Genomic DNA, 57,671 nt, shown 5'->3' with positions numbered 1-57,671 from the left:
CCGCCAGCGGTCTGAGATGCCCAAAAGAAATAAAAATAAAACTTGGCGGACATGGCGAAAAAGGGATGGCTCGTCAAAAAGGTTGATTGGCTTTATACCCCGAGGTTTGCTCGGTTGACAAGCCTTGAAGGTCAAAAATGCGGGAAATCCGCACGATTCACGCCTTTAATGCGCGAATCGTGCGGGCGATGCAAAATCAGACCGTGCCGCCGACCGTCATCTTGTCGATGCGCAGCGTCGGTTGGCCGACGCCGACAGGCACGCTCTGGCCTTCCTTGCCGCACACGCCGACGCCCGTATCCAGCGACATGTCGTTGCCGATCATGCTCACGTACTTGAGCGATTCCGGGCCGCTGCCGATCAGCGTCGCGCCCTTGACCGGATACGTGATCTTGCCGTTCTCGATCATGTACGCCTCGGAGGCCGAGAACACGAACTTGCCGTTGGTGATGTCGACCTGGCCGCCGCCGAAGTTCACCGCATACAGCCCGTTTTTCACGGACGCGATGATTTCCTGCGGATCCTTGTCGCCGTTGAGCATGTAGGTGTTGGTCATGCGCGGCATCGGCAGCGCGGCGTACGATTCGCGGCGCGCGTTACCGGTGACGGGCATCTTCATCAGACGGGCGTTCAGCGTGTCCTGGATGTAACCCTTCAGGATGCCGTCTTCGATCAGCGTCGTGCACTGCGTCGGGTTGCCTTCGTCGTCGATATTGAGCGACCCGCGGCGATTCGGCAGCGTGCCGTCATCGACCACCGTCACGCCCTTGGCCGCGACCTGTTCGCCGATACGCCCCGCGAACGCCGACGATCCCTTGCGGTTGAAGTCGCCTTCCAGACCGTGGCCGATCGCTTCGTGCAGCAGCACACCGGGCCAGCCCGGTCCGAGCACGACCGTCATCGCGCCGGCGGGTGCCGGGCGCGCGTCGAGATTCACCAGCGCCGCGTGCACGGCGTCGTCGACGTACTTCGACAGCAGTTCGTCGGTGAAATAGCCGTAGTCGTAACGACCGCCGCCGCCGCCGCTGCCGATTTCGCGGCGGCCGTTCTGCTCGGCGATCACCGTCACCGACACGCGCACGAGCGGGCGGATGTCCGCGGCCAGCGCGCCGTCGCTGCGCGCGACCAGCACCACGTCGTATTCACCGGCAAGACCCGCCATCACCTGCGTGATGCGCGGATCGCGGCCGCGCGCCATCTGTTCGATGCGCTCCAGTAGTTTGACCTTGGCGGTGGCGTCGAGCGAGTGCAGCGGATCGGAAGGCAGATACAGATCGCGCCCGGCCACGCCCGTCAGCGTCGATGCCGCCTTGATCTTCTGCTTGCCGCCGCCGGCCTTGGCGATCGCGCGCGTGGCGATGGCGGCCTGGCGGATCGCTTCGGGCGACAGGTCGTCCGAATACGCGAACGCCGTGCGGTCACCCGACACGGCGCGCACGCCGACGCCCTGGTCGATGCTGAAGCTGCCCGATTTGACGATGCCTTCCTCGAGGCTCCACGCTTCGCTGCGCGTGGCCTGGAAGTAAAGGTCCGCATAGTCGATGCGATGCGTGAAAATTTCGGCGAGCGTGCGGGTCAGCACGGCTTCGTCGAGGCCGTAGGGCGTCAGGAGCACGTCTTTGGCCGTCGCGAGATTACGGATGCTGGGTTCGATGATGTTCATGCGAAGTTCGCTCGATTCAGGGTATTCGGTGAGTGCACGCCTGTCAGATGGGTGACGTCGGCGGCACTTTCAATACGTGCATTTCAGGTCAAACGTAATCAGCTCAGCACGCGGTGACGCCAGGCCGGCAAGCTCTGCCGGACTTCGTCGATACGTGCGCGCTCGATATTGCCCGCGACGACGCCCGCGCCTTCGCCGCGCACGTCGATGATTTCGCCCCACGGGTCGATCAGGATGCTGTGGCCCCAGGTGCGCCGGCCATTCTCGTGCTTGCCGCCCTGCGCGGCCGCGAGCACGTAACACTGGTTCTCGACAGCCCGCGCGCGCAGCAACGTTTCCCAGTGCGCGCGGCCCGTCGTGTACGTGAATGCAGACGGCACGACGATCAGCGCGCAGTCGCCCATGCGCCGGTACAGCTCGGGAAAGCGTAGATCGTAGCAGACGGACAGGCCCACGCGCCCGAACGGCGCCTCGAACGTGCGCACGGTGTCGCCGGGGCGGATCGTGCGGGCCTCGTCGAACGATTCCTCGCCTTTCTCGAAGTTGAACAGGTGGATCTTGTCGTAGCGCGCCGCTTCGTTGCCCTGCGGGTCGAACACGAGCGTCGTGTTCAGCACGCGGCCTTCTTCAGGCGCTTGCAAGGGCAGCGTGCCGCCGATCACCCAGACCTTGTGCCGGCGCGCGGCGTCGGCGAGAAAGCGCTGGATCGGGCCGTCGCCATAGGTTTCGCGCACAGTGAGCTTGTCTGTGTCCTTGAAGCCCATGAAGCAGAAATACTCGGGCAGCAGGACGAGCTGCGCGCCGTCGGCGGCGGCTTGCGCGATCAGGGTTTCGGCATCGGCGAGATTACGGTCGCGCTCGGGCGTGCTCACCATCTGCAGCGCGGCGACGCGGAAAGGACCAGCGTGAGGAGGGGACTTCGCGGACTGCGTGTTCAGGTCGCTCATAGGCGTTCGAAAAACTCCTGCAAGGGGCAGTGCGGACAGCGGACGCCGGCTCGGGCAGAAACCGGGCGCCCGGTCCGGCCCTCAGTTCGGCGTGGCGATGGCGGCCGGCGCGTTCATATTACCGCTATCTCCGTGGACCCGCTCGACGTGCGGCTTGGCCCACGAGCCCGTGATCGAGTAGTCACGGGCGAATGCATGCTCGATCGAGTGCGACAGCGCGTAATCGCCGACCAGCGCAGCGAGGCCGAGCAGCGGATTGATGATGGCCGCCGCGACCACGCCCGCGCCGGCACTGACGGTCGGCACGATATGCACGTTCAGGTTCTGCGTTTCGTTGGTCAGATCGACGGTGCCTTTCATGTTGGCCCGCGCGGGCGCCGTCACCAGTTCGAAGTTGTCAGTCGAGCCGATGCCGTTTACCACCTGCGCCGTACCCGTGACGTGCTCGAACGGCAGACCTTCCCCGATGACGTCGCGGAAATTCATCGTCGCGTAGCGTGCGAGGCTTTGCAGGCTCAACACGCCGAGCAGTTTCGCGACGCCCGGATCGACCTTGAGAATCTGTCCGTGCCGCAGATCGACGGCGAGCTTGCCGTTGAGCGTCGGCTTGTCGGGCCGGGTCGGGCCGCCTTGCCAGCCGAGCGTGCCCGACAGCGAGCCTTCGCCCGCCTTCAGCGTGCGCGGCAGGCCCGCGCGTTCGAGCAGCAGGCCTGCGTCCTTGATGTCGAGCTTGAAATCGACCTCGGTGCTGCGTTCGGCTTCGTCGTCCTGGTTCGGTCCGTAGTTGCGGCCCGTGCGCCAGTTCGCCGTCGCCTTGAGGACGGCGGCAGGATTGGTGATTTCGAGCGAATCGAGTTGCCAGACGGGCGTGCCGTTGTCCTCGAAGTTATGCGCGTCGACTTCGAGCTTGCCGACGTTTCGCTCGCGCACGATCAGTTCGTTGACGACGAGATCGATCGACGGAATGTTCTGCGCCGGCTGGTTGATCGCCGGGCCGAGCAGATCGTTTTCGGTCGCCGACGGAATCACCAGCCGCGCGAGCCGCGCCTGCAGCGTGCCGGGCGATCCCGGTTGCGCGCCCGGCAGCCACGAGACGTGCCCCGACACCTGGTTCGACGCGATATTGGCCTGCCACTGGCGGTCGTAGTGCGAAGCTCCGACCACCACGCTTTCCCAGTGGCGCTTGAGCAGCGTCAGCGTGCCGATATGGATGGCGAAGCGGTTCGGCATGAACTGCGCGGCGGTCTCGCTGGGCGGCACGGGCGCGACGCCTTCGTTGGCCTTGCGCATCTGCAGGAAGAGGGCGCGCCACGCGTCGGCGTCGAGCGAGTCGATGTCGACGGCGGCGATCACGCCTTCGGACGGCAGATCCGTGGTCCGGTTCACGCCGATCGCGCCGCGCAGGACTTCGGGCGGCTGGCCGGGCGTGTGTTTGAGCAGATAGGTCGCGGCGATCGGGCCGAACGTGAGGTCGGCGCGTTGCACGCCGCTGTCGCTGCTGCTCGCGTCCGCGCTGCTGTCGCCGTTTCCGATGGTCGGACGGAACGTGAAATCGAGCGGCATCGGGGTGCCGACCGGCTTGTTGAACGGCGCGGGGAAGTTGAGCGCGAGCCCGGTCAGGTCCGAGTGAATCGCTACGTCGGGGAGCCTGCCACGCGCGCCGTGCACGCTGATGTCGTAAGGCGCGCTGCCGTTCATGCGCGTCAGCACCTGCGCGGGCAGGCCACGCAGATTCAGGCCGCGCGCGGCATCGACGGCGAGCTGGCCGGACACGTCGAGCGCGTAGGTGCCTTTGTCATTCAGGCCGCCTTTCGCGTGGAGGTCGCCGCCCATGAACTGCGCCGACAGCCCGTCGACCTGCGCGGTGCGCTCGGTGAAGCGCACCTTCCCGCGTAGTTGGGACACGGGCGGCACGTTGTCCACTTCGAGGCGATCGTTCTCGAACGCAAGCGATCCTTCCACCGAGACGCGCACTTTCGGCGGCGTCACGCCCGGCGGCGTGGGCGGATTGCGCGGCACGGTCAGTTTGAGCGCGAGCGTGGCGGGCCCGTCGGCGTGAATCTTTTCGGTCTGATGCTTCGCCAGCCCGCCGAGCGCGCTGTTGTTCACATAGTCGAGCATGTCGGCGAGCGGCCCGTGGCCGTCGCCCGTAATGATGAGGCTCGACGCCCGGTTGCCGAGATCGTCGATCTTGCCCGTCACCTTGCGCATCGCGACGCCCTTGTAATGCGCGCGGTCGACGTCGAAGCGCAGCAGGTTCTCCTTCAGCTGGAACGTGCCGTCGATACCGTCGAACGCCGGCCACACGTTCGGCGTGCCGTTTTTCATCGTGCGCGGCGGATACGGCGACGGATCGAAGCGCCCGCCCTTGAACGGCGCGATGATCTTGAAGACGCCCGCGCTCGGGTCGCGCGAGTAGGGGAATTTCTCAAGATTGCCGTGAATCTCGATCGTGCCGCCGCGCGAGATGCCCGCCTGCAAGCCGTGAGTCAGATAGATGCGCAGCTTCTCGCTGATGCTGGTCGGCAGATAGCGCGTGATGCGCGTGACCTGCGCGCGTTCGAAATCGGCTTTCAGATCGAGCGCGCCGCGTCCGCTGCCGACGTTCGAATAGCTGGCGGTCGCCTTCGCCGCCGTATCCGCGTTCGATACCTTCAGCTCCGTCACGTCGACCTTGAACGCCTTGTGAATCTGGCCCGGCTCGATGGTGGATCCGATCGTCCACGTGCCTTTGCCGCTCAAGTGGTCGAACGTGAGGCGCGGATCGTCGAACACGCCCGGCAGCGTTAGCGCCGCGTTGGCTGTGTCGATGGAAATCGAGCCGTGTTTCTCGTCGGCATCGACGCTTCCCCACAGGTTTTCTACGCCCGGAATACCCGCGCGCGGGTGGCCGCGCGCCGTCAGTCCCGGCGGCGGTTCCTGCGCGGCGACGCTGATGCCCTGCAGATCGCCCTTGAAGCGGTAGCGGATGATCGGCTCGGCGCCCGGCTCGCGATGCTCGGTGGCCGCTTCGCCCGAATCGGGCTTGCCGCGCTCGACCTCGATCGTGTAGTTCGCCACGAGGCCGCGCGGATTGAAGCGCACGAGACCGTTCAGGAGCCGCTTCGGCAGCGGCAGCGCGCGGCTGAATTCCCCGAGGATGCCGAGATCGACGCGATCGCCGGAAATGCTCAGCAACTGGCCGTGCTGGATGCTCGGCATCCGGTAGCGGCTCGACAGCGTGTGCAGCGCCAGAATGCGGGCGACGGGCGTGCCGTCGTCGAGCGGCGGCTGGCCGAGTTCGGCGCGCAGGTTGTTGAGGTCGAGCGTCCACTCGTCGCCGTCGTGCGCGACAGCCCAGGAGAAGCTCGCGACGGGCACGTCGAGTTTCGGCTGGGTCGGCTTCACACGCAGCGCGATGTTGCTGCCCGACAGCTCGCCCGACGCCGAGCGAACGCGGCCCTGTGTGAATTGCAGCCAGATCTTGTTGTCGATGCGGCCCGCGTAGGTTTCGATCGGGAAGTCCATGTAACGGGCGAGCATCGGCAGATCGACGGTGCCTGTCGACACATACGCTTCGCCTGTCCAGTTGATCGGCTTGCCCATCGCCGAGAGGCGCGCGTGCCGGAAGTGCGCGCGGAAGTCGAGCGAGCCGAACAGAACTTTGCCATCAGGCGGCGCCTGCAGCGCGAGCCGGTGATCGTAGCCGTCGCTCAGAATCGCGAGACGGATGTTCTGCAGCGCGATTTCGGGCGCGTCGCGGCGCGTGTCGTGCCAGCGCAGCGTGCCGCCGCGCAGGATCATCGCTTCCTGGCGCAAGAGCCACGTGCTGAACGTGTCGTTGCCGGAATGCGTGGTCGGCACCATCACGCCCGCAACCGACAGCGAGCCATCCGTTTCCCGCTCGATCAGCAGATCCGGCTTGTCGACGATCACGCTCGACAGGATCGGCGCGAGCTTCCAGACGGACGACCACGAGACGGTTGCGCTCGCATGCGGAATGTTCAACGCGACCTTGCCGTCGCGATTGGTGATGGTGACGTCGGTGACTTCGAGGCCCGGCTGGAAGCCCGTCCAGTGCGGCGCGATCTTGCCGATCCTGAACTGGGCGTGGATTTTTTCCGAAACGGCTGCTTCGATCTTCGGCCGGAACGAGTCGGCTTGCGGCAGCACGACATAGCGCAGGCCGAGTACGGCCAGTACGACGACGAAGTACAGGAACAGCGCGATGCCGAGCACGACGCGCAGCGTGTGGCGCAGCACCGCATGATCGCTTCCGCCTACGGGCTTGACGCGTCCGGCTTCGTGCGGGTCGGCGGATGAGTTTCGCTCGGACATGCTGCGACGGGGTAGGCGTATGGTAGTTTTGCGGTCTAACGACGAAATGTATCACACGGGCCAGCAGCCACGAACCTATGGTACGGCTTGTGTGGACAAGGCCACACGGGGTTTTTGGCAGCTTGCGCAGGCATTGGCTGCGATGGCCCGACGCAGGATTCAAGCAACGAGCGAGCCAGATCTTTGATGACCGAACTATCTTTGTTGAGTTCCAGCTATTCACTTTATGCGTCCCGCGCCTATGCGGCACATGCCGGCCTCGCGCCGCGCGTCGCGGCGCTGGCGGCGGCACCGATCACGCGCGAGCGCATCGACGAACGGCTCGACGCGTTGATCGACGGCTTGCGCGCGTCGCCCGATGCGCATATTTCCGAAGAAGCATTGAAAAAGGCGTTGCGACAGCTGCGCACTGAAGTGTTTTGCGCCGTGATGGAGCGCGACCTGTCACGGGCGGCCGACGTGGCCGAGGTGACGGGCACGATGACCGATCTGGCGGAAGCGACCGTCCAGCGGGCGATGGCCGTGGTCAGCGCCGATCTCGAAGCGCTCTACGGCGAGCCGCGCGGTTCACAGGGCGAGCGGTTGTCGCTGGGCGTGGTCGGCATGGGCAAGCTGGGCGGGCGCGAGCTGAACGTGTCGTCGGATATCGACCTGATCTTTGTCTATGAAGATGACGGCGAGACCACGGGCGGCCAGCGCGCGTCGATTGCCACGCAGGATTTCTTCACGCGTCTCGGCAAGCGGCTGATCGCGGCGCTTGCCGAGGTGACCGCGGACGGATATGTGTTTCGCGTCGATATGCGACTGCGGCCGAACGGCGATTCGGGGCCGCTCGTGTGTAGTCTCGGCATGCTCGAAGAATATTTTTACGTGCAGGGCCGCGAGTGGGAGCGCTATGCGTGGATCAAGGGCCGGCTCGTTTCCGAGCACGACAGCGATTCGGCGCGCCGGCTCTCGAAGCAGCTCGATGCCATCGTCAAGCCGTTCATCTACCGGCGCTATCTCGATTTCGGCGTCATCAGCGCGATCCGTTCGCTGCATCTGCAGATTCGCCAGGAAGCGCAGCGGCGCGCGTCGATGCGCCCCGACAAGGCCGACGATATCAAGCTCGGGCGCGGCGGCATCCGCGAGATCGAGTTCAGCGCGCAGGTGTTCCAGCTGATCCGCGGCGGGCAGGACGCGGGTTTTCGCGTGCGGCCGACGCTCGCCGTGCTGCGCCACGCGGCGGCGCGCGGTCTGGTTTCGCCGGGCGTGTGCGCCGATCTGACGAGCGCCTATCTGTTCCTGCGCGACCTCGAACACCGTCTGCAATACCGGAACGACGCGCAGACGCACGCCATGCCCGTCGATCCCGCCGAGCGCGCGCTGCTCGCAAAGGCGATGGGTTTCGACGACTACGCGTCGCTGATGGCGAAGCTCGAAACGTATCGCGAGCTGGTCGAGCAGCAGTTCGACCAGATTTTCGCCGACAAGGTGAGCGGGCAGGGCGGCTGCGGCGCGCGCGAAGACGGCGCGGCCGTGTGGGTCTGGAGCAGCGCGCTCGCCGACGATAGCGCCGATGAGGCACTGGCTGCGCGCCTCGTCGAACTCGGCATCGAGCATCCCGCCGATCTGCTGTCGCGGCTGAAGGCCGTGTGGCAGTCGTCGCGCTATACGGGTCTTGCGGAGCGCAGCCGCGAGCGTTTCGACATCGTTGCGCAGCGTGCGCTCGAAGCGGCGCAGACGCTGGAGCCCGCCGAGCGGCGCGGCGACATTCTCGTGCGCCTCTTTGATCTGCTCGAAGCGATCGGGCGGCGCGGCGCGTATCTCGCGCTGCTGACGGAGTATCCGCAGGCGCTGCATCGCGTGCTGTCGGTGCTGGGCGCGTCGCGCTGGGCGGCGGGTTATCTGATTCGCCATCCGCAACTGCTCGACGAACTGCTCGACGACGAAGCGATGGCAAGTCCGTTCGACTGGCCGGAATTCAAGCGCACGCTGCGCGCGCGTCTCGCGGCCGCCGACGGCGTCGAGCAGCAGATGGACTTGCTGCGTCACGCGCATCAGGCCGAAGTGTTCCGCATTCTGCTGATCGATCTGGCGGGCAAACTGAGTGTCGAGCATGTCAGCGACCGACTGTCCGAACTGGCCGACGCGGTGCTCGACGTGACCATCGAGGCCGTCTGGAACCAGCTGTCCAAGCGCCATCGGCCGGTGCCACGGTTCGCTATCATCGCGTACGGCAAGCTGGGCGGGAAGGAACTCGGCTATGCGTCGGACCTCGATCTGATCTTTCTGTACGACGACACGGACGACAACGCGTCCGATATCTACGCAACCTTCACGCGCCGCCTGATCACGTGGCTCACGACGGCCACAGGCGCGGGCACGCTGTTCGATGTCGACCTGCGGCTGCGTCCGAACGGCGAGTCGGGTTTGCTGGTGACGGACTTCGACGCGTTTCGCCGTTATCAGCTGCGCGAGGGCGATGCTGCGAATACGGCGTGGGTCTGGGAACACCAGGCGCTGACGCGCGCCCGCTATTGCGCCGGCGATCCCGCTGTCGGCGCACAGTTCGAGGCGATCCGCGAACAGGTGCTGACGACGCCGCGCGAGGCAGCGTCACTCTCTGCCGAGATCGTCGACATGCGGCGACGCGTGGAAGAAGGCCACCCGAACCGGACCGAACTGTTCGACCTGAAGCACGATCGTGGCGGCATGGTCGACATCGAGTTCACGGTGCAGTACTGGGTGCTGCTGCACGCGGCGCGTGACCCTGAACTGATCCGCAACACGGGCAATATCGCGCTGCTGCGCGAGGTGTCGCGCTTCGGGCTGATGAGCGGTGAGGAGGCGGATACCGTGGGCGCGGCCTACCGGACGTACCGGAAGCTGCAGCACAAGCTGCGGCTCGACGGCATGGAAAAAGCGCGCGTCGAACCGCATAGCGTCGAGAAAGAGCGCGAAGCGGTGCTGCGGCTGTGGCGGCGGGTGTTCGGGTGAACCTGTTGTGAGGCGGCGCGGAAGGTTGACACCCGCGCCGCGTTTTTAGAAACGCTTCACGCTGTCGTGAGCATTTCCTTCGCGTGCTTGCGCGTGGTGGGCGTGATTTCGATGCCGCCCAGCATGCGCGCAACTTCCTCGATGCGGCTGGACTTGTCCAGCGACGTGACCGTGCTGACCGTGCCGCTCTTGCCCTTGCTGCTCTTCGCGACCTGGAAGTGGTGATCGCCGCGTGCGGCCACCTGCGGCAAGTGGGTCACGCAGAGCACCTGACGTTGCTCGCCGAGTTGATGGAGCAGACGCCCGACCACTTCCGCGACACCGCCGCCGATGCCCGTGTCCACTTCGTCGAAGATCAAGGTCGGCGTCGGGCTGGCAGCGCTCGCGATCACCGAAAGCGCGAGGCTGATACGCGCGAGTTCACCGCCCGAGGCCACTTTCGCTAGCGGCCGCAGCGGCACGCCCTTGTGGCCCGCGACGCGGAATTCGACCTGCTCCATGCCGTGCGGGCCGCCTTCCGGCAACGGCACGAGCGCGACCTCAAAGCTGCCGCCTGCCATCGACAGCTCCTGCATGCCCGTCGTCACCGCCGCGCCCAGCGCCTTCGCGGCTTTCGTGCGAGCCTTTGACAGCACCTTCGCTTCGGCGATGTAGGCGTCTTTTGCCTTGGCCTCGACGGCGCGCAGCGCGTCGAGGTCCGCGGCGGCATCGAGCTTGGCGAGCTGTTCGCGGCGTTCCTGATGCTCCTGCGGCAAGGTTTCCGGTTGCAGCCGGAACTTGCGGGCCGCCGAATGCAGCGCGTCCAGACGCTTTTCAACCTGGGCGAGCCGGTCGGGATCGAGTTCCAGCCGCTGTGCGTAGTGACTCAGCGAATACGCGGCTTCCTGCAGCTGGATTTCGGCAGGCTCGAGCGCGGCGAGCGCGTCGTTCAGTTCGGGATCGATTTCGGCGAGATCACGTATTTTCGAAATGATCGACGAAAGATGGCCCAGCATCGCTTCGTCCGATTCGGACAACGCCGACAGCGCACCCTGCACGCCGTCGATCAGATTCGCCGAATGCGACAGCCGCCGGTGCTCGGTGTTGATCTCTTCCCATTCGCCGGGCTGAGGCGACAGCTTGTCGAGTTCCGTGAGCTGCCATGCGAGCCGCTCCCGTTCGAGCTGCAGTTCGCGGTCCTTGCTCTGCGCCGTTTCGACGGCTTGCGCTGCGTCGCGCCAGGCGCGCCAGGCGCGAGTCACGGTTGCCTTCGTGTCGAGCAAACCGGCATGCGTGTCGAACAGTTCACGCTGCGCGTCCGGCCGCATCAGCAGTTGATGCGCGTGCTGGCCGTGAATGTCGACGAGCATTTCGCCGACTTCGCGCAATTGCGTGAGCGTCGCCGCCGTGCCGTTGATGAACGCCCGCGAGCGGCCATTGCCGTCCACCACGCGGCGCAGCATCACGATATTGCCGTGCTCCGTTTCGTCCGCGGCAAGCGCCTGTTCGTCGAGCCACGCGTCGACGAGCGGGTGCGTTTCGAACTCGGCTGTGATGTCCGCGCGGGATTCGCCCGTGCGCACGACGCTGGCATCGGCGCGGGCGCCGAGCGCCAGCGCGAGCGCGTCGATGAGGATGGATTTGCCGGCGCCCGTTTCGCCGGAGAAGACCGTAAAGCCGCTGTCGAATTCGAGGTCGAGCGCGGCGACGATGACGAAGTCGCGTATCGAAAGGTGGCGGAGCATGGCTCGTCTATCTGAGTGGCGTGGCGTGCGTTGGTTTGAGTGTTGCGATGGTTTCGGGCCGGACTTTCCGCGCGGAATCAGTCGCGCGGATCGTCTTCGTGCGACGGATACTCGTTCCAGTGCAGTTTCTTGCGCAGCGTCGCGTAGTAGCTGTAGCCGACGGGATGCAGGAAGGGGACGGTATGGCGCGAGCGGCGCACGTCGATGGTGTCGTTCAGTTCGAGCGCGGTGAACGACTGCATGTCGAAGTTCACGTTGACGTCGCGGCCCGAGATGATCTGGATGCTCACCTTGGAGTCGTCCGGTATCACGATGGGGCGGTTCGACAACGCGTGCGGCGCGATGGGCACCAGCACGAGGCCCTGCAACTGCGGATGCAGGATCGGCCCTTGCGACGACAGCGCATAAGCCGTCGAGCCCGTCGGCGTCGCGACGATCAGCCCGTCCGAGCGCTGGTTGTACATGAAGCGGCCGTCCACCGAGACCCGCAGTTCCGCCATGCCCGAAAAGCCCGAGCGGTTCACGACGACGTCGTTGAAGGCGAGCGCGTGGTAGATCGGCTGGCCGTCACGCATGATCCGCGATTCGAGCAGCGTGCGCTCTTCGCGCTCGAAGCTGCCCGATAACATCTGCGGAATGATCTCGCGCATGTCGGAAAACGGGATATCCGTAATGAAGCCCAGCCGTCCGTGGTTGATGCCGATCAATGGCGTCTTGTACGGCGCCAGCTGGCGGCCGATACCGAGCATCGTGCCGTCGCCGCCGAGCACGATCGCCACGTCCGCGCGCGCGCCGATTTCCGCCGGGCGCAGCGCCGGCCATTGCGTTACGCCGATTTCCTGCGCGGTCTCGCTCTCGAACGCGATCTCGTAGCCGTGCTTTTCGAGGCACGTGGCGAGCGCGGTCAGCGGTTCCCCGATGCCCGGCGTATTGCTGCGCCCGACGAGCGCAACAGTCTTGAACTGGCTGTTAGCTTGCATGCCGGCATTACACCATAGGTAGGGCCTGAAAAGAACCGTCCGGGCGGGCGGCGCGCCAGCCGGGGCGGATGCGTGACGCTCGCGTGACGCGATCCAGCCCTGGTCCGATTATCGTTAGAATGGTGAAGTCCTCATGACAGACGTGACGACTGCATAGACCCATGCGTTGCGGTTCGTGCGCGGGCGGGGAGCCGCGCAGGGCGCCTGCGGCCGCAAAGCCGCTGCGCCACGGGCCGCCGCGCGCTCGCCGCGATGCGGTGGTTACGCTAAAATTTTTTCGCCATGCTAGATCCTCGCGCACAAACCCTCCTGAAAACGCTGATCGAGCGGTATATCGCCGAAGGTCAGCCGGTCGGCTCGCGCACGTTGTCGCGGTATTCCGGGCTCGAACTCAGCCCGGCGACGATCCGCAACGTGATGTCCGATCTGGAGGAGCTGGGGCTGGTCATCAGTCCGCATACGTCGGCGGGGCGCATTCCCACGCCGCGCGGCTACCGGCTGTTCGTCGACACCATGCTGACTGTCGAACCCGCAGCCGACGACGACGCCGTGATGCGCGCGGTCAAAACCACGCTGCAGCCGGGCGAGCCGCAGAAGGTGGTGGCGGCGGCCGCGGGCGTGCTTTCCAACCTGTCGCAGTTCGCCGGCGTGATCCTTACGCCGCGGCGCAGCCACGTGTTCAAGCAGATCGAATTCCTGCGCTTGTCTGACAAGCGCATTCTGCTGATCATCGTGACGCCGGAAGGCGACGTGCAGAACCGCATCATGGCGACGCAGCGCGATTTTTCGCCGTCGCAGCTCACCGAGGCTTCCAATTACATCAACGCACACTTCGCGGGCCTGTCCTTCGACGAGGTGCGCCTGCGTTTGCGCGAGGAAATCGACGAACTGCGCGGCGACATGACGACGCTGATGCACGCGGCCGTCACCGCAAGCACGGACATGACCGACACGGGCGAAACTGTGCTGATTTCCGGCGAGCGCAATCTGCTCGAAGTGGCCGACCTTTCGTCGGACATGGCGCGGCTGCGCAAGCTGTTCGATGTGTTCGATCAAAAGACGAGTCTCCTTCAGTTGCTGGACGTGTCGAGCCATGCCCAAGGCGTCCAGATCTTCATTGGCGGCGAGTCGAACCTCGTTCCCATCGAGGAAATGAGCGTGGTGACGGCGCCTTACGAAGTGAACGGCAAGATCGTCGGCACGCTCGGCGTGATCGGGCCGACGCGCATGGCGTACAACCGCGTGATTCCCATCGTCGACATCACGGCGCGTCTGCTGTCGCTGACGCTCAGTCAGGGATAACGCCGACGTCGGCATGGTGTTCATCATGCGCGGCGTTTTTGGCCGTGCCAATTGGCCGAACGGCCAGGTATCGGCGGCAGACCGCGCCGCTATAATGACTTTCTCGATTCATTACGTGCCGCGCGCCTGCGCGGCTCTTCCCTTTGCCTATGCGCTTCGACCTCGAGCGGCCCTTGCAGTCTGCGTCGGCACATCGTGTTGCCGTGTTGCTGATCAATCTCGGCACGCCCGATGCGCCGACGCCGCGCGCTGTGCGGCGTTATCTCGCGCAGTTTCTGTCGGATCCGCGCGTGGTCGAGATTCCGTCGTTTCTCTGGCAGATCATCCTGCGTCTGTTCATCCTGCCGTCGCGCGGGGTCGCTTCGGCGAAGAAATACGCGGCCGTGTGGATGCCAGAGGGCTCGCCGTTGCGCGTGCATACGGAAAAGCAGGTCGAAGGGCTGCGGCATCTGTTGCACATCAATGACTACACGGTGATCGTCGACTACGCGATGCGCTACGGCACGCCCGACATCCCCGCCATGCTGAACCAGCTGAAGCTCGCGGGCGCCGAGCGCATCCTGCTGATGCCGATGTACCCGCAATATTCGGCGTCGACGACCGCGACGGCATTCGACGACGCGTTCGCCGCGCTCAAACGCATGCGCAACCAGCCGGAAATCCGCACGGTGCGCCAGTACGCGGATCATCCGGCCTATATTTCGGCGCTTGCGGCGCAGGTGCATCACTATTGGCACACGCACGGCCGCCCGGACTTCGCGTCGGGCGACAAGCTGGTGCTGAGTTTCCACGGCGTGCCCAAGCGCACGCTCGATCTCGGCGACCCCTATCACGAGCAATGTCAGCAGACGGCGTCGCTATTGACGCACGCGCTGGGCCTTACGCCCGTCGAATGCCGTGTGACGTTCCAGTCGCGCTTCGGCAAGGCCGAATGGCTGCAGCCCTACACGGCGCCGACCTTGAAAGAACTCGGCGCGGCGGGTGTCCATCGCGCGGACGTGTTCTGTCCGGGCTTTACAGCGGATTGTCTCGAGACAATCGAGGAAATCGGCATGGAAGTGCGCGATGAATTCCTGCACGCGGGCGGGAAAGTTTTTCACGCCATTCCGTGTCTGAATGCGTCGCCCGCGTGGATCGCGGCGCTTGGCGAGATCGTCGCGCAGCATCTGCAGGGCTGGCCGGTGCAGGTGAGCGCGCCGCAAAGCGCGTCGGTGGCCTGACTGGGCGCGCCCGGCATGCAATCTGCATTCGTGCAACGGCTCAGAATGTTTGAAGACGTCTGAAGAAGGACTGATGAACTACAAGATTTCTACCGAACCGGGCGCTCGCTTGCGCATCGACAAATGGCTGTGGGCGGCGCGCTTCTTCAAGACGCGTTCGCTGGCCGCCGATGCTGTCGAGAAGGGTCGGGTGCGGATCGGCGGCGCGACGGTGAAGCCAGCCAAGGACGTACGGGTCGGCGATCTGGTCGAAATCGAGATCGAGCGGATCGTGTGGCAGGTCGAGGTGCTCGGCGTGTGCGACGTGCGCGGACCGGCAAGCGTCGCGCAGACGCTTTATACGGAATCGGAAGTGAGCAGGCAAAAGCGCGCGCAGGAACACGAGCGCCGCAAGACGTTTCGCGAACCGACTGCCGAATTACATGGACGGCCGACCAAGCGCGACCGGCGCGTTATCGACAAATTTTCGCGTGAGGGTTGAACAGCTGTTCCATCGTCGCGTGAACGCCGCCATATTCGGTCGTGCGCTCGTTGACGGCTCCGGACATGCAGATGGTCGTGGTGCCTGCGATGAGTACCAATGCCACCACCGATATGGCGAAGGTCAGTTTCACGGTACTCCCCCTTGAAATTGCAAGCGGAAACGGGCGGTTCAGCTAGTAGTAAGCCGTGCGTCAGGTTAGGGTTAACGTGCCTTTTCGGACGCTTGAGTTGAGTTTAGGACACTCGCGCAGCGCGCTCAATCTCAATATGATGTCGCGCTCGAAATGCGTGTTACGCCAGATTTCCAGGCCCCTGCACGGTGCAAAAAGCATTGGCGGGAGCCTTGAAATACGGCGGGTGCAGCCTTACTTGCACCGTTGATGCGCGGCCGGCATGTTGTATCGGCACCACGCCCATCGGGCGAGTCCCATTAAACTTCCGCCGTTTCTTGGCCTTATTTATTTGAGTTTCAGCGACATGGAAAACACGCAAGAGAATCCGACGAGCCAGAATCCCACGCCCGCCGACGAAGCCGCGCGCCAGGCCGCAGAGGCCGCATCGGGCGAGCCGCAGGCGCAGCAGCCGGAAGGCGCTGCGGGCGCGACGCAAACCGAAACGTCCGGCGCCGAAGCCGCGCTGGCTGACGCTCAGGCCAAAGTGGCCGAGTTGCAGGAAAGCTTCCTGCGCGCGAAAGCGGAGACGGAAAACGTCCGCCGCCGCGGTCAGGAAGACGTCGCGAAGGCGCACAAATTTGCCATCGAGAGCTTTGCCGAGCATTTGCTGCCCGTTATAGACAGCCTGGAAGCGGCCGTCACGCACTCCAGCGACGATCTGGCAAAGGTCCGAGAAGGCGTCGAGCTCACGCTGCGCCAGCTGACGGGCGCGCTGGAGAAGGGCAAGGTTGTTGCTTTGAACCCGGTGGGCGAGAAGTTCGATCCGCATCGCCATCAGGCTATTTCGATGGTGCCGGCCGAGCAGGAGCCGAACACCGTGGTCGCCGTGCTGCAAAAGGGCTATGTGATTGCCGACCGCGTGCTGCGTCCGGCGCTCGTCACGGTCGCGGCGCCGAAGTAAGCGGCACTCTCGCGGTCATGGCAGGCGTTGCCGTCGACAGCACTGCGTTCGCGGTCTTCGACATGCGGGAACTCACTGCTGACACGTTCGACGCCGGCCTGCAATCGGCGGGCGACGATCTGGCCGTGGTGTTTTTCTGGGGGCTCGACTGCTTCAACTGCGAGATCGCGAAGAAGGCGATGCTCGCGCAGCCTGACGCGATCCGCGCGCTCGGCCTGCGCTGGTTTCACAGCAACGTCTACGAACATCGCGCACTTGGCCGGCGTTTCACGCTCCATGGCGTGCGACGTGGTTCTTCTTCCACCGGGGCAAGCGCCTCGGGCGGGCGACGGGCTGGCATGGGCTGGCGCAGTTCGAGGCGGCCGTTGCCGCGGCTCGTGAGAGAATCCGCGCGGCCGGGAACGGCGCGTCCGGATCAATCGGCGGCCAGACCGATTGAAAAAATTTAATGACCGCATCGCATAAGGGGTCTTGAAAACGATGCGGCTGCACTTATGTTGGGTGCAGGATGAAATTCAGGGCGGGACGCCCGGTGGCCGGATGGGCCAGCCAGCAATGCCCGCAGCGATCAAAGTCAGGAGATTAGTAAAAATGGGCAAAATCATCGGCATCGACCTCGGCACCACCAACTCGTGCGTGGCGCTGATGGAAGGCAATCAGGTCAAGGTGATCGAGAATTCGGAAGGTGCGCGCACCACGCCGTCGATCATCGCCTATATGGACGACAACGAAGTTCTCGTCGGCGCGCCCGCCAAGCGCCAGTCGGTCACCAATCCGCGTAACACACTGTACGCAGTGAAGCGCCTGATCGGCCGCCGTTTCGACGAGAAGGAAGTGCAGAAGGACATCGGTCTGATGCCCTACAAGATCGTCAAGCACGATAACGGCGACGCATGGGTCGAAGCGCACGGTCAAAATCTCGCGCCGTCGCAAGTGTCGGCGGAAGTTCTGCGCAAGATGAAGAAGACGGCTGAGGACTACCTCGGCGAGCCGGTTACGGAAGCCGTGATCACGGTGCCGGCGTACTTCAACGACAGCCAGCGTCAAGCTACGAAGGACGCAGGCCGCATCGCCGGTCTGGAAGTCAAGCGGATCATCAACGAGCCGACTGCAGCTGCGCTCGCGTTTGGTCTGGACAAGGCTGAAAAGGGCGACCGCAAGATTGCGGTGTTCGACCTGGGCGGCGGCACGTTCGACATCTCGATCATCGAAATCGCGGACGTGGACGGCGAAATGCAGTTCGAAGTGCTGTCGACGAACGGCGACACGTTCCTCGGCGGTGAAGACTTCGACCAGCGCATCATCGACTACATCATCGGCGAGTTCAAGAAAGAACAGGGCGTCGATCTGTCGAAGGACGTGCTCGCGCTGCAACGCCTGAAGGAAGCGGCTGAAAAAGCGAAGATCGAACTGTCGTCGGGTCAGCAGACGGAAATCAACCTGCCGTACATCACGGCAGACGCATCGGGTCCGAAGCACTTGAACCTGAAGATCACGCGCGCCAAGCTGGAAGCGCTGGTCGAAGACCTGATCGAACGCACCATCGAGCCGTGCCGCGTGGCGATCAAGGACGCAGGCGTGAAGGTCAGCGACATCGACGACGTGATTCTCGTCGGCGGCCAGACGCGTATGCCGAAGGTGCAGGAAAAGGTGAAGGAGTTCTTCGGCAAGGAACCGCGCCGTGACGTGAACCCGGACGAAGCCGTTGCTGTCGGCGCGGCAATTCAAGGCCAGGTGCTGTCGGGCGACCGCAAGGACGTGCTGCTGCTGGACGTGACGCCGCTGTCGCTGGGCATCGAAACGCTCGGCGGCGTGATGACGAAGATGATCAACAAGAACACCACGATCCCGACGAAGCACGCTCAGGTGTATTCGACCGCGGACGACAATCAGGGCGCCGTGACGATCAAGGTGTTCCAGGGCGAGCGCGAAATGGCAGCGGGCAACAAGCTGCTGGGCGAATTCAACCTGGAAGGCATTCCGCCCGCACCGCGCGGCGTGCCGCAGATCGAAGTGAGCTTCGACATCGACGCGAACGGCATTCTGCACGTCGGCGCGAAGGACAAGGCGACGGGCAAGGAAAACCGCATCACGATCAAGGCGAACTCGGGTCTGTCCGAAGCCGAGATCGAGAAGATGGTGAAGGACGCGGAAGCGAACGCGGAAGAAGATCACAAGCTGCGTGAACTGGCCGATGCCCGTAACCAGGGTGACGCGCTGGTCCACAGCACGAAGAAGGCGCTCACCGAGTACGGCGACAAGCTGGACGCAGGCGAGAAGGAAAAGATCGAAGCCGCGCTGAAGGACCTCGAAGAAACGCTGAAGAGCGGTTCGAGCGACAAGGCCGCGATCGAAGCGAAGATCGAAACGGTTGCCACGGCATCGCAGAAGCTCGGCGAAAAGATGTACGCCGACATGCAGGCGCAAAGCGCAGCAGGCGCGGCGGGTGCAGGTGCAGCCGGTGCGGAAGCCGCGGCTGGTGCGAGCCAGCAGGCCGACGACGTCGTCGACGCCGAGTTCAAGGAAGTGAAGAAGGACTAAAGCCGGGTTGCTGCGGTTTTTTGTTTGACCGCAAGGCTGCGCGTGGCGACATGCGCAGCCCGGCTAAAGGTTGGCGCCCGACACCATCGGGCGAATGAACCGGATACGCGCCTGGCGAGCCTTTTTGGCTCTCCGGGCACATTTGTTTTATGGAGGGCAGGGCTTTTGACCCGCATTTGCGGGCGAGGTCCGGGCCTTACGAGTCGCGAGACTCCAGCATTCAAGAGGAGCCGCCGCGCGGCATTGCGCGGATGGCGTTGAACCGATATGGCGAAACGGGATTACTACGAGGTTCTGGGCGTCGCGAAGAACGCGGGCGACGACGAAATCAAGAAGGCTTATCGCAAGCTCGCGATGAAGTACCACCCTGACCGCAATCCGGGCAACAAGGATGCGGAAGAGCATTTCAAAGAGGTGAAGGAAGCCTATGAAATGCTGTCGGACTCGCAAAAGCGTGCCGCGTACGACCAGTACGGCCACGCTGGCGTCGATCCGAACATGGCGGGTGCAGGCGCACAGGGTTTCGGCGGTTTTGCCGACGCATTCGGCGATATTTTCGGCGACATCTTCGGCCAGGCGGCTGCGGGTGGACGCGGTGGCCGCGGCGGTCCGCAGGTCTATCGCGGCGCGGATCTGCGCTACAGCATGGAAATCACGCTCGAGCAGGCCGCGCACGGCTACGACACGCAAATCCGCGTGCCGAGCTGGGTGTCGTGCGAAATCTGTCACGGTTCGGGCGCGAAGCCCGGCACCAAGCCGGAAACCTGCCCGACCTGTAACGGCTCGGGCGCGGTGCGGATGTCGCAAGGTTTCTTCAGCATCCAGCAGACGTGTCCGAAGTGTCACGGCACGGGTACCTACATTCCTGAGCCTTGCACGCACTGCCATGGCGCCGGCAAGACCAAGGAAACCAAGACGCTGGAAGTGAAGATTCCGGCGGGCATCGACGACGGCATGCGTATCCGTTCGGCTGGCAATGGCGAGCCGGGCATCAATGGCGGGCCGTCGGGCGACCTGTACGTCGAGATTCACATCAAGGCGCACGCGGTGTTCGAGCGCGATGGCGACGATCTGCATTGCCAGATGCCGATTCCGTTCACCAAGGCGGCGCTGGGCGGTGAGATCGAAGTGCCGACGCTGGCGGGCCGCGCGAGCTTCACGGTTCCGGAGGGCACGCAGTCGGGCAAGACGTTCCGTCTGCGCGGCAAGGGCATCAAGGGTCTGCGCTCGAGCATCGCGGGCGATCTGTACGTGCATGTTCAGGTGGAAACGCCCGTCAAGCTCACGGACGCGCAACGCGACCTGCTTCAGCAGTTCGAGAAGTCGCTCACTGAAGGCGGCGCGCGTCATAGCCCGCAGAGCAAGAGCTGGTTCGACCGCGTGAAGAGCTTTTTCGACTAACCTGTACTGAAGCGCGTTCCGACGTTGGCGGTATGCATGGCGGCTCAGCAAACAGGCACCGTGTTCGCGTTGCTGGACGACTGCGACTCGACTGCGAGTCGCCGGTCGAGCCGGCTGTACACGGGGTTCCGGCACGAGCACGTCTGTACTGATCCCGTGCAGCTGGACGCCGTCTGCGAGGCGGCGTCGGCCGATGTCGACAGCGGATTGTTCGCGGTCGTGCTGGCCGACTACGAATTCGGACAGACTTTGCAGCAGAAAACGCAGCGTGCCGGCGGCACGCTGCGTTTTTTATTGTTCGACCGCTGCCAGAAGATGTCGCGCGACGAGGTCGACACGTGGCTCGCGCTCTATGACAGCGCGGCTGTCGAGCCTTCCGTGGCGGGCATCGGCGGCATAAGTGCGAGCGTCGATGAAGCGCAGTTCACGCAGGCCATCGGCGCGATTCACGACGCGCTGCGCGCCGGCGACTCCTATCAGATCAACTACACCTATCGGCTGTATTTCGACGTATTCGGCACGCCGGCCGCGCTGTTCCGGCGGCTGCGCGCGCGGCAGTCGGTGCATTACGGCGCGCTGATCGCGCTGCCGGACGATCGCTGGGTCGTGTCATGCTCGCCGGAACTGTTCGTTGAGAAAAAGGGCGCTTCGCTGCGCACCCGGCCGATGAAAGGCACTGCGCCGCGTTCGTCCGACGCGCAGCAGGACCGCGCAGCCGCCGAATTCCTGGCGAGCGATCCGAAAAATCGCGCCGAAAACGTGATGATCGTCGATCTGCTGCGCAATGACCTGTCGCGAATCGCAGAAACGGGCACGGTGAAAACGCCAGCGCTCTTTTCGGTCGAGCCGTATCAGTCGCTGTGGCAAATGACATCGACGGTGACGGCGACGTTGCGGGCGCGCACGTCATTCGCCGACGTGCTGCGCGCGCTTTTCCCATGCGGCTCGATTACGGGCGCGCCCAAACACAAGACGATGCAGCTGATCGAGCAGCTCGAAACCACGCCACGCGGGTTGTACACGGGCGCGATCGGCTGGCTCGATGCGCAACCCGATCTCGGCGATGCAGTCGGCAGGCAGTGCGGCGATTTTTGTCTGTCGGTGGCGATCCGTACGCTCTCGCTCGGCGCCGTGACGCCTGAAGGGCCGCGACACGGCGAAATGGGCATCGGCGCGGGCATTGTGCTCGATAGCGTCGCGCAGGACGAATACGCGGAGTGCAAATTGAAAGCACGTTTCCTGACGGAGGCCGACCCCGGCTTCCAGCTGTTCGAAACGATGTACGCCACGCGCGAAGACGGCGTGCGTCATCTCGATCGCCATCTCGCGCGGCTCGGCCACAGCGCGCGCTGGCTCGGCTTCGCGCTCGACGAAGACAAGGTGCGTGCAGAACTCGCCGCGCAATGCGCGACGCTGCGCAGCGCAACGCCGCACAGGATGCGTCTCACGCTGGACAAGACGGGCGCGACCGAGATCACGTTTGCGCCGCTCGTGCCGCTGACGGAAGAGGTGGCTGGTGTGCTGCTCGGCCCCGATCACGGCTTTGCGACGATGCAGGCCGCCGATCCGCTGCTGCTGCACAAGACGACGCGTCGCGCGGAATACGATCGCGGCTGGCGTGAAGCGGAGTCGCACGATGCATTCGACACGCTGTTCTTCAACGAACGTGGCGAGCTAACCGAGGGCGGCCGGTCAAACGTTTTCGTGATGCTGGATGGGCGGTGGTGGACGCCGCCGTTGTCGTCGGGCGTGTTGCCGGGCGTGATGCGCAGCGTGCTGCTGGAAGATCCCGACATGCAGGCGGGGGAACGGGTGTTGACCCGGGAAGACGTGATGAACGCGCAAGCGCTCATGCTCTGCAACGCGCTACGCGGAGCGTTGCCGGCGCGGATTATTGCCTGAATGCGTCGGCCGGCAAGCTCGGGAAATGTCGCATCAGGAGTGATGCCGGTGAATCAGGCGGCCGATCCATGCCGTAACGCGCGCATGCCAGGTGGCGTCGTGTTCGTGCGGATGGTTGTCGTGGTCACGAATGCGCGTGACGTCGATCAGACAGAAGGGACTCATGGTCGTTCTCCATCGGTGCGCGGGCTCGCGCCGTGAAAGGAGAACGAAGATAGACGACGCCGATTGCAGGTCGAATCGGACAGGCCTTAGAGAAGTCCCAAGGAAATAGCGGCGCCTGCGACAAACACAACCACCGCCAGACTCAATCAGAACGTGTGCTCAGGCCCGGGGAACGAGCCGTCCTTAACCGCCCGCACATACGCTTCGACGGCGGCGAGAATGCTCGGCTGCCCTTGCATGAAATCCTTCACGAAGCGCGGCCGCTTGCCGGGGAAAATTCCCAGCATGTCGTGCAACACCAGCACCTGACCCGAACATTCGACGCCCGCACCGATGCCGATCGTCGGAATGCGCAGTTGCTTCGTCACCTCGGCGGCGAGCAGCGTCGGCATCGCTTCCATCACCAGCAGTTGCGCGCCGGCGTCCTGCATCGCGCGCGAATCGCGCATCAACTGGGCCGCGCCTGCTTCCGTCTTGCCCTGCACCTTGAAGCCGCCGAACGCGTGCACCGACTGCGGCGTGAGCCCGACGTGACCGCAAACGGGAATCGAGCGCTCCACCAGAAAACGCACCGTGTCCGCGAGCCATTCGCCGCCTTCGAGCTTCACCATCTGCGCGCCTGCCTGCATCAGCTTGACGGCGTTCGTGAAGGCATCGGCAGGCGTGCCGTAGGTGCCAAACGGCATATCGGCGACGATCAGCGCCGACGGTTTCGCGCGCGCCACACAAGCCGTGTGATAGGCGATCTCATCGATCGTGACGGGCAGCGTCGTGCTCTGGCCTTGCAGCACGTTGCCGAGCGAATCGCCGATCAGCAGCGAATCGACGCCCGCGCGATCGAGCAGCGCCGCGAAGCTCGCGTCGTAGCAGGTGAGCATCACGATCTTGTCGCCCGCTTCGCGCATGGCTTGCAGTTTCGGGACGGTGACGGCGCTGCGGCTCGTCTCCTGCAGATAGGTCATGGGTGATCCGTTGGAAATGCGGCGTCACGCTACAGCCAGACGCTATAGCGTGCCGCCTTTGACAAAGAATTCCTTGCGCCCGCGCATCGATTCGATGCGCTCGACGAGCAAAGCAAGGTCCGCGTCGGAATCGAGCGGATTCAGGTGTTCGGCGTTGACCGTGAGAACGGGCGCGCCGTCGTAGTGATAGAAGAAGTCGTTGTACGCATCGCACAGCGAGCGCAGGTACGCATCCGAAATCTGCAGCTCCATCGGCAGCGCGCGCTTCTGAATACGCGAGAACAGCACTTCGGGGCTTGCCTGCAGATAGATGATCAGATCCGGCGACGGACCGGACACATCGAGCTTCGCCGCAATCGCGCGATACAGCGGGTACTCGTCGTCCTGCAAGGTCAGACGCGCGAAGATGTCGTTCTTCTGCGTCATGAAATCGGTGATGAGCGGCGTGCCGGCGGTGCGCAGCGCGTTGATGTCCTGCACCTGCTGCGCGCGCTGCAGCGCGAAGCTCAGTTGCGCGGGCAGCGCATAGCGCGCCGTATCGCGATAGAAGCGCTCGAGAAACGGATTGTCCTGCGGGCGCTCGAACAGTTCGTGCATCGACCAGCGCTGCGCCAGGCGCCGCGCCAGCGACGTCTTGCCGACACCGATCGGCCCTTCGATGGTCAGATAGCCGTGCGGCGGACGCAGATCGGGCGCCGTCACGGTGAGCGGCGGGGCGGTCATCGGCAGGGAACTCATGGGCAGCCGCCTTTAGGCGCTGCGCCCGCTGCGTCTGCTTGACCGCTGGAATCCGTCGCGCCGGGCGCGAGACACTGGCAGGGCGATTTCATCTTTTCGATGCGCTGATCGGCGACGGCAGCCAGAAACGCATCGGCGCGGCCGCGTTGCGGAATGATCAGCGTGGGTTCGATTTCGACGAGCGGCACCAGCACGAACGCGCGCTCCGTCATGCGCGGATGCGGCACGATCAGATCGGGTTCGTCGATGGCCTGTTCGCCGTAGAGCAGGATGTCGAGATCGAGCGTGCGCGGCGCGTTGCGAAACGGGCGCTCACGGCCAAAGTGATGCTCGATCTTGTGACACAGCGCGAGCAGATGGCGCACGGGCATCGCGGTGTCGAGCTTGACGACGAGATTCAGATAATCGTCGCCGCCAGCGTCGATCGGGGCTGTTCGATACAGGCTCGATTTGGCGAGCACGGTGATGGTGTGCTGTTGTGCGAGACACACCACCGCGTCTTTCAGGGTCTGGCGCGCGTCCCCGAGATTCGCGCCGAGGCCGAGATAGGCAACCGTCATGGCATAACTTCCTGCAACTTGCGTTCGACGGCGCGCGCCGGGATTGCGTCAGTCTTCGTGCGGGCCGTCATGGCTCGCATCGTCTGCTGCGCGGTCTCCTGAAGCCGTGCCGCCCTCCATTCCGTCGCCCTGTTTGCTGCGGTTTCGGCTGTTGCTACGCCGCCGTCGTTTTCTGGGCGCCCGGTCCTTCCCGCCTTGCGAAAGCAGTGCTTCGCGCGCGGCGATGTCTCCTTCGATGAACTCCGTCCACCACGAGCCGACCGATTCATCCAGTTCGCCCGATTCGCAGCGCAACAGGAGGAAATCATACCCCGCTCTAAATCTTTGGTGTTCCAGCAGCTTCAGCGCACTGCGGCCCGAGCGCTTTTCGAGGCGATGCTGCAGGCCCCAGATCTCGCGCATATCCGACGAGAAGCGCTTATGGATGGCGAGCTTCTCGGTCTGCATGTCGAGCACGTCGTCCATCGCGCGATGCAGTGCGGGTACAGGGTACTCGCCGTTGGCCTCGTATTGCTGCCAGCGCTGCTGCATGTCGTGCCACAGCAGCGTGGCGAACAGGAAGCCCGGCGACACCGGCTTGCCGGCGCGCACGCGTGCGTCGGTGTTGTTCAGCGCGAGCGTGATGAACTTCTCGCCGTGCGGCTGTTCGAGCACGACGTCGAGCAGCGGCAACAGGCCGTGATGCAGGCCTTCCTTGCGCAGACGCTGCAGGCAAGCGAGCGCATGGCCCGACAGCAGCAGCTTGAGCATCTCGTCGAACAGACGCGCGGCGGGCACGTTGTTGATGAGATCGGCCAGTTCCTTGATCGGCTCGCGCGTCGCGTCCTCGATCTCGAAGTCGAGCTTCGCGGCGAAGCGCACCACGCGCAGCATGCGCACCGGGTCTTCGCGATAACGCGTGGCCGGGTCGCCGATCATGCGCAGCAGACGCGCGCGCATGTCGGCCATGCCGTTGTGATAGTCGAGCACCGTCTGCGTCGCGGGGTCGTAGTACATCGCGTTGACGGTGAAGTCGCGGCGTGTCGCGTCTTCGTGCTGCTCGCCCCAGACGTTGTCGCGCAGCACGCGGCCGCTGGCATCGACGGCATGCGTGCGGCGGTCCAGCTCGTCACGCTTGAGACGGCGCGGCGGCGGGGCACCTGCTTCGGCGGGTGGCGCGTCGACCAGCGCGCGGAACGTCGATGTCTCGATGATTTCCTGGCCGAACTGCACGTGCACGATCTGAAAACGCCGTCCGATGATGCGCGCGCGGCGGAACAGTTTCTGCACCTGTTCGGGCGTGGCATCGGTGGCGACGTCGAAGTCTTTCGGCGCAATGCCGAGCAGCAGATCGCGCACCGCGCCGCCGACGATAAACGCACGGAAGCCCGCCTGTTGCAGGCCTTCCGTCACGCGGATCGCATTGCGAGAAATCAGCGAAGGATCGATGCCGTGAATGTCCGACGACACGATAACGGGCGCGTCGGGCTCGGGCACGGCGGCAGCAGCCGGCTTGCGTCGCGCACCGCCCTTGGATGCCGTGGTTTTCGAGGCAGCGCGGCTCGGGCGGGCCGTTTGCGGCGCGCGTTCGTCGTGTGCGGAGTCGTCTGTTTCTGCGGACGGCGCGGCCTCGTCAGTGGGCTCTGCGTCCTGTCCGAACAGCTTGCGAATGAGTTTCTTGATCACGAGGGTTGGAAGAGTTCTAGGATGCGCCAGCCGTTTTTCTGCGCATGGGCGCGCAGCGTGTCGTCCGGGTTGGTCGCGATCGGGTCGGTGACCTTTTCGAGCAGCGGGATGTCGTTGTGCGAATCGCTGTAGAAGTAGCTGCGCTCGAAGTCCGACCAGGTTTTGCCCAGCGACGCGAGCCATTCTTCCGTGCGCACGATCTTGCCTTCACGGTAGCTCGGCGTGCCTTTCGGGAAGCCGGTGTAGTCCGATGCCGGATGGCCGTCAACGGTCTCGACTTCGCACGCGATCAGCTTCTCGACGCCGAATACTTCGGCGATGGGCGCGGTGATGAACTCATTCGTCGCGGTGACCATGCAGCACAGGTCGCCAGCGTCGCGGTGTTTGTTCACCAGTTCCATTGCAGCGGGAACGATTGCGGGCTTGATCACTTCGTGCATGTACTGGTCGTGCCACGCCTTGAGCTGCGAGCGCGGGTATTTCGCCAGCGGCGTCAGCATCGCGACCAGATAGGCATGAATGTCGAGCTTGCCGGCCTTGTAGTCGGCAAAGAAGCGATCGTTTTCACGCGCGAAACTTTCGGCTTCGACGATGCCGAGTTTCACCATGAAGCGGCCCCATTCGTGGTCGCTGTCGGTGGGGATGAGCGTGTGATCGAGGTCGAAGAGAGCGAGGTTAGCCATGGGGGACTATTTTACTTGAAGCGGATGACGAGACCTGGGCAGCCGCGCGGCGCGGGCCTTCGGCGGTGTTGCCCGCATTATCGGGCGAGGCGAGCATCGTGCGCAGCAATGGCAGCGTGACAGCGCGTTTCTGCTCGAGCGAGAAGCGGTCGAGCGCGTCGAGCAGCGCCATCAGGCTGGGCATGTCGCGGCGGAAATGGGTGAGCAGATAGGCGGGCACGTCGTCGGCGAGATTGATGCCGCGCTCGCGCGCCGCGCGCTTGAGCACGGCCGCCTTGCCTTCGTCGGCAAGCGGCGCGACATGGAACACGAGACCCCAGCCGAGGCGCGTGCGCAGGTCCTCGCGCACGTTCAGGCCCATCGGCGCGGCGTTGCCCGTGGCGACGAGCGCGCTGGTTGGGTGAGCACGCACTTCGTTGAACAGGTTGAAGACCGCGATCTGCTGCGCGCCCGAAAGCCGGTCGCAATCGTCGATCGCGTACAGCGCGACGCTGGGGTCGAACGCAAACGCGGCGAGGCTGCTTTGCGGGCCGGCGTAACGCGCGTGGCCCGGCGGCGCTTCGTGCACGAGCGCTTCCAGCAGATGCGTGCGGCCGCTGCCCGTCTCGCCCCAGACGTAGAACGAGCGGTCCGCGACGGGGCCGGCCGCGAGCGCCGCGTCCAGCTCGCGCAGGCGCGTGACCAGCTCCGAGTTGGTGCCGGCGAAGAAATTGTCGAATGTCGATGGCGGCGGAGTGCCGAGATCGAGCGTCAGTTGGCGCGACACGATAGATAAGCCGTTAGTAACCAGTAAGCGGACCAGTAAGCGTCAATTCTTGTAGAGCGAGCTCGACAGATAACTTTGCCGCAATTCACGGAACGCGACCGAGAGTATCGCGCTCACGGGCAGCGCGAGCAGCACACCAAAAAAGCCGAACAGCTGGCCGAACGCGAGCAGCGCGAAGATTACCGCGAGCGGATGCAGGCCGATACGCTCGCCGACGAGCCGCGGCGTGAGGAAGAAGCTCTCGAGTATCTGCCCGATGCCGTAGATCACCGCGACGGCGCCGAAGCCGTACCAGTTGCCGAACTGCAGCAACGCGGCGAGCAGTGCGAGGCCGAGGCCCGTCGCGAAGCCGAGATACGGGATGAAGACCGCGAGCCCCGTGAAAATGCCCACGGGCAGCGCGATCTCGAACCCGGCGATATACAGCGTGATCGCATAGAACACGGCGAGCACGCCCATCACGAGCAACTGGCCGCGCAGGTATTGCGACAGCATGTGATCCATATCGCGCGCGAGGTGAATCGTCTTCGCGAAGAAGCGGCGCGGGATGAAGCCACGCACGCGCGCGAGCATCGCGTTCCAGTCGTACAGCAGGTAGAACAGCACGAGCGGCACCATCACCACGTTGCCGACCACCGTGATCATGACGTTCGAGCTGGTGCGGATCGAGGTCCACGCGTACAGTGCGACCGTCTGCGCGCTGCCTTCGAGCTGGCCCATCACCATGTCGCGGATGCTGGCGAAATCGAGCGAGTCGCTCACGCCCAGCAGGGCGAGCTTCGGCGTAAGCCAGCCATGCAGGTGCGAGAAGAACACTGGCACCTGCTGCTTGAGCTGCGGCACTTCCTTCTGGATGACGCCCAGCACGAGCAGCACCAGCAGCGTGACGATCGCGACGAAGAACAGGATCATCAGTGTCGCGGCGAGGCCGCGCGGCACGCGGCGGCGCGTCATCCACGCGACGCCTGGCTGCAGGATATAGGCGAGGATCGCGCCGAGCAGGAACGGCGTGAGCACGGGGCTCAACAGCCAGAGCAGAATGCCCACGGCAAGCGCAATGGCAAGCCAGATAAAGGCGCGGCGCTGGTACGGCGTGAGGATCGGACTGTTTTGCTGCAAAGTGGGTTTCCCAGGTGTCGTGTCGGCGTCTCAAATTCCAGCCGTGCGGCCGGCATCGGGTAAAATCGCATTTTACCGACCTTCGAGCACTCCCCCCATGAATCAACCGAAATCCGCCCCGAATTCCCCTGATTCGACCCAAGGTTTGTCGTATCGCGACGCGGGCGTGGACATCGACGCGGGCGACGCCCTTGTCGATGCGATCAAGCCCTTTGCCAAGAAGACGCTGCGTGAAGGCGTGCTGGGCGGCATTGGCGGTTTCGGTGCGCTGTTCGAGGTGCCGAAGCGTTACAAGGAGCCGGTGCTCGTGTCGGGCACGGACGGCGTCGGCACGAAGCTGCGGCTGGCATTCCAGCTGAACCGTCACGACACGGTTGGCCAGGATCTGGTGGCGATGAGCGTCAACGACATTCTGGTGCAGGGCGCCGAGCCGCTGTTTTTCCTCGATTACTTCGCGTGCGGCAAGCTGGACGTCGGCACGGCGGCGACGGTGGTCAAGGGCATTGCGCAGGGTTGCGAGCTGGCCGGTTGCGCGCTGATCGGCGGCGAAACGGCTGAAATGCCGGGCATGTACCCGGACGGCGAGTACGATCTGGCGGGCTTTGCGGTCGGCGCGGTGGAGAAGAGCAAGATTATCGACGGCAGCAAGATCGTGCCGGGCGACGTCGTGCTGGGTCTGGCGTCGAGCGGGATTCACTCGAACGGGTATTCGCTGGTGCGCAAGATCATCGAGCGCGCGCAGCCTGATCTGAACGCCGATTTCGACGGCCGGACGCTGGCCGAAGCGCTGATGGCGCCGACGCATATCTACGTGAAGCCGTTGCTGGCGCTGATGCAGCAGCTCGAAGTGAAGGGCATGGCGCACATCACGGGCGGCGGGCTGGTCGAGAATATTCCGCGGGTTTTGCGTGATGGCCTGACGGCGGAGCTGGATCATCGTGCGTGGCCGCTGCCGCCGCTGTTTGCATGGCTGCAGAAGCATGGCGGTGTCGCCGATGCCGAGATGCATCGCGTGTTCAATTGCGGGATTGGGATGGCCGTGATCGTGTCGGCTGCTGATGCCGATGCTGCTACGGGTCTTCTTTCTGCCGCTGGCGAGCAGGTCTGGAAGATTGGGGTTGTTCGTGAGAGCGCTGAGGGTGAAGCGCAAACCGTAGTGGTTTGATTTTTTTGCCCTTCGGGCGATTGGGGTTTCTGGAAGCCGTCTGACTTTTGGGTTGGGCGGCTTTTGTTTTTTGTCTTGCGACGCGCTGGTGCGGTGTGCCTGCTTTTTCGCTGGCATCCGCGGTTTGTTATCGGTTCTTCACGCGTCGCCCCTGTGCGGGGCGGCACCTACTTTTCTTTGCCGCGGCAAAGAAAAGTAGGCAAAAGAAAGCCGCTGAACACCGCCAGTTCTTGTTCCTGCCTGAGGGCCCGCAACGGTTCCTCCGCTTCACACGGCAACCTGGCTTTCACTGCCCGTTGCCAACGCTCCTATTGAGCGCATCACCCGCTTCACACTCCCGCGTCGCCACACGCGCGACCAAATCTCCCACGTTCTATAGCGGCAAACTGTGTGTAGGCTGTCGCGGCGTACGCGCTCCACTCCGGACTGAAAAGCGGGATCGGTGTCGTAAGAGCGCTGACGTGTGGAGCACTACGACCTACACACAGTTTGCCACCTGGGCGGCGGTAACCATTCGTTGCGGCTGGCTGCGCTACGGGTGATTGAAGTGGGTTAGGCGCTTTGCCGAAGCGTTGGCAACGGGCATTGAATGGCAGAACGCCGTTTGAAGTGGAGGAACTGTTGGGGGCCCTCAGGCGGAGGTCAAGCACGGGCGGTGTTAGCCCGCTTTCTTTGCTTACTTTCTTTGCGGCGGCAAAGAAAGTAAGTGCCGCCCCGCACAGGGGCAACGCTTGAAGCACCAGTAACAAAACGCGGATGCCAGCAAAAACACAAGCAAACCACACAAAGCGTCGCAAACAACAAACTCAACCCACAACCCGTTGAACAGCCCGCACGGCGAGTGCAGTAGCATCCCCATCACAGCAATCAACAACAACCCGCTCCGGCATGGCGCGCAGCCATGTCAACTGTCGCTTGCACAATTGCCGCGTCGCGAAGACGCCCTTATCCCGCATGGTGTCGTAATCGGTCTCGCCGTCGAGGTATTCCCAGGCCTGGCGGTAGCCAACACACCGCATCGACGGCAATCCAGGATGCAGATCACCTCGCGCACGCAGCCGCTTCACTTCATCGATAAACCCATGCGCGAGCATCGCATCGAACCTTGCCGCGATTCGCGCATGCAACACGCTGCGATCAGAAGGCTCGAGTGCAATCGGCACAAACCGATAAAGCCGGGAAACGTCATCATCGCGAGCAGGCGCGGCGAGCAGCGCCGACATAGCCTGCCCCGTCAGCATGAAAACTTCGAGCGCGCGTTGAATCCGCTGCGAATCGTTCGGGGCAAGGCGCGCCGCCGTCACAGGATCAATAGAAGCAAGCCGCGCATGCAACGCCGGCCAGCCTTCGCGCGCAGCGTCGGCATCGAGCGTCGCGCGCACGTCGGGATCGGCGGCAGGCAGGTCGTTCAGTCCCTGCGTCAACGCCTTGTAGTACAGCATCGTGCCGCCCACCAGCAACGGCACATTGCCGCGCGCAATGATCTCGCCGACAAGGCGCAGCGCATCCGCACGAAAATCCGCGGCGGAGTAGGCGTCGGCAGGATCGACGATATCGATCAGATGATGCGGCGCAATCGCGCGTTCTTCCGCCGTCGGCTTCGCCGTGCCGATATCCATCTCGCGATAAACAAGCGCCGAATCCACACTCACGATCTCGACAGGCGCGCGCGCAGCGAACGCCAGCGCCGCCGCGGTTTTGCCGGAGGCGGTCGGGCCGAGCAGGCAGGCGATGGGTGTCGGTGGCGATGCGTGCTGCGTCATGACAGGCGTGAGTGGAAAGACGGAACGGCCGAGCTCACTGTCCGCGCATGAACAGACGATCGAGATCGGCAAGCGTCAACTGATACCACGTCGGACGCCCGTGATTGCATTGATCCGCGCGCTCCGTCGCTTCCATTTGACGCAGCAGCGCGTTCATCTCGTCGAGCGTCAGACGCCGGTTCGCGCGCACGGCATGATGGCAGGCAAGCGTGCCCAGCAGTTCATGCTGCCGTTCGGTCAGCACGCGCGAGCCGCCGTACGAATGCAGATCGGACAGCACCGCACGCGCCAGTGCCTGCAAATCGGCATCCTTCAGCAGCGCGGGGACGGCGCGAATCGCGATGCTCGTCGGCGACAGCACCGCGAGATCGAAACCGAGCGACTCGAGTGTCTCGCGCTCTTCTTCGACGACGCCGATTTCGACGCCACCGGCCGGCATCGACACGGGAATCAGCAACGGCTGCACCGCGATCGTGCGGTCGGCGAGCGCGTTCTTGAACTGCTCGTACAGAATGCGCTCGTGCGCCGCGTGCATGTCGACGATCACGAGACCGCGCGCGTTCTGCGCAAGCACGTAGATGCCGTGAATCTGGCCGAGTGCGAAGCCGAGCGGCTGTTCGTCATGCGCGTCGAAACTTTGCGGTACGCCCGGCGCTTGAGCCGCGAAACCTGTCGGGCCTGCAAAGCCCGCGAAAGGCGCCGACGCATCGTCGCCGGTCGTGTCCGCTGCATCGCGCAGTTCGAACGACGTCGTGCCTTGCGACGTGCCCGCGCCCGTATCCTTGCGGCCGAACAGCGCATCGTAGAGCGCAAGCGGCTGCGCGACGGGCAGCGAGCCTTGCTTCATGCTCGCCTGGCGCAGCCACGTGTTGCCCGGTTGCGAGCTGCCGCCGTCGCTGACCCTGAAGCCGCCGCCCAGCGGCGTCGATCCAAAAGAAGCAGGCGTCGCAACAGGCATCGGCTCGATGCGCGCGGAATGCCCGCCCGACGTCGTTTCCGGCGATGCCCCCGCATGCCGCGCGAGGGCACGCTGCACTGCATGGAACACGAACTGGTGAATCGAGCGCGAATCGCGAAAGCGCACTTCGATCTTCGACGGATGCACGTTCACATCGACGGCCTCGGGCGGCAGGTCGAGAAACAGCACATACGACGGATAGCGGTCGCCGTGCAGCACGTCCTCGTACGCGGCGCGCACGGCGTGCGTGAGCAGCTTGTCGCGCACGAAGCGGCCGTTGACGAAGAAATACTGCTGATCGGCGCGGCCGCGGCTCGCCGTCGGCAGACCGGCGCAGCCGTAGACGGCCAGCGGTCCCGCCGATTCGTCGAGGGGCAGATGCGCAGTCGCAAACGTCTCGCCGAGAATCTTCGCGACGCGCGCAGCGGGATCGGTCGCGTTCCAGTGCTCGACGGCACGCCCGTTATGGAGCACCGAAATTGCGACATCGGGCCGAGCCAGCGCCGCGCGTCGGATCATCTCCAGGCAATGGCCGAGTTCCGTCTGCTCGCTCTTCAGAAATTTGCGGCGCGCGGGCGTGTTGAAGTACAGCTCGCGCACTTCGATCGTCGTGCCGCGCGTGCCGGCCGCGGGCGACAGCGCGCCCGTCTGCGCGTCGATGCGCGTTGCGTGCGAAGCGTTCTCAGTGCGGCTCGTGATGTGCATGTCCGACACTGACGCAATCGACGCCAGCGCCTCGCCGCGGAACCCGAGCGTTGCAACGGCCTCCAGCTCGGCGAGCGAGCGGATCTTGCTGGTCGCGTGGCGCATCAGCGCAAGCGCAAGCTCGTTTTCGGGAATGCCGCAGCCGTCGTCGGTAATCGAAATGCGTTTGACGCCGCCTTCGTCGAGCAAGATGCGCAGCGTCTTCGCGCCAGCATCGAGCGCGTTCTCGAGCAGTTCCTTCACCACGGAAGCCGGCCGCTCGACCACTTCGCCAGCGGCAATCTGGCTGATCAGCTGATCGGGCAGGGCCTGGATCGCGCGCAACGGGCGCGGCGTGAGGGCGATGTCGGCCGGACTCGCGTCGCCGCTGGACATTGGCGGCGCGGCGTGTGCGTCGGCAGGCGCTTCGGCCTGCACCTCGGCGCGCGTTTCGGAAGATTCTGGGATCGCGGACATGGCGAAATTATAGCGATTCGTCGCAGATCGTCTGAACGTGCACATTACGAGCGACATTTTTTAAAGTCGTCATGGCACTTTCGGTATCATGGCGCGGTCAATTTCCTGCCTCGTACACGTTTCGTCACGACTGTGACGCCAGCGAGGCGCGTCATCGGGACGGAACACCGTCCCCATCATCGCCAGCCATCTGCTTTTAAAAGGACGACCTTTGGACACGCTGCTGCAATTCGTCAATCTTGTCCTGCATATCGACAAGTTTCTGGGAGTCTTCATCCACCAGTACGGCGCGTGGGTCTACGCGGTGCTGTTCCTTATCGTGTTCTGCGAGACGGGCCTCGTCGTGCTGCCGTTCCTGCCGGGCGACTCGCTGCTGTTCATCGGCGGCGCGTTCTGCGCAACGGGCGAAATGAACATCGAGCTGCTGATCGTGCTGCTGCTGGTCGCGGCGATCCTCGGCAATACGGTGAACTATATGATCGGCCGCGCAATCGGACCCAAGGTGTTCAACTCGCACATACCGGTTCTGGAAAAATTCCTCGATCGCGAGGCGCTGCGCAAGACCCACAACTTCTATGAGCGTCACGGCGGCAAGACGATCGTGCTCGCGCGTTTCATTCCTGTCGTGCGGACTTTTGCGCCGTTCGTTGCGGGTGCATCGCAGATGAGCGTCAAGCGCTTCCAGCTCTTCAACGTCGCGGGCGCGCTGTTCTGGGTGCTGCTGCTCACGTTGCTCGGATACTTCTTCGGCAATATCCCGTTTATCCGCCAGTATCTGAATGTGATCGTGCTGGTCGGTATCGGCGCGGCCATCGTGCCCGTCGCACTCGGCGCGCTGTGGAAACTCATGCGCGGCAAGCGTCAGCCGGCGGGCTCGGCCGGCAACAACACGGGACATTGATTCAACGAAGTGGCAGGCATCTGCATCCGCCGATGCCTGCACATAATCGCGTGAAGAACGCTATGGCGCCACGCGCCGCACGACAGGCGTTTCCGGTGTCGGATAGCCCGCTTCGCGGAATGTCTCGATGATCGCGCGGTTCGTGTCGAAGTACACCTGCCAGTAGTTGTCGTTGTGCGTATAAGGCCGCACGCACAGCAGCGGACCTTCCGGCGTGAACGACAATACTTCGATATCGGGCGGCGGCGTTTCTGACACGTTAGGGATCTTCGTCACGGCCGCCCGCAGCCGGTTCGCGGCATCGATCGGATCGACGCCGTTCGCTACCTTCGCCGTCAGTTCCACACGCCGCACGGGCTGCGCGCTGAAGTTGGAAATGATGCCCGAAAAGATCGTGTTGTTGCCGACGATGGTCAGCACGTTGTCGGGCGTCACGATTGTCGTGCCGAACAGGCCGAGCTCCTGCACCGTACCCGTCACGCCGCCCGCCGTCACGAAATCTCCCACCTTGAACGGCCGCAACACCTGCATGAAGATGCCCGCCGCGAAATGCGCGAGCAGGCCGCCCCACGCAGTGCCGATGGCAAGGCCGAGGCCCGCGAGCAACGCGGCGAACGACGTGGTCTGCACGCCGAACACCTGCAGGATCGCGAGTATCAGGATCAGGTTCAGCAGCGCGCCGAGGATCGAGCCGAGGTAATGCGCGAGTGTCGGATCGACCTTGCTGTTGCGCGCGAGCACCTTGCGCAACAGGCCGATGACGAGCCCGATTATCCATCGCCCGACGATCCACAGGACGATCGCCCCAAGTACCTTGGTCCCGAAGTCGATGCCCCGGGTCATCAGAAAGACGCGTACGGCTTCGATATCCACGTTTCCCTCGCTTGAGTCGGTTGCGTATGACTGACTGCGTGCATGCGACGACACGGTGGACGCGAGGCGGACCAGCAGAGCGGACGCCGCGTCCATCGCATGTGCTACACACGACGTTGTTATCCGTACGGCGAACGGCTTGAGCGGGCAGGTTGCCCGAGATGCGAGAACGGACGGCGCAGTTGCCGCCGCTTGCAATCATCGACTGTTATAGGCGATGGCGCGGCCGTCAGCAAGACATATTCCCGGCGCGCGCGGACAGGATCAGTTGACGGAAGCCGACGTGCCCGACGCGCGGATGACGGCGCGGGCTTCGGCGCGCCCGGCTTCCTTGCGGCTGCGCATGCGCGACAGCAGGACGGCGATGCCGGATGCGCTCAGGTAAGCCGCCATGCGCGGAACGAAAGCGTCCGTGGTGCTGAACTTGCCGTAACGCGCCTGCGAGTCGGCGAATACCAGAAAGGTCAATGCGGCATCGAATATCAGCGCGATTGCGACGAACACCACGAACACGCGATAACCGTTCACTTTCGCGTCGTCGGGTCTCATCCAGTTGATCGCGCAACAAGCCGCCAGCAGCGCGGCGAGGATGACCAGATTCGAAATCAGATCGAGCAGGAAATTGATCATGACGGTCAGATGAAAGCGTTCTTCGTTGGATGCCCGCTCGCATCGTGACGTCGAGGTCACGGCAGTGGCACGGCGGCGCGATCATTGCACGTCTTTTCATCTCGATAAATGCAAATATCGGGACTCCAGAGCAAGCCGTTGGTGGCGCACGACACGACAATTATTTGCAACTGTTTCGGACGCCAAATGTAAAAAAGGGTCTCCGGTTGCCCGGAGACCCTTTTCATCTTTGGCGCTAGCGGCGAATGTTCAGCCGCTGCCGTCATACGCGGAAGCCGCGTTATTTATTGCTGGGCGACGATGCAGCGGGCGCGAAGTCTTCCGCATCGACGTCGTAGCCCGACGGTTCCCAGCGGATCGCAAGCAGCGCGATGAGGCCGCACAGCGGCGCGGCGGCGATGATCCAGAACACGCGCGTGTGCAGCGCGGCGGCGAGCACGGGGAACAGGAACAGCGAAACGGTCGAGCTCGCGCGCATCAGCGTCTGGTTGAAGCCGACGCCAACCCCGCGCAGTGAAGTCGGATAGCTCAGCGAAGCGAACGTCATGCTGTGCGAGCCCGGCCCGAAGCCCTGGCCGAACAGGAACAGCGCGAGCATCGCGATGGCGATAGCGACCTGTGCGCCGCCCGCCGGCTTGCCGACGACAGCGAGTCCGACCAGCGCGACCAGCTGGCACGCGTAGCCGAGCACCGTCATGTTCCATGCGCCGAACTTCGGCACCGTGCGCACGGCGATGACGCCGCCGACGAACGCGAACGCCAGATTGAGCACGAGCGACGCGAGGATCGTCGTGAGCATCGACTGGGCGAGGAAGCTCGAAATAATGACCGGCAAGCCGAATGCGACCGCGTTATACGCGAACGACGACGCAATCGCGATGACGGTCGCGAGCACCGTGCGCTTCAGATAGACGCCCTTGAGCAGCGTGCCGTAGTTCTTCCACGATGCCGCGCGCACGTGGTTCTGCTTCGCGTTGGCGGCGGCGTCGGGCGCGACATCGGCGTCGATGCCATAGGAACGCTTGAGAATCTGCGCAGCGCCCTTCAGATCGCCTTGATTCGCGGCCCACACGGGCGACTCACTGATATAGCGGCTGCGAATCAGGATGATGACGATCGCGGGCACGGCGCCGAAGCCCAGAATCAGACGCCACAGCAGAGGCTGATGGCTTTCGGGCAAAGTGGAGTAGAACGCGAGCACGAGCAGATACGACACGCTGATGGCCGCATACCAGACAGGGCACCACATCGCGACGCGCGCGGCCTTGTTGCCCTTGCCCTGCAGCCGCGAGAACTCGGCCAGAAACGCCATCGCGACAGGCAGATCGATACCGACGCCCAGCCCCATCACGAAGCGCGCGCCGCCGAGCACCCATGCGTTCGGCGCGAACGCGCAGGCGAGTGCCGCGATCACGAAGAAGAACATGTCGGCCATGAACACGCGATAGCGGCCGATGCGGTCGGTCAGAAAGCCGCCCAGAAACGCCCCGACGATCGCGCCGAACGTGATCGCCGAAGCGACGAAGCCGGTGCCCGCGGGCGTCAGCGAGAATTCGCGTGCAACGTCTTTCAGGCCGAAGGCGAGGGCGCCGAGGTCGTACGCATCGAGAAACACGCCGCCAAGCGCAATCGCGACGACGATACGCGCATCGCTGCCGATGGCGGCGCCCTGGTTGACGAGTGCCGAGACGTCGGCGGCGGAACGGATGACAGGCTTGCCAGGCGCGCGGGACGAAGCCTGCGCGACGCCTGCTTCGGGCGCGAGAACGGTGGACATGCGGCGAGAGCGCGCAAAAACGCGCAAAAGGGCGAATCGTACTGGCGCCCATTTGCCTCCACCAACGTTATTTTTGTTATTAGCTCATGCCTTCGTTCATGCAGGGTGCATCGTCCCAATTATCGGAACACGGGCCACGCAAAGCGTCGAACTCAGCCCTTCGCCATGCTGTGCCGATGCGCCGCCCGATAGTCGGTGGGCGAGATCGACAGGCGTTTGCGGAAGATCTTCGCGAGCCCGTCGCCGCTGCGCACGCCGCAGCGGCGCGCAATGCCGTCGATCGACATGTCGGTTTCCGCCAGTAGCAGGCAGCTCGCGTCGAGCCGCGCGCGCAGCAGGTATTCCGACGGCGTGAGCCCGACTTGCGCCTTGAAGCGCCGCAGGAAATTGCGCTCGCTCATCTTCGCGACTTCGGCGGCTTCCGCGACCGAGATATGGCGCGTGTAGTTCTCACGTATCCAGTGCGCGGCGGTGGTGATCTTGCGGGTGATGCCCTTTTTCTCGTCGTCGTCGAGAATCGCGTCGAGGCGCCGCGACGCGCCCGACAGCGCGCGCTCCGACACGATTCTCGCGATGGGCGTGCCGTGATCGCGCTTGATGACCGTGAGCGCGGCCGCAATCGAGCGCACGGGTGCGTCGACATCGATCGATGCGCCGGGCTCGATCTGCCAGTGCGTTTCGTTCGCGACGGGGGCGACGGGCGTGCCTGCATCGTCGGTAGAGCCCGGCATGCTGCGCCAGCCGCGCCGCTCGAACGCGAGGTCGGCGGCGGCAAGCACGCCCAGACCTTCGTCCAGCGCCTTGACCACGCGGATTTTCGGCGCGACCGCGCGCAGCCGGCGGATAAGTCGCTCATTCGCCTTCGCGCGCGACGCGCCCGGACCGCCGACGATGAACAGCGTATCGAAGCCGTTCAGCAGCGGTCCATTGAGGCTTTCCGTCCACACGCGCAGCGCACAGCTGCTCACGACGCTGCCGCCCATTTCGGACAGCATCACGATCGAATACGAGGGTTCGATGTTCGAACCTTCGGGGCCGGATTGATCGGCCTGTGCTTCATTGGCGAGTCGGAATGCGTCTGCGAGCAGACAAACGTCGCTTAGCGGAAATCGTTCAAAAACGAGAATTCCAATACGTTTGACCATGTGCCCGACATTGACGACTGCGCTCGACGAGGTTGAATCCATCCACCGACTCACCGCGTGCTCATATCGCATCGTCTGTCTCCAGTGCCGAGGACGGCGAAAGAATGAAGGTCTGCGTGCTTTGGGTCCATCATAGGCCTACGTATTCCCGCTCTGAACGTTTGAGTCGGAAAAGACAGAGAAGTTGGCAGATCGGCTCGATATTCGCGGAATACGCTGGCGTATCGATGCTTATCAATCAACTCAAAGAGGCGAGAGCATGCTCAGCATACGCAAGGCGGTGTTCCCCGTGGCCGGTCTCGGCACCCGATTCCTCCCCGCGACGAAGGCCAGCCCGAAAGAAATGCTGCCCGTGGTGGACAAACCGCTGATCCAGTACGCGGTCGAGGAGGCCATCGCGGCGGGCATCACCGAGATGATCTTCGTCACCGGGCGCAGCAAGCGTGCGATCGAAGACCATTTCGACAAGTCGTATGAAGTCGAGTGCGAACTGCTCGCACGCGGCAAGCTCGCGCTGCTGGAACTCGTGCAGAACATCTTGCCGAGTCATGTCGAATGCTGCTACGTGCGCCAGTCGGAGCCGCTCGGGCTCGGCCACGCGGTGCTCTGCGCGGAAAAGCTGGTCGGCGACGAGCCATTCGCCGTGATGCTCGCCGACGACCTGCTCGACGGCGAGCCGCCCGTGCTGTCGCAAATGGTGAGTCTCTTCAATCACTATCACTGCTCGATTGTCGGTGTCGAGGAGATCGAGAAGCATGAATCGCGTTCGTATGGCGTGATCGACGGCAAGCGCTGGGACGACCGGCTCTTCAAGATGTCGGGTATCGTCGAAAAGCCGGCGCCGGAAGCCGCGCCGTCGAATCTCGGCGTGGTCGGCCGTTACGTGCTGATGCCCGCGATCTTCGACCGTCTGCGCCGCCAGCAGGCCGGCGCGGGCGGCGAGATTCAGCTGACGGATGCGATCCAGGCGCTGCTTGGCAGCGAACAGGCGCTCGCCTACCAATATCGCGGCAAGCGTTTCGATTGCGGCAGCAAGCTCGGCTATCTGAAGGCGACGGTGGAATTCGCGCTGCGCCATCCCGAGGTCAAGGATGCATTCGACGCGTATCTTAAAGACCGCATGCAAGGCGCGCACGGCGAAGGCGCGCAGGAAGAACTGGCGGAGCTGTTGAGCCGGGTCTGATCGCCGGATAGCGCAAGCGGCGCGGCGGAACGATCCGCCGCGCCGTTTTTATTTGTGCGGATACAGCCCGTGCGTCAGCGGAAATACGCCTTGGTGTTCTCGTGCACGTCGTCGCGAGCGAGCAGCGCTTCGGGCGTGAGCCACACATAACGGCTGTGCTGGTCGAAGCGGCCCACGGAAGCCGTGTTCTCGAGCGTCAGGAAATAGGCGATCACGACGTAATGCGTGGTGATCGCATCCGCGCCAGCGAAGTTGTCCTTATAAAGGTGTTCGAACAGGCCGCCAAAGCGCGCAGCGGAGCGTTCCATGCCGGCAATGCCGAGTTCCGCGTCGACGATGCGCGTGAACGCCGCATCGAGTCGCTCATTCTTGCAGATGCGCCCACCGGGCACGAACCAGGTGCCGAGCGCCGGCCGATTTCGTCGATGTCCGACCAGCACGCGCCCCGCGTAATCGGACACGATCAGGTCGATGGACACGAGCGGTGTCATCTTCACGACCTGAAGAAAATCGCCTGCTTCGAGAAAATCGGCACACGTGGCGGCCATGTCTCTCTCTCGTCATGTAGTCTTGGTTTAGTGGATAAAAAAGCGGGGTGTATTACAGCGCCGCGTCACGTGCGTGTTCCGGCCGCGGCGTGCCGGTTTATTGATGATCGTGGTCGCTGGAAAAAAGCCTCGACGTGGTGCCGAACAGAACGGCGATGGCGACGGCAACTCCCGCGCACAGGAAGAGCGCAGCGGCCAGCACTGCGACCACCACCACCATGATCCATCCCAAACCCGTCATTCAACCGCTCCGTCGTCGTGCCCCCGCGAGCAGGCGCTACGTTGCCAGCGCACGCCGCGAGGCATGCGGCATTGCAGAGAGTCTAGACGCAGCAATAATGCGCGGTTCTGTCGTCTGACGCCTAAATGCCGTCTCGTATGGCCATTCGCAGCGCGGCGGTGTGCGCGTGGCCGACGTGCCGCGTTGCGCGCCCTCACGGCGCGACATAGCCCGCCGGCGTCATCACGTTGGCCTTCATCACCGCCACGTTCGACGACACCACATATACAGGCGTCTCGGTCAGCGCGAGCGATACGTAGCCGTCCGTGTAGGGCACGCTCGACGGATTGCCCATCATGTCGAACACCGTGACCTTGCCCGACGTGCCCGGTGTATCCACCTGCAAACGCCATGTCACGCCCGCTGTCGGGTCGAAATGGGTCGACTTGTTCCACTTCGCGTTGTCGTGCGTCCAGGCGGCTGTCACGACCTTGCCGTTGTTCAGGCGCTGGAACGCGTACGCATACACGCCTGCGGGCGTGCGCTTGAGGGGGCCGAGCGTGGCCGTGCCGTCGATCAGCCGGGTCATCGCCGCAACGGCGGATGCAGCCGGTTTCGGGCTCACCGTGCTCGGGCCGAACGCGCCTTTCGGATGCTCGAGATCGAAGAACACGCCATAGCCCGGCGTCGCAGCGGGCGAGTCGTTCGAATAGAAGATGTAGGTCATGTCCGCGCCTTCGCCGAGCAGGATCAGATGCGTGCGCGCGACGACGGCGCCTTGTGCGTACAAGACATCGTTGGGCGGGTAGTGCGGCCCGTACTCTTCGCCGACGTCGTAGCTGATGCCCGTCTCCGTCGCGAACAGCTTTGCGCCCGGCCTGTACTGGTCCGCCATGACCTGGCGCAAGGCGCGCATCGCAGTGGGCAGCGCGTATTGCGCCTGTTGCGGATTGCTCGCGTTCATCAGACGTTCGGGCGGATGCGACGGGCTGTTGCCGCCCGGGTCGTAGTAGCCGTGAATCGCAATCCCATCGAGATACTTCGCGAGGCCAAGCGGCGCGAGACGCTTGAGATATTCGATATTGCCGACGACCGATCCATACGTCGGCCCCATCACGACGGCATTCGGATCGGTCGCATGAATGCCTTCGTGCACGACCTTATACAGTTCGACGAAGTTCGCGTCGGTGTCGCGCCATGGCAGTCCGCCCGCTGCATCGGGCTCCCAGGTGACCTGGTAGTAATTGCTCGTCTGCGTGGGGAAGACCGTGCTGCGCACGCGGCTCGATTCAGTGCCGACGCGCTGCATGTATTCGCGCAACGCGTCTGTCGATTTGGGCAGGTAGCTGTGCGTCTGTTTGCCGGTGGGACTTGCCCAGCCAGGAAAGCCGTCCAGCTGGATCAGCCGCAGCAGGTCGCCCTTGCGAAACCATGACGCGAGCTGCTTGGTGGCGGGATTGAAAGTGTCGGGGCGGTCCGGCTCTTCCTTGTACCAGTTGCGGTTGTCGTTGACCCAGGTGAGACCGAGCTGCGTGTAAAGAGGGCGATAGCCGTCGCCGTCGCAGCAGCGCTCGCCAGGCCCGACGAATGCGCCGCCCTGGCCACCGAAGCGATGCAGGTCCGCACGCGCGAAACGGACAGGCGGCACGGCGGCCGATACATCGGGCAGCACGCCAAAGGTCGCGATGCCCTGCGGACGCGTGCCGCGCGCTGGCAATTGCGCGTGCGTCTGTTCGAGCGATGCCGATAGCGCGAAATATCCCGCCAGCGTGGACTCGCACCTCAAGGTCACCTGACGTGCGCCTTGCGCAACCTCATACGTGCCGTTTGCCTGTACCGTGCCCCACGCATCGCGGATCGTCCACGCGACCTTGTCTGCGCGCGGCGCACGCGTCGTGATGAGAATCTGGAACGAACGGTCGAGCGGAAAGAGCCGCGTGCCGGCGCTTCCCGGCGTGTCTGCTTCAATGAGGTCGCCCTGCGCGCCTGCTGCGGCCGTCTCGCCCTGTTTGTTACAACGGAGTCCTTGAGAATCGTTTGCACGAGGAGGCGCTTTCATCGGCCATGCAGTGTCGGCAGGGGCGGCGCGCGACGCTGTCGTCGTGGCTTTGTCCGAGGCGGCGGGCGTGGCTGCATCGCTGGTGCCTGCTATCCAGCACTGTTTGATGTCGCCGGGCGCGGGATCGCCGAATACTCCGTTGTCGCAGGGCGTGCCGTTGGTGAACGACTTGACCGTGTTGCGCGTCTCGGTACCGTAGCGCACGTCGCGCGTGCCGCTGAAGCTGCAGGTGCCGCGTTCGTCTGCACAATGCGTCCAGTTGCCCGCACTCTTTTCGTTATCGGCCGATGCATTGTCACAGCCACTCGCTATCGCAATCGATAACGCGAGCATCGCGGCTCGCAAGGTGAGCGAAACATTGCGTGATAAAAAAGGCCGCCCATCTGATACGCACTTCTTGCCGAATGTGTAATCGCCTTCAGTCATTCTTCCCCCCAAACGGTATCGATGACCGGACACGCGCATATCGAGCGACCCAGATTACACCGTCGAGTTAGCAGGAATTCGACGTTTCCTAGTGCCTGTACGCAACTTCGATGGCGGATCGATGCGAATGTTGCGTCGTCGCGACGCTTGATCCTGGCGAGATTGCACTAGTGCGCGCAACCCATGTTGCATAAAGGCTTGCGACGCAGTGACGAGGTGTTTGCGTGTCCGAAGCGACCTGGGCGGTGCGCTAAAACAGCGGTTTGACTGCACCTGGTTAGCGCCATTTCGCCTCGGCCTGGGGCCCGATGTTTCGCGTTTGAAACATTAATTGTTTTATTTATGGTGAAACTCAAAAAGGAATAGAAGAAATTATTTGGCCTGGCATTTCCGTTCTTATAATTCTAATTCGTGCTTTTTTGTGCGCGATTTCATCATATCAATAACGCTTTGAATTCATATTAGCAAAACGGCATTTTGGTCGGGAATTGAGATAACCAGGTACGCGTTTGGGTAAGTATTGCGTACCCTAATTGTTAAGCCGAAAAAATTGCTGTTTTATTGGTATGAGGAAACTGTATTTGCAACAAATTGTAAGGCTTTGTGTCAAGCCTGGCGCGGTGTTTGACGTGTGATTCATTCCCGTCTCGTTCGTCTTATGGAATGGCGAATTAGACCGAGGAATACGGCTCGTAATTAGCGGTTTATCTGATTGTTAAATACGGGCTGAAAGCCGGTTATCATCCACCGGACCGAATACGCCAATACATCGTCAGTTTCAGTCAGTAGCCGCCGGGATTGTTTTTTTAATGCGTATGATGCACTGCACATCGCATGCATTTATCTAGTTCTTTCCACGCCGGAATGGTCAAGGGGGAAGAGTCATGGCGTATGCAAGTCTGGAATCTCCGATGGTTGGCTGGGTGCGCGCGCCAGAGCGCAGCGCGCATTACGCAGCCGCCACTCGCCACATTGCAATCCTGCTGTTCGACGGTTGTTCTCTTCTTGGCGCGGGCATCGTGGCTGAGGTCTTTCACGCGGCTAACGAACTGTCTTCATCCGCCAGTCACAGCTGGACATACGACGTGAGCTTTCTCTCGGCCGCCGGCGGCAACATCACATGCTCATCGTCGATTCGCGTGTGGACGGACGGACTCGATGCGCGTCATTACATGGGGTTCGATGCGCTGTTCGTGGCGGGCGGCAAGGGTGCCCGCGGTGCGGCTCGCGACGAACGGCTCATTGCATGGCTGCGGCGCGTGCATGCGAACACGAGCACCGTGCGTCCGATCGGCGAAGGCCGTTCGCTGCTCGAAGCGGCCTGCATCAATGGCCAGCAGCGCGATTTCGGCAGCTACACGGTGCGCGAAGAGCAGCGCGACGAGCGTAATGGCACGGAAGCAAACGACCGGCTCGAGTCGATGAAGAGCGCGCTGATGCTTATCAAGCGCGACCTCGGCATCGACGTCGCGCGCAACGTCGCCGAACGTCTGATGCCCGATGCGGGCGACAGCCTGATGTCGCTGCTCGGCGACAGCACGGGCAAGAGTCCCGCGGACAAGGTGCGCGCCGCGGCGCGCTGGTTACAGGAGAACTGCCAGCGGTCGATCTCGATCGCGGATGCGGCCCAGGTGGCCGCGATGAGCGAACGCAATTTCCTGCGTCGCTTCAAGATGGAAGTGGGCGTCACTCCGTCCGATTACCTGCTGCACGCACGGCTCGCGATTACCTGCAGCCTGTTGACCGATTCCGAACTGCCCGTCGACAAGATCGCGCGGCGCACGGGGATGGGCAACGGCGATCGTCTCGCGAAGATCTTCCGCAAGCGGATGAAAGTCTCGCCGACGGAATACCGGATGAAAACCCGGCGCGAAGCCGGCATCTAGCACCGGTCACGATCCGAAATGTGTCGCGGGTCTTCATGCCAGGCGTTCAGTGGCGAACGTTAAGGAGTGCGTAAATGTTGATCGACCAGAACAATCCGACGAATGCAGCTGCAGCCGCCAATGCGTTACCGGCCTGCACGCAGATCGTGCCGGTGATCCTGGCGGGTGGTTCGGGGACGCGTCTGTGGCCGATGTCGCGTGAAAACTATCCGAAGCAACTGATTGGCGTAGTCGGTTCGGAATCGCTGTTGCAGGACACCGTGCACCGGATGGAAGGCTTTCCGGCCGGATGGGAAGTATCGAGTTCGCCCATCGTCGTATGCGGCGAAGAGCACCGCTTCGTGATCGCCGAGCAGCTGACGTGCAATGCGTGCACGCCGCGCCTCGTGGTCGAACCCGCTCGCCGCGATACGGCGCCTGCGCTCACGCTGGCGGCGGCGCTCGCCTGCGCGAACGGCGACGATGCGATTCTCGTCGTGATGCCGTCCGATCACGCGATCGCCGACGTGCCCGCGTTGCAGCGCGCGATCGAGATCGCCGCACGCCACGCGCAGAACGGCTCGATCGCGACACTCGGCGTGCCGCCGAATGCGCCCGAAACGGGCTTCGGCTATATCCGCATCGGCAGGAAGCTGGACGACGACGCGCGCGAGATCGACGGCTTTGTCGAAAAGCCCGCCGCCGAACTGGCAAAGCAATATCTCGCGCAAGGCACGTACTGGTGGAACAGCGGCATCTTCATCGTGCGCGCCAGCGTGTGGCTCGCGACCTTGCAGTCGCTGCAGCCCGACATGCACGCTGCGTGTCTCGCGTCGTTCGTGCAAGGGCAGTCCGATGGCACGACGTTCCGCCCGGCAGCCGACGCATTCACGCGCTCGCCCGCCGATTCGATCGACTACGCCGTGATGGAGCGCCTGAACGCGTCGGCTGGGTGGACCTCGGCAGGGGTTGTCGTGCCGCTCGACGCAGGCTGGTCCGATCTCGGCTCGTGGGACGCCGTCTGGGCGGCGCAGCCGAAGGACGAGGCGGGCAATGTCGGACGCGGCCGCGTGATGTTCGAGGGTGCCGTGTCGAGCTACGCGCATTCGGACGGACGCCTGGTCGCGTGTGTCGGCACGACGAATGTCGTGGTCGTCGAAACGGCGGACGCCGTGCTCGTCGCCGACCGCTCGCGCGTGCAGGACGTGAAAGGGCTCGTCGCACGCATCAAGGCGCAGAAAGCGCCCGAGGCCGACGCGCATCGCAAGGTGCGCCGCCCGTGGGGCTTCTATGACTCGATCGATCACGGCGACCGCTTCCAGGTGAAGCGCATCGTCGTCACGCCGGGCGCCAAGCTGTCGCTGCAACTGCATCACCATCGCGCGGAGCACTGGATCGTCGTGCGCGGCACGGCGCTCGTCACGCGCGGCGACGAGCAGTTCCTGCTGACGGAAAACGAATCGACCTACATTCCGCTCGGCGTGCGGCACCGTCTCGAAAACCCCGGCAAAGTGCCGCTCGAGATCATCGAAGTGCAGTCGGGCTCGTATCTCGGCGAAGACGACATCGTGCGCTTCGACGACACCTACGGACGCTGCCAGCAGACGCAAAGCCAGAAGCAGTTGCAAGGCGCGAGCCCGCTTCCGGCCGAAGGGGAGAACCAGGGCACGGGGCAGGGCCCGGCTCACGGCGTGCGGTAAGCGCGCGGCGGCGTAGCACGCAACACCCGGAGAGCAGGTAACGAACGACGAATGGCAGGGTGAACGACATGCGGGATCTACAGGACTTTTTCGCACGGGTCGCGGACGTGGCGCTGATTCTTCTGGGCGCCGTAGTCGCATCGCAGATCCGTTTCGACGAATTCTCACAGCGCGGTTTCTACGACGCGTTCGTTCTCTTTTCCGCAGCCTTTGCACTGGCGATCTTTCCGGCGTTCGGCGTCTATGTGTCGTGGCGCGGCCGCTCGAAGCTCGCGCTCGCGGGTCAGGTCGCGCTGGCGTGGATCGTCGTGCAGGGTTGCGCGCTTGCGTTGATGTACTCGCTGCATCGCGTCGATATCGTGTCGCGTCTGTGGTTCGCTTACTGGACGGCCATGGCGGGCGGCCTGCTGATCGGATGGCGCCTGATCGCGCATGCGGTGCTGGCCCGTGCGCGGCGCTTTGGGTGGAATCTGCATCAGGTGGCGATCGTCGGCAGCGGCGGTCATTGCGACCAGATCCTGCGCCGTATCGAGTCGCAGCCGGCCACGGGCTTTCGCGCCACGGCGGTACTGAACACGCATCCGGAAGATTCGCCGCTGACCAATCCGCGCGTGACGTGCTTCGAATCGCAGGCGGCCTTCGCCGATTATGTGCGCAGCAACGACGTGCATGAATTGTGGCTCGCACTGTCGCTTACCGACGAGCGCACGATCTTTCGCCTCGTCACCGAGTTTCGCAACGACCTCGTGAATATCCGCTTCATGCCGGACGTGCGCAGCCTCGCGCTGTTCGACACCAGTAGCGTGATCGAACTGCTCGGCGTGCCCGCGATCAATCTCGTCGCGTCGCCGCTGTCGTCGCGTGCGCTCTTCAAGAAGGATCTGTTCGACCGCGTGTTCGCCGCCTGCGCGATCATCGGCCTCGCGCCGCTGCTGCTCGCGATTGCAATCGCGGTGAAGGTGTCGTCGCCCGGTCCGGTGTTCTTCCGCCAGAAGCGCAAAGGCGCCGACGGGCGCGTCTTCAGGATCTACAAGTTCCGTTCGATGCGCGTACACACCGAGGAAGCCGGCAAGCTCAGCCAGGCGACCAAGGGCGATCCGCGCATCACGCGGGTGGGCGCATTCCTGCGGCGCACGAGTCTCGACGAGTTGCCGCAGTTCTTCAACGTACTGTGCGGCGACATGTCCGTGGTCGGGCCACGCCCGCACGCACTCGAACACGACGATCTGTATCAGAAGGTCGTGGCCGGCTATATCCATCGTTACCGGATCAAGCCGGGTATCACAGGCTGGGCGCAAATAAACGGCTTTCGCGGCGAAACCGATCGCATCGAAAAGATGGAGCGGCGGGTCGCGCACGATCTGTATTACCTGGGGCACTGGACCTTCTGGCTCGACATGCGAATCATCGGGGCCACGATCGTCAAGGGCTTCATCCATACCAACGCGTATTGAGACCGGGGAGCAAGCCTATGAATAAGCCAATGAACAAGGACCACGCTCCCGACTCAGGAGGAACTGCCATGAACCAGCGAATCGGATTGGGTGTCGGCGCGCCGATACTGCTATCTATCTCGGTGTTGCTCTCGGCGTGCAGCATCGTGCCCGGACAACGGATGGTCTCGCCACCGTCATTGCCCGAAACGGGCGGCGAGTACAGCAGCGATCCGGAACAGGCCGTTCAGATTCCCGTCACCGATATCAACCTGAAGCTGTTGCGCGACATGAAGGGCCAGTCGACGGAACTGAACCAGCAGATCGCGGGCCTGTTCAGCACCAAGCCGCCGAGCTACAAGCTCGGGCCGGGCGACGTGCTGCAGATTACCGTGTGGGATCACCCGGAACTGGCTGCGGCGCTGGGTCAGCCGCAGCAGGCTGTCAACAAGAGCGACCCCGGTCTCGGCTTTCTCGTCGATGCGGACGGCAATATCCAGTTCCCGTACGCGGGCACGATCCACGTCGGCGGCAAGGATGCGACCACGGTTCAGAAAGAGTTGTACAAGAAGTTGAGCGTCGTCTATTCGAAGCCTGAAGTGACGGTGCGCGTGTCGTCGTTCCGTTCGTCGCAGGTGTATGTGGACGGTGAAGTGCATGCGCCCGGACCCGCGCAGATCAACGACATTCCGATGTCGCTGACGGAGGCGATCAACCGTACGGGTGGTTTCACGACGAACGCCGACCAGAGTCACGTCGAACTGACGCGCGACGGTCGCACGTACGACATCAACGTGCCGGACCTGATTCGCCGCGGCCGCGCACCGACGTCGATCTATCTGCAACCGGGCGACCTGCTGCGGGTGGGCGGGCGCGACGAGTACGGCGTGTATCTGATGGGCGAAGTGAACCGGCCCGCCACCATCATGCCGATGCGCGACGGACGGCTGTCGCTGGCGGAAGCGCTGTCGCAGGCAGGCAGCCTGAACCCCAATACGGCTTATGCGAAGCAGCTGTTCGTGATTCGCAATTCGATGGGCGACAAGCCGGAGATCTATCACCTCGACGCCACGTCGCCGACTTCGATGCTGCTCGCGAACCAGTTCAACTTGCAGCCGAAGGACGTCGTGTACGTCGACAACAACGGTCTCGTGAAATTCAACCGCGTGCTGTCACTGTTGCTGCCTGCCATCAACGCTGGCGTGACGGCGGCGCTGCTCGCGAAGTAAGCGGCGAGGATGCGGATGCGGTAACGGGGTGAAGCAACGCAACGCTTTCGACACTGTCGGTTTTTGATGGATCACGCAAATGGCTATCAACTTTGACAATCGTTATACGGACGTGAGTTCGGACGAGATGCACCTGACGGATTATCTGCAGGCCATCATCGCGAACTGGAAGTCCATTCTGCTGATCACGCTGGCCGTCACGGCGCTGGGCACCGCGTATGCATTCATCGCGACGCCCGTCTATCGTGCGGACGTGCTCTTCCATGTGGTGGACAAGACCGATAACAACAACAAGCAGGATGGTCTTCAACCGCTGACGGGCATGTTCGACACGAAGCCGTCGACGGCTGCCGAGATCGAGTTGATGAAGTCGCGGCTCGTGACCGAAGAGACCGTCAAGTCGCTTCACCTCGACATCGCCGCGCGGCCGCACACGCTGCCGTTCGTAGGCGGGCTGCTCGCGCCGCTGATGAACGGCAAGTGGGGCATCAAGCTGCCGCCGGCGCTGCAGTTGCCGAGCTACGCATGGGGCAACGAGAGCATCAAGGTGTCCCGCTTCGATACCGCGAAGGATATGTACGACAAGGACTTCACGCTGATTGCCGGTCAAAACGGCGATTTCGTGCTGAACAATCCTGACGGCGTCGCGATACTCGAAGGCAAGGTCGGCGAGAACGTGGTGCGCGAAACGCCAGCTGGCCCGATCACGCTGCGCGTCGATGAAATGGACGGTGCGCCGGGCACGCGCTACGACCTGACGCGCGCGTCCACGCTGACCACCGTCGAGCGCCTGCAGAAGGCGATGGACATCGGCGAATCGACGCTGCAGTCGGGCGTGATCCGCGCGAGCCTCGAAGGGCATGATCCGAAGCTCACCGCCGACATCATGAACAGCATGGCGCGGGAATTTATCCGCCAGGACGTCGAAAGCCGGTCGTCGGAAGCCGAGCACATGCTGGCGTTCCTCGACCAGCAACTGCCGCAACTGCGCAAGGAACTCGACGCCGCCGAGCAGCGCTACAACTCGTTCCGCAACCAGCACGGCACCGTCGACCTGAGCGAAGAAAGCCGGCTGCTGCTGCAACAGATCGTCGACAACAAGACCAAGCTGGTCGATCTGCAGACGCAGCGCGCGGAGATGTCGCAACGCTTTACCGCGAATCACCCGGCCGTGGCCGCGCTCGATGCACAGATCGCGACGCTGCAGGGCAATCTCGGCAAGATGGGCAAGAGCGTGCAGACGCTGCCCGACACCGAGCAGACGGCTCTGCGCCTCTTGCGCGACGTGCATGTCGACACCGAGCTGTACACGAACCTGCTCAACAGCGCGCAGCAGTTGCGCATTGCGAAGGCGGGCCAGGTGGGCGATGTGCGCATCGTCGACTTCGCCGAATCGGCCGACGACCCGGTGCGTCCGAAGCGCCTGATCGTGATCCTGATCAGCTTCGGCGCGGGTCTCTTTATCGGCATCGTGTTCGCGTTTGTGCGCAAGACGCTGTACGGCGGCGTCGAACGTCCGGACGAACTGGAAGCCGCGCTCGGCGTGCCGGTGTTCGCCGTGGTGCCGCGCAGCGAACAGCAGTTGCGCCTGCAGCAGGACGTGATGATGCGCCGCCGTGGCCTGCACGTGCTCGCCGAACAGGCGCCGCAGGATATCGCGGTGGAAGGCGTGCGCAATCTGCGTACCTCGCTGCAGCTGACCGTCGACGACAAGCAGAACAACGTCGTGATGCTGACGGGCTCGCGCCCGGATGCAGGCAAGTCCTTCCTGTCGGTGAACCTGTCGGCGCTCGTCGCTTCGACGGCCAAGCGCACGCTGGTGATCGACGGCGACATGCGACGCGGCGACGTGCACTCGCACTTCGGCCTGCAGCATCAGCCGGGTCTGTCGGACGTGCTGCGTGGCGGCGACCTGCAATCGGCGATCCAGCGCGAGGTGCTGCCGGGCCTCGACGTGCTCACCAAGGGCTCGCTGCCTTCGCATCCTTCGGAGCTGCTGATGAGCAAGCGCTTCGAGACGATGCTCGCGGAGCTGAAGAACCAGTACGACCTGATCATCATCGATACGCCGCCTGTGCTCGCCGTCACCGATTCGACCGTGATCGGCAAGCACGTAGGGACGACGTTGCTGGTGATCCGCCATGGTCGCCATCCCGTGGGCGAGCTTACGGAAACGGTGAAGCGCCTGCGCAATGGCGGTGTCGATTTGCAGGGGGTGTTGTTGACCGATGTACCGCAGGCGGGCGCTTTCATCGGCTCGGGTTATCGCGGCGGTTATTACGGGTACGAGAGTATTGCTGGCTAAACGCAATGGGACCGAAGTGAGGCCTGAAGCGCCCCCCGGTTCCACTCAGGAGAAAACAATGACTCGAAAGGTTGCCTTGATTACCGGCATTACCGGCCAGGACGGCTCATACCTGGCCGAGCTGTTGATCGACAAGGGCTACGAGGTGCATGGCATCAAGCGTCGCTCGTCCTTGTTCAACACCGACCGGATCGACCACCTTTATCGCGATGTTCACGACCCGGACCAGCGCCTGCAATTGCATCACGGCGACCTGACCGATTCGACGAGCCTCACGCGCATCATCCAGCGCGTCAAGCCGGACGAAGTCTATAACCTCGCGGCGCAGAGCCACGTTGCCGTGTCGTTCGAAGAACCCGAATACACCGCCAATGCCGACGGCCTCGGCACGTTGCGCCTGCTCGAAGCGATCCGCATCTGCGGCTTCGAGAAGAAGACGCGCTTCTATCAGGCATCGACGTCCGAACTCTACGGTCTCGTGCAGGAAGTGCCGCAGCGTGAGACGACGCCGTTCTATCCGCGCAGCCCGTATGCCGTCGCGAAACTGTTCGCGTACTGGACTACCGTCAACTATCGCGAAGCGTATGGCATCTACGCCTGCAATGGCATTCTGTTCAATCACGAGTCGCCCGTGCGCGGCGAGACTTTCGTCACGCGCAAGATCACGCGTGCCATCGCGCGTATCGCGGTGGGGCTGCAGGAAGAACTGTATCTCGGCAATCTGTCGGCATTGCGCGACTGGGGTCATGCGCGCGATTACGTCGAAATGCAATGGATGATGCTGCAGCAGGAAGTGCCTGAAGACTTCGTGATCGCGACGGGCGTGCAGTACAGCGTGCGCGAGTTCGTGCAGCGCGCGGCAGCCGAACTCGGCGTCACGGTGCGCTTCGAGGGCGAAGGCGTGCATGAAGTCGGCATCGTCGAGCATGTCGAGCGGCGTAACCGCAGCGAAATGCGCGTGCAGCCGGGCGACGTGATCGTGCGCGTCGATCCGCGTTATTTCCGCCCAACGGAAGTGGAGACGCTGCTAGGCGATCCGTCGAAGGCGCATCAGAAGCTGGGCTGGCAGCCGACCACATCGTTCGAGACGCTCGTCAAGGAAATGGTCGTGTCGGACTACCAGATCGCGCGGCGCGATGCGCTCGTCACGCTGGCCGGCTTCAAGGCGCTGGAACATCACGAGTGAGCCCATGGACAAGAACGCACGTATCTTCGTCGCAGGACATCGCGGGATGGTCGGCTCGGCGCTCGTCCGCAAGCTCGAGGCGAGCGGCTATAGCAATCTGGTCACGCGCACGCATGCCGAACTCGATCTGACCGATCAGGGCGCGGTGAACCGCTTCTTCGAGAGCGAATCGATCGACGTCGTGCTGCTCGCCGCGGCGCGCGTCGGCGGCATTCTCGCGAACGCGACGCAGCCAGGCGAGTTTCTCTACGAGAACCTCGTGATCGAAACCAACGTGATTCACGCCGCGTATCGCGCCAATGTGGACCGGCTGGTGTTCTTCGGCTCGTCGTGCATCTATCCGAAGCTGTGTCCGCAGCCGATCCGCGAATCGTATCTGCTCACTTCGGAACTGGAGCCGACCAACGACGCCTACGCGATCGCGAAGATCGCGGGACTCAAGCTGTGCGATGCGTACAACCGCGAGTACGGCACGCGTTACGTCGCGCTGATGCCGACCAATCTCTACGGTCCGAACGACAACTATGACCTCAAGAGCAGCCACGTGCTGCCCGCGCTGATCCGCAAGGCGCACGAGGCACGCCTGAACGGCGACACGTCGTTGACCGTGTGGGGCAGCGGCACGCCGCGGCGCGAGTTCCTGCATGTCGACGATCTGGCCGCCGCGACGCTCTTCGTGCTGGAGCACGACATCAACACGGGTGTGCTGAATGTCGGCGTCGGCGAAGACCTGAGCATCCGCGAGCTGGCTGAGACGATCTGCGATGTGGTCGGTTACGAAGGCGAACTGCAGTTCGATGCTAGCAAGCCGGACGGCACGCCGCGCAAGCTGCTCGACGTGTCGCAGCTGGCGCAGATGGGCTGGCGCGCGAGCATCGGTCTCGCTGACGGCATCGCGACGACGTATCGGGAATTCGCCGCGAAGTACGACGAGAAGTATGGAGAAAAGCGCGTGGAAATCCACGCGGCCATGCATGGGGAGACACACGCCGCGCCTGCGTTTGCAATGGCCGCGCGTGCCTGATGTACCGCTCCTGGTGACGGACGTTGCCCGGGACCGGGATAGGGCGACGTCCGTTCTTTTTTGACGGGGCTACCGACAGATTCGATCGAATGAGGACTGTAAAACAATGAGCGCGTCAGTCACGATCTTTCATAACGTGGTGTGGTCGCGGCACAAGGGCGCCGTGTTCTCCGCGCTGCACAGCATCTCGGCATCGGGAGCGATCAGCTACTCGATGGTGCAGATCGCGGACACGGAACATGATCGCATCGGCTTCTCGGACGTCGACTATTCGTTTCATCGCTATCCGATGCACAAGCTGTTCGACGGCTGCTACGAAGACGTGCCGCGCTGGCGCCTGACGAGGCGCCTCGTGTGGGAAGTGCTCAAGGCGAAGTCGGACCTGATCGTGCTGCCCGGCTATCACCGCCCCGAGTACTGGGCGATGCTCGTCGCGTGCATCGTGACGGGCAAGCGGCGCGCCGTATTCTGCGATTCGACTGCACGCGACCGCCCGAAACGCCTGTTGACGTCGATTCCGAAGCGCGTGTTTTTCTCGCTGTGCGACGGCTATTTCGGTTTCGGCGAGCGCAGCCGCGACTATCTGATGTCGCTCGGTGCGAAGCGCGAGAAGATTTTCATTCCGTGCCAGGCGGCTGCGCTGCCCGTCACGTTCTCACCCGAGCGCGCGCTTGCCGAACGCGTCCATTACCGCGCGGGGAATACGCCCGTGTTTCTTTTCGTCGGGCGGCTGTCGGAAGAGAAGGGTATTACGACGCTGATCGATGCATTCACGGGGATCGCGAAGCGCCTGCCCGATCCGCAGTTGCGTATTGTCGGCACGGGGCCGCTCGAGCGCGAGTTGCGCAAGCGCGTCACCGAGCTGGGCATGGACCGCTCGATCACCTTCGTCGGCAGCCTGCAGGACGAGCCGCTCTCGCGCGAATACTACGGCGCGACCTGTCTCGTGCTGCCAAGCCGCAGCGAACCGTGGGGACTCGTCGTCAACGAGGCGCTCGCGCACGGCTGTCCGGTGGTCGTCAGCGACAGCTGCGGCTGCGTGCCGGAACTGGTGCACGAAGGCGAGAGCGGGTACGCGTTCACCGCGGGCGACGCCGCGGGCCTGCAGCGCACGCTGCTCAAGGCGACGGAAGCATTCGCCGATGCCGAAGCGTCGGCGCGAAGCTGCATGGGTGTGATACGGCGTTTCGATCCGCCGTCAGCGGCGGCCAATATCGCGCGCGGCTGTGCGCTGATGCTGGGCGCCTGAGATCGGGAGAACGCGCGGCGACGGCGTGAGCGTGCCGGGCCGCGCGGGGGACAGGGGAGGGCAGCGCTGTCGGCTGCCGCATGACGGACACTCGTCGTGGAAGTCACATATGAAGATCCTGATCTATGGTCTCAACTTCGCGCCGGAGCTGTCGGGCGCGGGCAAGTACACGGCCGAAATGGCCCACATGCTGACGGAGCGCGGTCATGACGTGCGTGTCGTATGTGCGCCCCCGTATTACCCGGACTGGAAGGTTGCAGACGGCTATTCGATGTGGCGATATCGCCGCGACACGATACGCGGCATGCGCGTCTGGCGCGCGCCGCTGTGGGTGCCGCCGCGGCCGAGCGGCCTGAAGCGGATGTTGCACCTCGCGTCGTTTGCGCTGTGTTCGCTGCCCCTGCTCGCAAGACAGGTCGCGTGGCGGCCCGACGCCGTGATCCTGATCGCACCGACCATGGCCTGCGCGCCCGGCGCGCTGGCGCTGGCGCGCGTGACGGGTGCGAAGGCCTGGCTGCACGTACAGGACTACGAAGTCGACGCCGCCTTCGATCTCGGCCTGCTGAAAAGCGCACGTGCTGCGCGCGCGGCATACTGGATCGAGCGGCTCGTTCTCAAGCGCTTCGACGTCGTGTCGTCGATCACGGGCCAGATGGTGGAGCGCGCCGTCAGCAAAGGCGTCGACCCGACCAAGACTGAGTTCCTGCCGAACTGGGTCGATACACGCGACATCTTCCCACTCGGTCGCGTAAGCGAATACCGCGAGACACTCGGCATTCCTGCCACCAACACGGTCGTGCTCTACTCGGGCGCCATCGGTGCGAAGCAGGGCATCGAGACGCTCGCGGATGCCGCTGCCGCGCTCGCGGCGCGCGATGACATCACTTTCGTGTTTTGCGGTAACGGCGGCGCGCGCGACGATCTCGTCAAGCGATGCGAGGGTTTGCGCAACTGCCGCTTCTTGCCGCTGCAGCCGGTCTCGTCGCTGAACGAACTGCTGAACGTCGCCGATATTCACGTGCTGCCGCAGCGCAGCGATGCCGCCGATCTCGTGATGCCGTCGAAGCTGACGGGCATGCTCGCAAGCGGCCGCGCGGTGATCGCGATGGCGCGTCCCGGCACGGCGCTTCATGAGGCCGTCGCGAACAACGGCATGATCGTGCCGCCCGAAGACACGAACGCGCTCGTGGAGGCGATCACGACACTCGCCGCCGACGACGCGCAGCGTGCCGCCATTGGCACAGCCGGGCGTCGCTATGCGGAGACCATGCTGTCGCCGCTTTCGACGCTGCTCACGCTCGATACCCGCCTCGCGCTGCTGACGGGCGAGGACGCGGCGGGCGCCGGCGCGCCGGGTACGGTTGCATCGGGCGCCGCGGCGCCGGGCGCGAAGCCGATGGCGACGCCGCTCGCGAATGGCGGCATTCTGCCGGCGCGGGTCGAGGAGTCGGAAGTGGAGTGAGACCCGCTGACTGCACGATTACGAAAAAAGGCCGCACGCGAACCGGGTTCGATGGTTCGGATGCGGCCTTTTGTGTCGGCGCCGTCGCACCGAATGTCCGGTGCGCGCGGGAAGTGCACGGTCTACCAGGGCGATTTGAATACTTCGCGGCCTGCGCGCTGGCTGTACGGGCTGCTGTAAACGCCGGTTCCACCGCCCGCATCGGCGGCGTTCACTGC

General features: G+C 63.7%; 44 protein-coding genes and 1 pseudogene (1 of these 45 running past the window's edge). 22 read left to right on the top strand and 23 right to left on the bottom strand.

The annotated features are described in order from the left end of the window. Positions 1-86: the end of a hypothetical protein gene (locus G3O01_RS36690; RefSeq protein WP_205811906.1), read on the top strand. Its footprint begins 139 nt before the window's first position; only the last 86 of its 225 coding nucleotides appear in the window; its start codon lies beyond the left edge, outside the window; its stop codon occupies positions 84-86. Between the two features lie 110 nt (positions 87-196). Here G3O01_RS36690 and tldD read toward each other — a convergent pair whose 3' ends face one another. The 3 genes from tldD to G3O01_RS36675 form a co-directional block, all read right to left on the bottom strand. Further along, entirely contained in the window at positions 197-1,663 is a 1,467-nt protein-coding gene (gene tldD, locus G3O01_RS36685) for a metalloprotease TldD (RefSeq protein ID WP_205811905.1), read from the bottom strand. Between the two features lie 98 nt (positions 1,664-1,761). Then, positions 1,762-2,610, bottom strand: a complete 849-nt coding sequence (locus G3O01_RS36680) for a carbon-nitrogen hydrolase family protein (protein WP_205811904.1) — start codon at positions 2,608-2,610, stop codon at positions 1,762-1,764. Between the two features lie 81 nt (positions 2,611-2,691). Continuing rightward, positions 2,692-6,927 (bottom strand): AsmA-like C-terminal region-containing protein, encoded by a 4,236-nt coding sequence (locus G3O01_RS36675; protein ID WP_205811903.1) that lies wholly within the window; start codon positions 6,925-6,927, stop codon positions 2,692-2,694. A gap of 186 nt (positions 6,928-7,113) precedes the next feature. On the opposite strand from G3O01_RS36675, the gene glnE reads away from it, so the two are divergent. Beyond that, complete coding sequence (gene glnE / locus G3O01_RS36670) at positions 7,114-9,906, top strand: bifunctional [glutamate--ammonia ligase]-adenylyl-L-tyrosine phosphorylase/[glutamate--ammonia-ligase] adenylyltransferase (protein ID WP_205811902.1); 2,793 nt, start codon at positions 7,114-7,116, stop codon at positions 9,904-9,906. Between the two features lie 56 nt (positions 9,907-9,962). Here glnE and recN read toward each other — a convergent pair whose 3' ends face one another. Together recN and G3O01_RS36660 are read right to left on the bottom strand one after the other, a co-directional pair. Next, the gene (gene recN / locus G3O01_RS36665) at positions 9,963-11,630 is read right to left on the bottom strand and encodes a DNA repair protein RecN (RefSeq protein ID WP_205811901.1); all 1,668 of its coding nucleotides are present in this window, start codon (positions 11,628-11,630) and stop codon (positions 9,963-9,965) included. 77 nt (positions 11,631-11,707) lie between these two features. Next, on the bottom strand, positions 11,708-12,610 hold the full coding sequence (locus G3O01_RS36660; protein ID WP_205811900.1) for an NAD kinase: 903 nt from the start codon (positions 12,608-12,610) through the stop codon (positions 11,708-11,710). A 282-nt stretch (positions 12,611-12,892) separates the two neighbouring features. Between G3O01_RS36660 and hrcA the strand changes: the two genes are divergently transcribed. From hrcA to G3O01_RS36645, 3 genes are all read left to right on the top strand, one after another. Further along, a complete protein-coding gene (gene hrcA / locus G3O01_RS36655) occupies positions 12,893-13,912 on the top strand; it encodes a heat-inducible transcriptional repressor HrcA (RefSeq protein ID WP_205811899.1) in 1,020 nt (339 codons plus the stop codon). Between the two features lie 149 nt (positions 13,913-14,061). Continuing rightward, entirely contained in the window at positions 14,062-15,132 is a 1,071-nt protein-coding gene (gene hemH / locus G3O01_RS36650) for a ferrochelatase (RefSeq protein ID WP_205811898.1), read from the top strand. A gap of 73 nt (positions 15,133-15,205) precedes the next feature. After that, a complete protein-coding gene (locus tag G3O01_RS36645; protein ID WP_205811897.1) occupies positions 15,206-15,613 on the top strand; it encodes an RNA-binding S4 domain-containing protein in 408 nt (135 codons plus the stop codon). Here the strand turns inward: G3O01_RS36645 and G3O01_RS36640 are convergent. Further along, positions 15,585-15,746, bottom strand: a complete 162-nt coding sequence (locus G3O01_RS36640; protein ID WP_205811896.1) for a hypothetical protein — start codon at positions 15,744-15,746, stop codon at positions 15,585-15,587. The two genes, G3O01_RS36645 and G3O01_RS36640, sit on opposite strands and share 29 nt — an antisense overlap. A 346-nt stretch (positions 15,747-16,092) precedes the next feature. Here G3O01_RS36640 and grpE point away from each other — a divergent pair, with 346 nt between their 5' ends. The 5 genes and pseudogenes from grpE (at position 16,093) to pabB (ending at position 22,533) form a co-directional block, all read left to right on the top strand. Then, positions 16,093-16,689 (top strand): nucleotide exchange factor GrpE, encoded by a 597-nt coding sequence (grpE, locus tag G3O01_RS36635; protein ID WP_205811895.1) that lies wholly within the window; start codon positions 16,093-16,095, stop codon positions 16,687-16,689. A gap of 17 nt (positions 16,690-16,706) precedes the next feature. After that, a pseudogene (locus tag G3O01_RS36630) lies at positions 16,707-17,128 on the top strand (thioredoxin). A gap of 152 nt (positions 17,129-17,280) precedes the next feature. Further along, the gene (dnaK, locus tag G3O01_RS36625; RefSeq protein WP_205811894.1) at positions 17,281-19,230 is read left to right on the top strand and encodes a molecular chaperone DnaK; all 1,950 of its coding nucleotides are present in this window, start codon (positions 17,281-17,283) and stop codon (positions 19,228-19,230) included. A 267-nt stretch (positions 19,231-19,497) separates the two neighbouring features. Next, positions 19,498-20,631, top strand: coding sequence for a molecular chaperone DnaJ (dnaJ, locus tag G3O01_RS36620; RefSeq protein WP_205811893.1), 1,134 nt, complete (start codon positions 19,498-19,500; stop codon positions 20,629-20,631). 36 nt (positions 20,632-20,667) lie between these two features. Further along, on the top strand, positions 20,668-22,533 hold the full coding sequence (gene pabB, locus G3O01_RS36615) for an aminodeoxychorismate synthase component I (RefSeq protein ID WP_205811892.1): 1,866 nt from the start codon (positions 20,668-20,670) through the stop codon (positions 22,531-22,533). Positions 22,534-22,566: 33 nt separating this feature from the next. On the opposite strand, the gene G3O01_RS45640 is transcribed toward pabB, so the two are convergent. The 8 genes from G3O01_RS45640 to G3O01_RS36580 form a co-directional block, all read right to left on the bottom strand. Then, positions 22,567-22,698, bottom strand: coding sequence for a hypothetical protein (locus G3O01_RS45640; protein WP_277403079.1), 132 nt, complete (start codon positions 22,696-22,698; stop codon positions 22,567-22,569). Between the two features lie 146 nt (positions 22,699-22,844). After that, positions 22,845-23,660 carry a 3-methyl-2-oxobutanoate hydroxymethyltransferase gene (panB, locus tag G3O01_RS36610; protein ID WP_205811891.1) on the bottom strand — a complete coding sequence of 272 codons (816 nt, stop codon included), beginning with the start codon at positions 23,658-23,660 and terminating at the stop codon, positions 22,845-22,847. A 42-nt stretch (positions 23,661-23,702) separates the two neighbouring features. Continuing rightward, a complete protein-coding gene (locus G3O01_RS36605) occupies positions 23,703-24,383 on the bottom strand; it encodes a deoxynucleoside kinase (protein ID WP_205811934.1) in 681 nt (226 codons plus the stop codon). Between the two features lie 11 nt (positions 24,384-24,394). Beyond that, positions 24,395-24,958, bottom strand: coding sequence for a 2-amino-4-hydroxy-6-hydroxymethyldihydropteridine diphosphokinase (folK, locus tag G3O01_RS36600; RefSeq protein ID WP_205811890.1), 564 nt, complete (start codon positions 24,956-24,958; stop codon positions 24,395-24,397). A gap of 48 nt (positions 24,959-25,006) precedes the next feature. Next, positions 25,007-26,623: a polynucleotide adenylyltransferase PcnB gene (gene pcnB, locus G3O01_RS36595; RefSeq protein ID WP_205811889.1), complete on the bottom strand. Its 1,617-nt coding sequence runs from the start codon at positions 26,621-26,623 to the stop codon at positions 25,007-25,009. After that, the gene (locus tag G3O01_RS36590) at positions 26,620-27,306 is read right to left on the bottom strand and encodes an HAD family hydrolase (protein WP_205811888.1); all 687 of its coding nucleotides are present in this window, start codon (positions 27,304-27,306) and stop codon (positions 26,620-26,622) included. Before G3O01_RS36590 ends, pcnB begins: the two co-directional genes overlap by 4 nt. Next, positions 27,299-28,072, bottom strand: a complete 774-nt coding sequence (gene hda / locus G3O01_RS36585) for a DnaA regulatory inactivator Hda (protein ID WP_205811887.1) — start codon at positions 28,070-28,072, stop codon at positions 27,299-27,301. The genes G3O01_RS36590 and hda overlap by 8 nt, the downstream gene beginning before the upstream one ends. Positions 28,073-28,114: 42 nt before the next feature. After that, on the bottom strand, positions 28,115-29,191 hold the full coding sequence (locus tag G3O01_RS36580; protein WP_205811886.1) for an AI-2E family transporter: 1,077 nt from the start codon (positions 29,189-29,191) through the stop codon (positions 28,115-28,117). A gap of 97 nt (positions 29,192-29,288) precedes the next feature. On the opposite strand from G3O01_RS36580, the gene purM reads away from it, so the two are divergent. Next, on the top strand, positions 29,289-30,356 hold the full coding sequence (gene purM / locus G3O01_RS36575; protein ID WP_205811885.1) for a phosphoribosylformylglycinamidine cyclo-ligase: 1,068 nt from the start codon (positions 29,289-29,291) through the stop codon (positions 30,354-30,356). Positions 30,357-31,162: 806 nt separating this feature from the next. Here the strand turns inward: purM and miaA are convergent. Continuing rightward, positions 31,163-32,119: a tRNA (adenosine(37)-N6)-dimethylallyltransferase MiaA gene (gene miaA, locus G3O01_RS36570; protein ID WP_205811884.1), complete on the bottom strand. Its 957-nt coding sequence runs from the start codon at positions 32,117-32,119 to the stop codon at positions 31,163-31,165. 34 nt (positions 32,120-32,153) lie between these two features. Further along, positions 32,154-34,157 (bottom strand): DNA mismatch repair endonuclease MutL, encoded by a 2,004-nt coding sequence (mutL, locus tag G3O01_RS36565; RefSeq protein ID WP_205811933.1) that lies wholly within the window; start codon positions 34,155-34,157, stop codon positions 32,154-32,156. 292 nt (positions 34,158-34,449) lie between these two features. Between mutL and G3O01_RS36560 the strand changes: the two genes are divergently transcribed. After that, positions 34,450-35,139, top strand: a complete 690-nt coding sequence (locus tag G3O01_RS36560; protein ID WP_205811883.1) for a DedA family protein — start codon at positions 34,450-34,452, stop codon at positions 35,137-35,139. A 60-nt stretch (positions 35,140-35,199) separates the two neighbouring features. Here G3O01_RS36560 and G3O01_RS36555 read toward each other — a convergent pair whose 3' ends face one another. The 4 genes from G3O01_RS36555 to G3O01_RS36540 form a co-directional block, all read right to left on the bottom strand. Then, positions 35,200-36,012, bottom strand: a complete 813-nt coding sequence (locus G3O01_RS36555) for a mechanosensitive ion channel family protein (protein ID WP_205811882.1) — start codon at positions 36,010-36,012, stop codon at positions 35,200-35,202. Positions 36,013-36,276: 264 nt separating this feature from the next. Then, entirely contained in the window at positions 36,277-36,702 is a 426-nt protein-coding gene (locus tag G3O01_RS36550; RefSeq protein ID WP_346779250.1) for a hypothetical protein, read from the bottom strand. 220 nt (positions 36,703-36,922) lie between these two features. Beyond that, positions 36,923-38,419 carry an MFS transporter gene (locus G3O01_RS36545; RefSeq protein ID WP_205811881.1) on the bottom strand — a complete coding sequence of 499 codons (1,497 nt, stop codon included), beginning with the start codon at positions 38,417-38,419 and terminating at the stop codon, positions 36,923-36,925. Between the two features lie 152 nt (positions 38,420-38,571). Further along, the gene (locus G3O01_RS36540) at positions 38,572-39,606 is read right to left on the bottom strand and encodes a helix-turn-helix domain-containing protein (protein ID WP_241024591.1); all 1,035 of its coding nucleotides are present in this window, start codon (positions 39,604-39,606) and stop codon (positions 38,572-38,574) included. 217 nt (positions 39,607-39,823) lie between these two features. On the opposite strand from G3O01_RS36540, the gene galU reads away from it, so the two are divergent. After that, positions 39,824-40,747, top strand: a complete 924-nt coding sequence (gene galU / locus G3O01_RS36535) for a UTP--glucose-1-phosphate uridylyltransferase GalU (protein ID WP_205811879.1) — start codon at positions 39,824-39,826, stop codon at positions 40,745-40,747. A 74-nt stretch (positions 40,748-40,821) separates the two neighbouring features. On the opposite strand, the gene G3O01_RS36530 is transcribed toward galU, so the two are convergent. From G3O01_RS36530 to G3O01_RS36520, 3 genes are all read right to left on the bottom strand, one after another. Further along, positions 40,822-41,295, bottom strand: coding sequence for a GDP-mannose mannosyl hydrolase (locus tag G3O01_RS36530; protein ID WP_205811878.1), 474 nt, complete (start codon positions 41,293-41,295; stop codon positions 40,822-40,824). 97 nt (positions 41,296-41,392) lie between these two features. Beyond that, positions 41,393-41,536 (bottom strand): hypothetical protein, encoded by a 144-nt coding sequence (locus G3O01_RS36525; protein WP_205811877.1) that lies wholly within the window; start codon positions 41,534-41,536, stop codon positions 41,393-41,395. Between the two features lie 193 nt (positions 41,537-41,729). Further along, positions 41,730-43,907, bottom strand: coding sequence for a hypothetical protein (locus G3O01_RS36520; protein ID WP_205811876.1), 2,178 nt, complete (start codon positions 43,905-43,907; stop codon positions 41,730-41,732). Between the two features lie 977 nt (positions 43,908-44,884). Between G3O01_RS36520 and G3O01_RS36515 the strand changes: the two genes are divergently transcribed. The 9 genes from G3O01_RS36515 (at position 44,885) to G3O01_RS36475 (ending at position 57,453) form a co-directional block, all read left to right on the top strand. Beyond that, entirely contained in the window at positions 44,885-45,886 is a 1,002-nt protein-coding gene (locus G3O01_RS36515; RefSeq protein ID WP_205811875.1) for a helix-turn-helix domain-containing protein, read from the top strand. A 74-nt stretch (positions 45,887-45,960) separates the two neighbouring features. Beyond that, a complete protein-coding gene (locus tag G3O01_RS36510; protein WP_205811874.1) occupies positions 45,961-47,565 on the top strand; it encodes a mannose-1-phosphate guanylyltransferase/mannose-6-phosphate isomerase in 1,605 nt (534 codons plus the stop codon). 68 nt (positions 47,566-47,633) lie between these two features. Beyond that, positions 47,634-49,019 (top strand): undecaprenyl-phosphate glucose phosphotransferase, encoded by a 1,386-nt coding sequence (locus tag G3O01_RS36505; RefSeq protein WP_205811873.1) that lies wholly within the window; start codon positions 47,634-47,636, stop codon positions 49,017-49,019. Positions 49,020-49,087: 68 nt separating this feature from the next. Further along, positions 49,088-50,227: a polysaccharide biosynthesis/export family protein gene (locus G3O01_RS36500; protein ID WP_205811872.1), complete on the top strand. Its 1,140-nt coding sequence runs from the start codon at positions 49,088-49,090 to the stop codon at positions 50,225-50,227. 79 nt (positions 50,228-50,306) lie between these two features. Then, positions 50,307-52,532: a polysaccharide biosynthesis tyrosine autokinase gene (locus tag G3O01_RS36495; RefSeq protein ID WP_205811871.1), complete on the top strand. Its 2,226-nt coding sequence runs from the start codon at positions 50,307-50,309 to the stop codon at positions 52,530-52,532. Between the two features lie 58 nt (positions 52,533-52,590). Beyond that, complete coding sequence (gene gmd / locus G3O01_RS36490; RefSeq protein ID WP_205811870.1) at positions 52,591-53,718, top strand: GDP-mannose 4,6-dehydratase; 1,128 nt, start codon at positions 52,591-52,593, stop codon at positions 53,716-53,718. Between the two features lie 4 nt (positions 53,719-53,722). Beyond that, on the top strand, positions 53,723-54,742 hold the full coding sequence (locus tag G3O01_RS36485) for a GDP-L-fucose synthase (RefSeq protein ID WP_205811869.1): 1,020 nt from the start codon (positions 53,723-53,725) through the stop codon (positions 54,740-54,742). Positions 54,743-54,848: 106 nt separating this feature from the next. Beyond that, positions 54,849-55,991, top strand: coding sequence for a glycosyltransferase family 4 protein (locus G3O01_RS36480; protein WP_205811868.1), 1,143 nt, complete (start codon positions 54,849-54,851; stop codon positions 55,989-55,991). Between the two features lie 109 nt (positions 55,992-56,100). Further along, complete coding sequence (locus G3O01_RS36475; protein WP_205811867.1) at positions 56,101-57,453, top strand: glycosyltransferase WbuB; 1,353 nt, start codon at positions 56,101-56,103, stop codon at positions 57,451-57,453. The last annotated feature ends 218 nt before the right edge of the window (positions 57,454-57,671 follow it).

It is taken from the genome of Burkholderia sp. Ac-20365 (assembly GCF_017104715.1).
Classification (GTDB): domain Bacteria; phylum Pseudomonadota; class Gammaproteobacteria; order Burkholderiales; family Burkholderiaceae; genus Paraburkholderia.
The sequence above is the reverse complement of the archived record's forward strand: the minus strand, read 5'-3'. Positions and strand labels throughout refer to the sequence as shown.

What these genes read in the sequence shown, in the direction of transcription:
- G3O01_RS36605 (WP_205811934.1), bottom strand. Translation starts at nt 24,383, where the DNA reads ATGACCGCCCCGCCGCTCACCGTGACGGCGCCCGATCTGCGTCCGCCG.
- panB (WP_205811891.1), bottom strand. Translation starts at nt 23,660, where the DNA reads ATGACCTATCTGCAGGAGACGAGCCGCAGCGCCGTCACCGTCCCGAAA.
- G3O01_RS36505 (WP_205811873.1), top strand. Translation starts at nt 47,634, where the DNA reads ATGCGGGATCTACAGGACTTTTTCGCACGGGTCGCGGACGTGGCGCTG.
- G3O01_RS36520 (WP_205811876.1), bottom strand. Translation starts at nt 43,907, where the DNA reads ATGCTCGCGTTATCGATTGCGATAGCGAGTGGCTGTGACAATGCATCG.
- G3O01_RS36510 (WP_205811874.1), top strand. Translation starts at nt 45,961, where the DNA reads ATGTTGATCGACCAGAACAATCCGACGAATGCAGCTGCAGCCGCCAAT.
- G3O01_RS36515 (WP_205811875.1), top strand. Translation starts at nt 44,885, where the DNA reads ATGGCGTATGCAAGTCTGGAATCTCCGATGGTTGGCTGGGTGCGCGCG.
- G3O01_RS45640 (WP_277403079.1), bottom strand. Translation starts at nt 22,698, where the DNA reads ATGAGTCCCTTCTGTCTGATCGACGTCACGCGCATTCGTGACCACGAC.
- folK (WP_205811890.1), bottom strand. Translation starts at nt 24,958, where the DNA reads ATGACGGTTGCCTATCTCGGCCTCGGCGCGAATCTCGGGGACGCGCGC.
- purM (WP_205811885.1), top strand. Translation starts at nt 29,289, where the DNA reads ATGAATCAACCGAAATCCGCCCCGAATTCCCCTGATTCGACCCAAGGT.
- dnaK (WP_205811894.1), top strand. Translation starts at nt 17,281, where the DNA reads ATGGGCAAAATCATCGGCATCGACCTCGGCACCACCAACTCGTGCGTG.
- G3O01_RS36530 (WP_205811878.1), bottom strand. Translation starts at nt 41,295, where the DNA reads ATGGCCGCCACGTGTGCCGATTTTCTCGAAGCAGGCGATTTTCTTCAG.
- G3O01_RS36675 (WP_205811903.1), bottom strand. Translation starts at nt 6,927, where the DNA reads ATGTCCGAGCGAAACTCATCCGCCGACCCGCACGAAGCCGGACGCGTC.
- glnE (WP_205811902.1), top strand. Translation starts at nt 7,114, where the DNA reads ATGACCGAACTATCTTTGTTGAGTTCCAGCTATTCACTTTATGCGTCC.
- mutL (WP_205811933.1), bottom strand. Translation starts at nt 34,157, where the DNA reads ATGTCCAGCGGCGACGCGAGTCCGGCCGACATCGCCCTCACGCCGCGC.
- G3O01_RS36480 (WP_205811868.1), top strand. Translation starts at nt 54,849, where the DNA reads ATGAGCGCGTCAGTCACGATCTTTCATAACGTGGTGTGGTCGCGGCAC.
- pabB (WP_205811892.1), top strand. Translation starts at nt 20,668, where the DNA reads ATGGCGGCTCAGCAAACAGGCACCGTGTTCGCGTTGCTGGACGACTGC.
- dnaJ (WP_205811893.1), top strand. Translation starts at nt 19,498, where the DNA reads ATGGCGAAACGGGATTACTACGAGGTTCTGGGCGTCGCGAAGAACGCG.
- G3O01_RS36500 (WP_205811872.1), top strand. Translation starts at nt 49,088, where the DNA reads ATGAACCAGCGAATCGGATTGGGTGTCGGCGCGCCGATACTGCTATCT.
- G3O01_RS36475 (WP_205811867.1), top strand. Translation starts at nt 56,101, where the DNA reads ATGAAGATCCTGATCTATGGTCTCAACTTCGCGCCGGAGCTGTCGGGC.
- G3O01_RS36645 (WP_205811897.1), top strand. Translation starts at nt 15,206, where the DNA reads ATGAACTACAAGATTTCTACCGAACCGGGCGCTCGCTTGCGCATCGAC.
- G3O01_RS36540 (WP_241024591.1), bottom strand. Translation starts at nt 39,606, where the DNA reads ATGGATTCAACCTCGTCGAGCGCAGTCGTCAATGTCGGGCACATGGTC.
- grpE (WP_205811895.1), top strand. Translation starts at nt 16,093, where the DNA reads ATGGAAAACACGCAAGAGAATCCGACGAGCCAGAATCCCACGCCCGCC.
- miaA (WP_205811884.1), bottom strand. Translation starts at nt 32,119, where the DNA reads ATGACGCAGCACGCATCGCCACCGACACCCATCGCCTGCCTGCTCGGC.
- G3O01_RS36525 (WP_205811877.1), bottom strand. Translation starts at nt 41,536, where the DNA reads ATGACGGGTTTGGGATGGATCATGGTGGTGGTGGTCGCAGTGCTGGCC.
- gmd (WP_205811870.1), top strand. Translation starts at nt 52,591, where the DNA reads ATGACTCGAAAGGTTGCCTTGATTACCGGCATTACCGGCCAGGACGGC.
- G3O01_RS36485 (WP_205811869.1), top strand. Translation starts at nt 53,723, where the DNA reads ATGGACAAGAACGCACGTATCTTCGTCGCAGGACATCGCGGGATGGTC.
- tldD (WP_205811905.1), bottom strand. Translation starts at nt 1,663, where the DNA reads ATGAACATCATCGAACCCAGCATCCGTAATCTCGCGACGGCCAAAGAC.
- G3O01_RS36660 (WP_205811900.1), bottom strand. Translation starts at nt 12,610, where the DNA reads ATGCAAGCTAACAGCCAGTTCAAGACTGTTGCGCTCGTCGGGCGCAGC.
- recN (WP_205811901.1), bottom strand. Translation starts at nt 11,630, where the DNA reads ATGCTCCGCCACCTTTCGATACGCGACTTCGTCATCGTCGCCGCGCTC.
- G3O01_RS36495 (WP_205811871.1), top strand. Translation starts at nt 50,307, where the DNA reads ATGGCTATCAACTTTGACAATCGTTATACGGACGTGAGTTCGGACGAG.
- hemH (WP_205811898.1), top strand. Translation starts at nt 14,062, where the DNA reads ATGCGCTTCGACCTCGAGCGGCCCTTGCAGTCTGCGTCGGCACATCGT.
- G3O01_RS36680 (WP_205811904.1), bottom strand. Translation starts at nt 2,610, where the DNA reads ATGAGCGACCTGAACACGCAGTCCGCGAAGTCCCCTCCTCACGCTGGT.
- galU (WP_205811879.1), top strand. Translation starts at nt 39,824, where the DNA reads ATGCTCAGCATACGCAAGGCGGTGTTCCCCGTGGCCGGTCTCGGCACC.
- G3O01_RS36545 (WP_205811881.1), bottom strand. Translation starts at nt 38,419, where the DNA reads ATGTCCACCGTTCTCGCGCCCGAAGCAGGCGTCGCGCAGGCTTCGTCC.
- hrcA (WP_205811899.1), top strand. Translation starts at nt 12,893, where the DNA reads ATGCTAGATCCTCGCGCACAAACCCTCCTGAAAACGCTGATCGAGCGG.
- G3O01_RS36590 (WP_205811888.1), bottom strand. Translation starts at nt 27,306, where the DNA reads ATGGCTAACCTCGCTCTCTTCGACCTCGATCACACGCTCATCCCCACC.